This is a genomic window from Spirochaetota bacterium (assembly GCA_025061835.1).
Taxonomy (GTDB): Bacteria; Spirochaetota; Brevinematia; order DTOW01; family DTOW01; genus SKYB106.
Genome location: JANXAC010000005.1, coordinates 10,507 through 68,177, shown reverse-complemented (window position 1 = coordinate 68,177; position 57,671 = coordinate 10,507). Strand labels below are relative to the sequence as shown.

Sequence of the window (57,671 nt, the reverse complement as noted above, 5' to 3'; positions counted from 1 at the left end):
CTGAATGTAAAAAGGAAAACTAACATAATGTACCCAAAAGATATTGGATATATCATCCTCAACTCTACTATAAGAGATGGTTCTAATGTAATTGAGGTAGGAACTGGTTCAGGTGCTATGACAACTATACTTGCTATACTCGTAGGACCTAGCGGCAAAGTTTACTCCTTTGACAAGAATGAAGAACACCTAGAAAACGCTAGAAAGAATATTGAAAGGTATGGACTTTTGGATAGAGTTATTCTATCTTTGAGAGATGTTTCTAAAGACGGCTTCGGATTAGAAGGAATGGACGGATGCATAATAGACCTACCAGAACCTTGGACAATACTACCCCACGCAAGAAAATCGCTGAAACCTGGATCTTCAGTCGCGATAGTCGTTCCAACAATAGAGCAAGTTCAAGCAACCTTCAAATCATTAAAAGAAAATGAATTCACAAGAATAAAATCAGTAGAAATACTAGAAAGAGAAATATACTTAAGAGAAGGCATCACGCGCCCAAGAGAACGAATGGTCTCACACACAGTCTATATCATAGTAGCCTACAGCACAAAACCATCTTCAGTGTGAAATAAACTTAACACACAATCGCTACTCATCGTATTCTTAAAAAGTTGTAAAACCCTCAAGATAATCTTAGGTTGTATTAAAATAATACGGGTATTTTGTAATCTTCTCTTGTTTTCCTTGATAATCTTTTTGTGAAATACTTATCTTTAAGTCCTACCAAAATATTGTTTGACCTTAAAAGCATTAACGATTGTTCAAGTGTATTTGAAAAATACAACAGAATTTTGGTGCTTACAGGTAAAAACCATCTCAAGCTCACTAACGAATACAGCTCCATAGAAAAATTCTTTTATTCACTAAACAAAGAGTTCCTAATACTATCAGAGATTACTCTAAACCCCACAACTGACTTGATTGAAAACCTCCTTGAAATGTCAAGAAGTTTTGAACCAGATGTCATAGTCTCAATCGGTGGTGGTAGTGTGATTGATAGTGCTAAAGCACTTTCTGTAAAACTAATTTATCCCGAAGTAGAATTATGGGACTATGCGGAGGGATTGAGACTTGCAGACAAATCAATACCAATAGTAGCCATTCCTACAACTTCAGGAACTGGAAGTGAGGTCAATAAAGTTTGCGTTCTTACGAATACCAAAAAAGTTCAAAAACGCTCCATAAAAATGGATGTTTTATATCCCAAACATGCTTTGATTATACCATCTATGACAGTAAGTATGAACAGATACTTAACTGCTACAACTGCTATTGATGCTCTATCTCATGCTATTGAGTCACTTGTAAGCAAAAAGTCAAACTTCATAACTCAATCACTATCAAGAGATTCTATTAGGATAATAATAGACAATATATTCAAAGCCTATAACAACGGTTCAAATCTTGAAGCTAGAAAAGAATTACAGTATGCATCCATTCTCTCAGGACTAGCGATAGACATAAGCGGTGTTGGACTTATGCATGCACTTGAGCATCCGATAAGCGCCAGATTCCCTCATGTTTCTCACGGTCAAGGACTTGCAATTGTGTTTAAGAAAGTCATTGAACACAGTTTCCTATTCTCCGTTGATAGATATAGACTTGTAGCAGATGCGATGGGTATAAAAGTCAAAGGCAATAACGACTTTTCTATACTACATACAATACTTGATGCAATTGAATACCTACTATCCTACCTTGACATAAATAAAAAACTATCCGACTTTGGCATACAGAAATCAGACATAAAGTATCTTTCTGAAGATGTGGTATCATATATGACTAACTCGCTAAACAACTCACCCTATGTTCCAACAAAAGATAGTATTGAAAAAATCTACAGAGAGATACTCTAATACATAACAGCAGATAAGTATCCTACTACATAATCTTTAGTTCCACTTGTATCTCCAGAGTTGAGAAGTTTCAGCACACTGACTTGTTTGTTATTAATGTTAGATAGGTAGATAAAAGTCCCGAGAGGTCCAGCACCACATGCTTCTATCTTCTTACTATACAACATATTAACATAACTCTCAAAATCTTTCTTTCTAATTATATCAGCCATCCTATTATCAATAATGTATGCCTCATCATAAGTATGATAGTGAGACAAATCAGTAGATACCACAACCAGTATCTTCACATCCTTAAATTTGCTAAATATCTCTCCTAAAACTTCAGCCATTGTAACCATAAACAACCTGTTCTCTTCTCCGTAGAGTATTGGGACAATCTGAACTTTACCATCAAAGATATAGTATATAAACGGCAGTTGAACCTCTAGTGAATGCTCTTCATCTTGAACTCTATGCGACACTTCAAATCCATTCTTACTCTTCAGGAAGTTAATTATATCTAGGTTTAGGTTTAAAATTCCCAGAGGAGTTTGATAATATCTCCTATCATCAATTATAAAGTAATGTAGGTAGAAATGATGACTTGGAGCAAGAATTATGACAACATCATAGTCTTTACCTTGAACTGCTTTGTATGAATGTGCTGCTACAAAACCAGAATACTTATATCCCGCGTGTGGTGAAATCAAAGCAACTATATCCTTCTGGCGAATATCATCTGGAACTTCGGCTTGCTTTATAAAATCATCTATCATCTTCTCAAGTCTAAACTTCTCGGAAGGATAGAAAGAACCAGAGTAAGACGGCCTTTTACAACTTTTTACATCTTCCAACATATATTTAAAATACGAAAAATTCCTCACTAAGTCAATTATACAGATAAATAAACATAAAATATGCAACAATTACTACACTAACCCTCATAAAATACTTCGTGTAGTAATATAGTAATCTATAGTAATTCTCATCTACACTAGACATCCAACTATCCTACAAAACGCTAACAAATAATTATTAAACCACCACCTTTTCAAAGGTTCTGGTATCAAAGTTATAGTTATAAAGTTCTCCTGTTGGTATAATGTAGTGCCAACCGTATATCTTTATCTTCTTGTTTTCAAATCTCTCTTTAACGAATGGATAGGTTAGAATATTCTCAATCTGTTTGACTACATTCAGCCGTTCCGTAACAGTGTATAGCATACTAGTATCACTACCCACAGTCTCTACTGCCTTCCTAGCAACATCTTTTGAGATTTTTATCCATTTCTTCAGACTTGGTTTATCATCAAGTTTGCTTTCCTCAAGGTGCAGCGCAGCACAACCTCCGCAGTTATAGTGTCCACATATTACTATGTTTTCAACCTCAAGAGCCATAACAGCATACTCAATAGCAGAAGAAACGGTTGATGATATATCACTATTATCATATGGTGGAACAATGTTAGCAACAGTTCTTACAACAAATAACTCTCCTGGTAATGATTTAGTTATAAGTTCTGGAACAACTCTACTATCCGAACAGGATATGAAAAGAGTATGAGGTTTCTGACCACTACCTAAACGCTCAAAAAGATCCTTGTAGCTCCCAAAATCCTCCTTGTAGAATGCCTTATACTTCCCTATTATATCAGGCATATTCCCTCCTTACTTAACTTCAAAAATTATAATCATTAGTCCAAAACAAAATAAAATTGAGAACTAATAAATAAATACTTCATAAAAATCCCTTAACTTTCAAAATAACTTTCAAAAATGCCTTAATTTTGAGCAACAAAATTAGCCAATGCCTAAAAAATATACACAAACTTTACAATTTAATCATCCTTTAAATTCAAAAGCCTATTATTTAGGCAACATTTTACCAATACTTCACAACTTTGGCACACACTTTGAATACATTAACTAGAAAAAGATTAGGAGGTATAATATGAAGACATTTTCAAAGATCTTCTTCACAGTGTTAGCCTTGGCTATGATAGCCTCCTTTGGGTTTGCTGAGGAGCAGGCACCACCAAAGGCTGACACAGGAGACACCGCATGGATGATCGTTGCTACTGCCCTAGTTATGCTGATGACTGTTCCAGGACTTGCATTATTTTACGGCGGCATGGCTAGGAGAAAAGATGCTTTAAATACAATAGCAATGTCATTCAGTGCGTTTGCTATAGCAAGCATAGTATGGGTAGTTTATGGTTATTCACTAGCGTTTAGTGGTGATACCGCTGGTATAATAGGAACTCTGAACAAGTTAATGCTAAACGGTGTTAGTGGAAGTGTATCTGGGACAATACCTGAATACATATTTGTGATATTCCAACTTACATTCGCAGCAATAACACTAGCACTCGTAAGTGGTGCTTTTATTGAAAGGATAAAATTCTCATCGTGGATACTATTCTCAATACTCTGGGTCAGTTTGGTTTATGTTCCTATAGCTCACTGGGTATGGGGTGGAGGATTCCTCTTTGGACTAGGAGCTCTTGACTTCGCTGGTGGAACAGTTGTTCATATAAACGCAGGAATCGCAGCACTGGCAGGTGTCTTGGTTCTTGGTAGAAGAAAAGAACCAGTGTTACTACCTCACAACATAACATTGATAGCAATAGGTGCTGGACTACTTTGGTTCGGTTGGTTTGGTTTTAATGCAGGTTCTGCACTCGCTGCAAACGAACTAGCTACCGTTGCATTTGCCAACACTACGATTGCAACATCCGTTGGAGCACTATCATGGATCTTGACAGAAAAGATCATTAACGGAAAACCAACCGTTTTAGGTCTAGCATCTGGTATAATATCAGGTCTTGTTGCTATAACACCAGCAGCAGGATTTGTGAATATAGGATCTGGAATAATAATAGGTCTTCTTGCTGGAATAATACCACCTCTGTTCATAGCTTACATAAAACCACTACTTGGATACGACGATGCACTTGATGTATTTGCGATACACGGTATATCAGGTATTATAGGTTCAATACTAACAGGTCTGTTTGCGGATCCTGCCATAAACTCATTAGGAAAGGGATTATTCTATGGCAACCCACAACAGCTCGTTATACAGTTGATAGCAGTAGGTATAGTAATAGCATATACTTTCGTAGTTTCACTGACAATTATGATCATCATAAAATTCATTAATGGCCTGAGAGTGAGTAGGGATGCTGAAACAATAGGTCTTGATCAAAGTGAACACGGCGAGAAAGCCTATAACTTACATGTATAAAAATTAAGGAGGTATTGTATGAAAAAAGTTGAAGCAATCATAAAACCTTTTAAGTTAAAGGAAGTAACAGATGCTCTGACAAAAGTTGGGATAAAAGGAATGACGGTATCTGAAGTTGAGGGGTTCGGAGTTCAAAAAGGATACATAGAGATCTACAGAGGTAAGGAATACGAAGTTAGGTTCCTACCAAAGATAAAGATTGAGATAGTTGTGACGGATGATATATTGGACAAAGTTATCAACACAATTATAGCTTCAGCAAAAACTGGTGAGATAGGAGATGGTAAGATATTCGTATATGACATCCAAAATGCATACAGGATAAGAACCGGAGAAAGTGGAAACAATGCTATATAACTTGATAGAAAGCAAGAATGTAAAATATACTAGTTTTTTCAAAGGTGGGGGTTGTCTCACCTTTTTTATAATTATCAAAGAAAATTTTTAAAGGAGGGATATATGTTTAAGGATAAAGGCGAAGCTTTAAAGTTCATCAAGGATCAAGGTATTGAGATAATAGACCTCAGGTTTATGGACTTTCCAGGTTTATGGCAACACTTCTCAATACCATCTCATGCGCTAGATGAAGACGTTTTTGAGAAAGGACTCGGGTTTGATGGATCCTCAATCAGGGGTTGGCAGAGCATAAACGAAAGTGACATGCTCCTAACACCTGATCCAACATCAGCGTTTGTTGATCCATTTTCTGAACATAAGACCCTAGTATTTTTCTGCGACATTAAAGACCCTATAACAGGCAAAGATTACACACGAGACCCAAGACATATTGCTAAAAAAGCAGAAGCATATCTAAAATCAACAGGTATAGGTGATACCGCATACTTTGGACCCGAACTTGAGTTTTTCGTGTTTGACAAAGCATATTTTGATCAAAACTCTCACAGTGGATACTACTTCATTGATTCCGATGAAGCAATATGGAACAGTGGAAACGAAAGGAACATTGATGGAACATTCAACAAGGGATACAAAATTAGGCATAAAGAAGGATACTTCCCAGTTCCACCACACGACTCTCTACAAGACCTAAGAAGTGAAGCAGTATTGATACTTGAAAAGATCGGCATCAAAGTTGAAACACACCACCACGAAGTAGCAACAGCAGGTCAAGGTGAGATTGACTTCAGATTTGATACCCTAACAAAAACTGCTGATAATACTTTGAAGGTAAAGTATGTTCTCAAAAACGTTGCTTGGAGGAGAGGAAAAACTGTTACGTTTATGCCAAAACCCATATTCGGAGACAATGGAACTGGAATGCACACTCACCAGAGTATCTGGAAGGATGGTAAGAACCTCTTCGCAGGGGACAAGTATGCAGGTCTATCACAGGAAGCTCTGTGGTATATAGGTGGTCTCCTAAAGCATGCAAAAGCAATCGCAGCTTTCACAAATCCATCAACTAACTCCTACAAGAGACTCGTCCCAGGATTTGAGGCACCGATCAATCTTGCTTACTCAGCAAGGAACAGAAGCGCAGCAGTAAGAATACCTGTCTATTCCACATCACCAAAAGCGAAGAGGATAGAATACAGACCACCAGACGCAACTTCCAACCCATACCTAGCATTCGCTGCTATGCTAATGGCAGGAATAGATGGTATAAGAAACAGAATAGACCCAGGAGAACCTATTGACAAAAATATCTACGACCTACCACCAGAAGAAAGAGCCAAAATACCCCAGTATTCAGGATCTCTTGAAGAATCACTTGAAGCACTAGCAAAAGACCATGAATTCCTACTACAAGGAGATGTTTTCACCAAGGATGTTATAGAAACATGGATTGACTACAAGATGAATGTTGAGGTGAAAGGAGTTGCTCAGAGACCTCATCCTTATGAGTTTGTTCTATACTTTGATGTCTAATATAAAGGGGGATTATCCCCCTTTCCTATATCTCTCGTTTTGCCCTAAAACATTACTGAAAACTTTTAGAAGTTATATATAAACTTTGCTATATCAGTTGTTCCATTCCTTATGTTCGCTTTAACTATGTTCTCCTTAAACTTCTTAACTTGATCTTCATCAAATAGTAATTTTCTAACTTTATCAACTACTTTCTTCGGTTTAGTTTCATAGAAACCTAGGTAATTCTCTTCAACAAATTCAACATTTCCCTTCTCCTGTTCCCATATGTAAGATGTGATAATAAGAGGTTTTTCAAGTATGAGTGTCTCCATAACGGTAGCAGGTCCCCCCTTGGTTATCACAACACTTGACATATTCATAAGGTCATACATAAAATCAACAAAACCATATACAACTATCTTCTTGCTTGAATACCTTTTAGCAACCTCTTCACTTTTCTGTTTAAGTATCTCGTTTCTACCACATACAATAGCCATCTCTACATCCAAATCTGACTTCGCAATCTCCTCCAAAAATAACTCCCCATTTGGTATTCCTTCTCCACCTCCTGCCATCAAAACAAGATGCTTCCCTAGTGAAAAACCATACCTCTCTTTAAGTTTTTTAACCTCATCATCAGGTAGTTTCGAACTGAACTTTTTATTCAAAATTATAGGTAAAACAGTTATCCTATCCTCTGGAACTCCATTCTTGACAGCATACTTTTTCATCCTCTCACTGAAGACAACAAGATCCATATTAGGATATGTAAACCAAATAGGATGACAAGTGAAAGGATCAGTTGCTATGACAAGAACTTTAATATTCAAATTCTCTTCTTTGACAATCTCATAGACTGGTTTTATAACAAAAAAGTGATCTACGACTATCTTATCTGGCTTTTCTCCAAGTATGTGTTTTCTAACATGTCTCTTTATATAAGCAGAAACCAAGTCAACCTCAAGTTTTCTGATAGGATACAACTTGCTAAAAGCGTATATCCCCATCCATACAGGTGGGAAAAAGTTTGACGCCATTGAATAACCCTTTTCTATTATATTTCTTACATAATTAGGTGCTCCAGTAAGCCCATCATAAAGCAGTGGTTCAACATCAGGATACAAGTATTTAAGTTCTTCTGCAAGTGCTTTTGCCGCAGATAGATGACCTGCTCCAGCCTTAACATACATTATTGACACTTTCATACATACCTCCAAACATCAACATCATCTCCAGAATTGACTCTTATCTTATTTTCGGCTACTTTTACAACTACGCTAGCAACCTCACTAGGTGGCCTCCCTTGAAAATTAGTCATTCTAGTCTGTGTCATATCAGGATTGACAACTACTACCTTTATGTTATTGAGTTCCTTTGCTATTGCCTGTGTAAAACCTCTTACTCCAAACTTCGTAGCACAGTATGTTGTGAGGTCTGCGAACCCTGTTTTACCTGCACCACTTGATATGTTTATTATCATTTCCCTAATGTAAGGTAAAAAAATCTTCGTCACCTTTATTAGTCCCTCAAGGTTAGTCCTAACCTGCGATTCTATTTCGTCAAAAGACTGTTCTTCTAGAGGTTTCCAAGCAATAGTTGCAGCGTTATTCACAAACACATCAACACTACCAAACCTACCTACAACCTCAGATGCGAATTTCTTTATACTATCATCATCCATAAGATTAAGGTAGTAGTAAAAAACATCTAAAGCTCCTAACCTCCTACATTCCTTTTCTACTTCCATTGCTTCATCTCTGTCTTTGTAATATGAAAAGATAACCTTATACCCCAATTTAGCAAATTCAATACATATAGCCCTACCTATCCCTATGCTACCACCTGTAACCAAAACACTCCTACTCATAATAACAATACTATATATCTTAACTCCTACATTTCAACCAACTAGAAAAATACTCTATTGAAACAAATGAAAGAACCATCTTCACTCTATTTATGAATTTAGACTTCATTAACAAAAACAAACACAAATTGCAAAACCAAAGGTAAAATTATACATAATTAACAAACAACATGTCGCTAGAAACTTTTTCAATTCCGCAGATTATCCTGCTAGTTCTAGCAGGAGCAGTAAGAGCATACCAATTTGTTCTATTCATAAGAGTAGTCTTCTCGTGGATCATAATGTTTAATCCACAACTTATGGGTTCAAAAGTCTATCAAATATTATACACAATCACAGAACCACCACTAAGTTTTTTAAGAACTCATCTTCCTTCAAGAATAGGCTTCTTTGACCTATCAGTTCTCTGGCTATTCCTGATACTTGAACTACTGTATCTAGTGATAATGAAAACAATCACTTTGATACCAGTTTAGAGACAAAAAACTTTCAAGTGTTATTCCAAAACTTCCCTAAATTACAAATCTACTAGACTTGCTATAGAGTCTGTTGAATTCTTCTTTCTTTGAATCGTATCCACTCCTGCCAAGGAGTGCGTATGTGAAGTTCTTACCCTCTTCAACTCCAGGTTGGTCAAATGCGTTTATATTGTAGAGTTCTCCTGACATAGCAGTAGCAACCTCAAAGAAGAAGATCATCTGACCTACGTAGTATTCATTAACTTCTGGAAGGATAATTGTTTTAGACGGTTTTCCTTCCTTTGCGAGTGCTACTTCTGTTGCCATCTCTTCGGCGTTTATAAGTTCGTTCATAGTATGGTTCATTAAGTATCCAAGAGACGAGTATTTTGAAAGTCTTTCGTCATAACTCAGATTTACTTCGTTATGAAACTTCTCTACTCTTATGAAAGTTATTACTTTATCGTAAGGACCTTCCTTGAAAAGCTGAACCTGCGAGTGCTGATCGGTTGAACCAACTCCCTTAATAGGTGTAGGTCCTACATAAACATAAGCACCATCGTTATCAACCTTTTTACCCAAGCTTTCAGCCCATAGTTGAATATACCAATCAGCCCACTTACCGAGTTTTGTAGAATATGGCATCAAAACAGATATATTTACCCCCTTGAGATAAAGTATATACTCCAAAACTGCGTTAAGATAAGCAGGATTTTCCATAAGTTTTGGTTTTCTTGATACCTTATCCATTTCCCTAGCACCTTCAAGCAAACTAGATGTATCAATTCCCATCAATTCTCCAGGAACTAATCCAACAGAAGATAACACACTAAACCTACCACCAACATTTTCAGGTATAGCAAAAGATTCAAGTCCAAACTCATCAGCCATCTTCCTGAGTTCTCCCTTTTTAGGGTCAGTCACCGCTACAATGTGCTCACTCATTTTATTAGAAAGCACATCCTTAAACCTTGAAAAGCAAGCAAGGAAGTCAGCAGCAGTTTCAGCGGTAGAACCTGACTTACTAATAACCACAAAAACAGTATTCTTCGGGTCTATAACCTCCATCATATCAGAAAACCAGTCAGGATCAACATTATCTATCACATAAGTTCTCATCCCCTTTCTCTTCTCTTTCGGTAGTTCGTTGTGTATGTAGTTAAGAAGTGAAGAGTAAAGCGCGGAAGGACCAAGTCCAGACCCACCTATCCCTAGAACAACTTGCGTGTCAAATTTGTCCTTAAACTTTTTTAACCTTTCCTTAATGTTTTCCAAGTTCTCAGTATCGTAAGGTAGATTGTAGAAACCAAGCTCTTTTCCTGCCTTACTCATCAGGTTCTCGTGTAATCTTTCAATCTTCTTCTCATAAGACAAAAGTTCTTCCTCGGATATACCTACTCTTGACCCAATGTAGTTGGACATACAGTAGTTAAAGTCAAACTTAAACATCCCCATCACTATCCTCCACAAAGTTTTCACTAACATAAAGGATAAAACGATCGGTTTTCAATAAAAGATAGAATATCTTATTCTTACCGAGTTTCTTAAATCAACCAAACAGTAATTCATCATTAAAAAAGAAAATTGAAACATTTTCCATTTCTGGTCTAGAATCATCTAAGTATAAGTTATGAAACAAAACTACAAAGAGTTTCTAGATATTCAGAATCATCTATTCTCATTCCGTAGGCTAAGAAATGGTGAACTCATAGATACGGTAAAAAACTTACCATCTACTTACACAAAATCAGAATACCTAGTAATGTTTGACAATATCCAGTTCATATATGAACTTACGCTTGCACTCCTAGAAGCAATCTCTCTTGGTATTGAGTTTGAAATAAACGAAGAACTAAAGATAATCAAAATACTAAATCTACCTGATAAGGAACTAGCAAAAAAAAGGTTAGCATACTTCAAGTCCGTTTGTGAAGAACTAACTGACTATTACCACATAACTCAACGAAACGTAACCAAATCTGTAAATCAATATCTAACACACTGGATATATCCGTACAAAGGTAAATTCCACCCTCAAATGGTCAGAGCACTTATAAATATCATAGGCTTGAAAGAAGGAGATCTGCTCTTAGATCCATTCTCTGGTAGTGGTACTGCTGCTGTTGAGGCACAATTACTAGGAGTAAACTTCATAGGAATAGACATTTCACCCTTATGTGTAATACAAGGAAAAGTTAAAACAGAATCTATTTACGTTCTGGATGAGATAAAAAGGATACGAAAAGATATCATAAGAAACTCATGTTATCAAGATATAGTTCTCGGAAGGTATATAGAAAAAATATCTGATGATGAAAGAGTTAGAAACTTTTACACTCTTGCTAGACTTGTTGCTGTAAGTGATAACTACAGACGCAAGAAAAACTTGGTCGATTCATTCTTTAGAAATCTAGATCTCATGATTAGGTCAGTAGAGGATTATTACACCTTAGTCAGAGAACTTAAAATTAATCTTGGACAAGTAAGAATCAACCTAGGCGACTCAAGAAACATACAACTACCAGACGAATCAGTTGACGGTATAATAACTTCTCCTCCTTACTCTATTGCACTTGACTATGTGGAAAATGATAAACACTCCCTCATGTATATGGGATATAACTTGAGTAAGATAAGAGAAGAATTCATAGGCGTTAGAGGAAAAGGTAAAGATAAGATACATCTTTACAACGAAGATATGAAAAAGTCTTACCGCGAGATGTATAGGGTTCTTAAGAAAAATAGGTATGCAGTAATAATAATAGGAAACGCTAGATTCGAAGGTAAAGAGATACCAACTGTAGAATTTACAATTAGATGTATGGAAAGTATAGGTTTCAAACTTGAGAGGAATATAAATAAGAATATATTTGGATTATATAACATAATGAAGAATGAAAACATCCTATTTTTTGTGAAGGAGAAATAAACGAGGAAAAAGATGAATACATCAAGCGGTTAGAAAATCTAGTTAGTCATTTTATGAAACCTTTGAGAGATATACCTTTCAACATTGTAATTAAATCCATATCTGGCAAAGATGTAATAAGATTTGATGAAAATAATGAGAAACATAAGAAAGTTCTTGAAATTTTGATAGAAGTAGCCCGCCTAACATCAAAATACATAAACTCCAAAGGAATTAGTAGCAAAAGACCCAACGAAGTTGGAAATAAAGTAGAAAAGGTCGTCAAAGAAGTCTTCAAAGAGAAAGGAATCATCGCTAAAACTCCTCAAACTACCACTAGTAAGACAAAATCCTCAGGGTATCCTGATATTATTTTTTGGTACAATGAAGAACCATATTACCTAGAATGCAAAACATTCAACAAGTCTAACCTTCAATCTACTCAGAGAACTTTCTACTTCTCACCTTCTGAAAACTTTAAGGTAGCATATGATACTATACACTTCATGCTGGCTTTTGAAATATACTACGAAAGAGATAAAAACAAATACAAGTGCAAGAGTTTTAAGATAATATCAATAGAATCACTTTCGGTTGACCTTAAATATGAATTCAACTCTGACAACAAGAGAATGTACTCCAACATTGATGGAGCTAAAATTCTACACCAAGAAGAATTTTAACGTGATAAAGAAATAATCCTAATACAATACCTAACCTTCTCTTAAGAATCTCAAAATAAAACCTAGAAGTAAAAAGACTACCCTATCCTATAATGTTTCTTAACCTTCTTTAGTATCTTCCATCTACAACCAGTTCCAGACTTAAACCAAGCCATATCTCCAGCAGATATTTTCACTTTACCACCACCATCCAACTCAACCTCAACCTCTCCTTCAACCATATAAAACCTCTCATCTTCGTCGTAAAACCAGTCAAACTCACTCTCTCCCTTCTGCCACACAGGCCACTCCTTCGCTTCCTTAATCTCACTCTCAGAAGGCTTCCAAACCTTTACTCTCTCCATAAAAACCTCCTCCCTCAAAATCATAAAACACCATCAACTCAACTTCAAGTTTTAATATTACTGAAGTTTGATATTTTTGCTGAAGAGTATTCTGAATACCTCATTTTCATACCTACCCAAGTAATATTCCCCCCTCACCTTCGTAGAAAGTTTTTGATAAAGTGATTTATAGTCCTCATGTTTTGTCATATATTCCTCTTTTTTCCTTTATTTCACGAGGTGATAAGAGGTTCTTTCACATCAATTTTTATCAAACTCTACTACAAACTTCAGTCGTTTAATATTGAAAGCGAACGAAGTTATTTTTAAAATTTTCAAAGAGTATTAAAGGAGGCGAATATGAAGAAGTTGCTATTAATGACAGTAGCGTTTGTATTCGGGCTATCACTCTTTAGTATTGTAAATGCTAAAGAGTATGACACTGGCAGCAAGAGCGTAAAACTCATTGAGGTGAAAGGGCGAAAAGGAACCCTTGAATTTACAATCAAGGTTAGCGAACTGAAGAAGTATGTTGATGAAATGGTTGAAAAGGTTAAGAAAGAAGCACAAGACCCCAACCTCAAGGGAATGAAGAAAAAATCTGCTGAAGCAAGAGTTAACCTTTACCTAGAAAAACAAGAAAATCTCGCAAAGAAACCCATATACTCACTAGCAATAGGTGGCACGATGAACAGTTGGAACCCCGCAGAAAACCTTATGAAAAAAGTTGATGCTGACACGTGGAAACTAAGACTAGAAGATGTAAGGCTCGGCGACTTTATATACAAGTATGTAGTCTATCACAAAAACCCTCTTGATAAAGATTTTGACACAAAAACAGACATGACTTGGATTGAAGATCCGTTCAATCCTAATAAACAAGGAGATGGATTTGATGGATTTAATAGCGTTCTAGACCTCTCAAAGTTCAAAGAGTAGTTGTCATCTGTAAAATAATCAAAATAGGAGGTGTAATACCTCCTATATTAACATCTATTTGTTCCGCCTCTATCCCCTGATAACTTACTTGAAAGTATTAAAACGGTTGCTACAATTATTAATCATTATCTGGTGTTTATATCTTACCATTTCTTTTCTTAAATGAATACCTGAATTTATCAATATAGTGTTTAGTTTTCATAAACTTATGTTCCATCAATTTACTCTAACAATCCTTATCTGTCTCTGATTGTCATCAATTAAAGATATCTCAACTACAAAGACTCTAAAAGAAGAAAAGTCCTTATCAATCCTATATTTGTTCCATTCAATTAACTTTATTGCATCTTCATCTTGTAGGTACTCAAGGAATGTCGCATAGTCAATTTCATCAAGACTATCTATTCTATACATATCTAGGTGATATATCAAAACTTCACCAGCGTAGATATTTAGTATTGTGAAAGAAGGACTAGAAACTATATCTTCATCTATACTAAAGTGAGAACAGAATCCCTTGGAAAATGTTGTCTTACCACTACCCAAATCACCGCAAAGTATAATAATATCTCCAACTTTCACACCTCTAGCAAACTCACTTGCTATCTTCTTTGTCTCTTCACTAGACCTAGATATTAACCTGTACAGTTCCATAATGTGGATACTTTGAGAAGTTATTCTTCCACTGTGAGTATATTATATCCATAATCTTTTTCGCTACGATATGAGTTTTTAAATCCAATTCACTACTAAACATCGGTTTTTCCTTTCCAGTTATACAGCCTATGAAGTGTCTCAGCTCTCTTTTCAGAGCATCTTCTTTCCTCACATAAACCTTCTCTATGAATGCTTCCTGTATATATTTAACTTCATCTTTGTTCAGTATATAGTCTGACATTGACTGACGATATATAGTTATATCCTGCGTTGAGTAATCAATCTCAATAAAGGCACCTTCTTGAGATATTTGTAGTATTCTCTTCTTATTTTCGGTAGCCCTACTCGCCGTTATGTTGGCTATACTCTCGTCAGAAAAGACAATTGTAGCACTGGCAATATCTTCATAGTCTGAATAAACCTTTATTCCAGATGCACCTATATAGACAATATCCAAGTTGTTCTTACCAAGCAAGTTGAGTACTACATCCAAGTCATGGACCATAAGGTCAAGCACCACGCCAACGTCTTTTATCCTTGTATTTCTAGGACCCATTCTTCTTGCCTCTATCAGAAACGGTTTATTAACGATATTTCTAAGTTCCTGTATAGCGCTATTGTATCTCTCAATGTGGCCTACTTGAAGAACAACATTATGCTTGTATGACAAATCTATGAGTTTCCTTGCATAGTTTATACTTCTCGTTATTGGCTTCTCAACGAGTGTGTGTATTCCTCGCCTTATGAATTCTGACGCAACATAATAGTGAAGAAATGTTGGAACCGCTACAACAACTGCATCAACCCTTCCAAATAAATCTCTTATGTCTCTAAAATACCTTGTCTTATACTTGTTTGCAACCTCATACCCCTGCTTCTCGTTTATATCGCATACTCCAACTAAATTAACATCATCCATTCCAGCGAGAGCATTCACATGGTATTTACCCATATGTCCAACACCTATAACCGCAATATTCACTTTACTCATAATGACCCTCTATTTTGAATACTCCGACTTAACGGTAGTCTGTAACCCACCCCTTATCGTAAATTTGGCTATTACTTCCATCTTCAAAGGCTCACAAGCTTTCACAAGGTCATCAAGTATTCTATTCACAACATGTTCATAAAATATCCCAACATTACGATAGGAGTGTAGGTAATACTTAAGAGACTTTAGTTCTATACACTTCTTGTCAGGTATATACTTTATCGTGAGTTCTGCAAAATCTGGTAGCCCACTCCAAGGACACACCGATGTGAACTCATTAGTGCTTATAACTATCTCTATCGGTTTTCCTACATACTCGTAATCAAATGTCTCCAGCACATTAGAATCTATTTTATCAGTCCCATATATATCAAATCTTCTACTCTTGTATTTATCATTACCCCTACTCACCTTTAAACTCCTCCTAAATGTTGATAATAATTATAATACAAACACTCCCAATACAAAAATTGAAACACTACAAGTTATTGGAAAACCATACTTTACTACATTTATCATAAAATCATAACTCCAGGTTGTATAAAAATGTCAATAGAAATTGTATCAACTAACAGAAAGGCAAGGAAGAATTACCAAATATTTGACACTTATGAAGCAGGTATAGTCCTAGTAGGAAGTGAAATGAAGTCTGTTAGAGAACACAGAGTTAATATTGATGATAGTTTCTGTCTTGTTGAGAATGGAGAAATTTTTGCTCATAACATACACATATCCCCCTATTTTGCATCAAGTGTCTTCCGCCCTGATCCAGATAGAAAACGCAAACTTCTACTTCACCGAAAGGAGATTGATAGGATCGCAGGTCAAGTCGCAAGAAAAGGATTCGCTCTAATACCTTTGAAAGTCTATATAAAAAACAATAAATGGTGTAAAGTTGAGATAGGGGTCTGCAAAGGTAAGAAAGAATACGACAAGAGAGAAGACCTGAAAAAGAAAGATATTGAACTAGAAATGAAGAGAGTAAAAAGTAAGTATTTGTAGTTCTAGAGTATTTTATATCATCACTAGGCAAGAACTAGTAACTTAAAAATGATATATAAAACTTCAACTTCCTACAAAACTCACAGAAACTTGTAAAGAAATCACAAAATCAAAGATGATTTAGTCTGTTTATCCAGAAATATGCTCCTAGTCAAAGGAGGTAAGTAGTGCCTATATTAACTTCTTTTCTACTTATAACCATAGTTGAAATATCTGACAAAACAATGTTCCTAACTCTAGGCATGACTCCCAAATTTAGAAAGATAAGTCTTGTAGTAGGAGTGCTCCTGTCATCAATTATCATTATGCTTATACCTACCCTGGTCGGTGAATGGCTTAATAGAGTAGTTCCTAGAGGCTCTCTAGTCCTCACGAGTGGGCTTGTATTTCTAGTTGTAGGACTATTTGTAGTTTTTGAAAAGCAGAAAAAAACAGAAAAAGAGTACGTAAAAAGAATCCCCGAATTTCTTAAGGTATTTTTAATACTTTTCACCTCTGAGATGTTTGATAGATCTCAACTTACTGCACTATCTATAACCATAAACTCAAGAGAACCCCTTATGGTATGGATTGGAGGAACTTTAGGATTACTAGTGCCAAATCTAGCAGTAATATTCTTCACAGATAAGTTAGCAAACCTAATAGGCAATAACCTATTAAAATATGTTACTGGAGGTATATTGATAACAGTAGGAATCTTAACAATTCTAGAGTATTTTGGAGTCATCCAGTTTTGAAACTTTATCTTTTTGTAGCTTGTTAATATGTAATACTTCAAACCTAACTCTCTTCTCATCAACAGCTCTCTTGATAGCACTTTCAGTGACGGATAAAGGTGAATTTCCTGATTTAACTTCTATAAATACTATCTCTTTTATCTCATCCTGGACAACATTAAGATCACTATATCCATCAAACACGATATAGTCTATCGGAGAACCTATAAACCTAGCGTCAGATAAGTTGTAGTTGAAAAAAGGCATAAGAGGTAGTAGTTGTTCTGTAATTTTACCCTTTAAGACAGACCTAGATGAACTCAAAGCACTTTTCCTCTCCTCCCTAATAATCTTGTCTAACTCTCTGTTGAAAACAATCCTTGCGATAAAGTATCCTAACACAACACCAAACAGAAATGTTAAAACACCATATACTACAAATGTTAAAATAATCTCAGTAGTCATAACTCTACTCCCTATTCGCCTTTGAGAGCATCAGTCTGCTTTTGTCATACTCTCCAAGTTGCTTGTAAATACCGTAAGCACGGATATAAATATCCTTTGAAAATCTATTATTCCTCTCCATAAGCATTATAGCCTTCTCTATACTCTCCCTTGCTAAGTTAATCTCACCGAGTTTTAAGTATATGTATGCTAGGGTGTCAAAGTAATAGTAGTTATCATCAAATACAGTAGAATACTTTGAAAGTATTAAAGCCTCCTTTAAGTTCTTATTCTGAACAGCCCATACAAACGCAAGTGAATTTATTAAATCTGGATTATACTTATCCTCATCATACAGCCTCTGTATTACCTTTTCTGATAGAGCATATTCCTTCTTGTAGAACAAGATTGTAGCATACAGAAACTTAGCATAAAACGAAGACTTATCCTCAATTGAGTTATAGACCTCTTCTGAACTAGATACATCCCCTATCTCTAAAAAAACATGTGAGAGAACCATTTTATTTAGGTCACTCCCTCTTGAAATGACCTTCTGCTTTATTGACTTTGCTTCACGCAGAGCTCTATTAAACTCCCCAATTTCTACATAAACTGACGCTGTCTTAACCTCAGCCTCTAAAAAATAATTCTTCAACTCCTCAAGAAGAGGTAGTGCCTTTCTATACTCTCCAACCTCAATATGGCTTAAAGCCAGAATGTACTTTGATTCTTTTGACAACCCCTTCTTACCCGATAGTAGTTGTATTACCTTTTGATATAACTTCTTTGAGAAGAAGTTTATCGCTAGTTTCTCAACAGATTTATTGTAGATCTCTGGGTTTTTAAAAAACTTCATGCCTAGGTATAAGTATATAGGTTCAATGTAAGTTGGTTCTTTAGAAGTTATTTTTCTTTCTACAATCTTCTGAAGCATTTCACCATCTTCAGTAAACGCCTTTGCAAGTGCTATCAAGTCTTTGGACATACTCTTACTATGTATCTTGACAAACTGGTTTATTTTATTCTTACTCTCATTCCTTAGTATCATAAGTTTGAGTTGGAGTTCTTGGTCTATGATCCTATTTTCAGTATCAAGGAACTCCCAAGCCTTGTCAAAATCCATAGTATGATAGTAGGTGTTTGCAACTATAAATCTCACTTCATCCGAATCGTAGTTATACACGATATCCTGTAAGATGACATCAAAATCACTGTATTCGTATGTATATATCTTTGAGAGTAGCGCGTAGTATGACATCTCAGGAATTTCAACTAAATCCAGATATTTTTTTGATATCCTTGGTATATATTCATATTTGCCTTTTGAAAACAGGTTTCTGACAAGAAAATATATACCAGCCCTGTTTGAAGGATTTGTAAATAGTAAATTTTTCAGTGATTGGTATGTTATATCTTCAAAACCAAACTCATCAGAAATATCAACAAAAGACTCAAAAACTTTCTCATCAAAAATGTTTCTTGTATATATCAATCTTGAATATCTCAAGAGTGTGTTTGAGATAAACTTAACACTAACCTCACCACTGAGATATGAATCCTTGAGATACAACAAAGACTTGACATAAAAGTATGCCGGAGTATTGCTATACTTACTTATAGTGTTATCCAAAATGTTAAACGCCTTTAGAAAATCTCCTTCGCTGTGTAACTTCATTGACTGAATATAAACGGACTGAAAATCACTAGCCCAAGAAGAATCAAACAAAAAAAGAATAACAAAAACCGTTGACACAATGAATACTCGTGTATCCATAAGATAATAATATTATAACTCCCATAAACATAGAAAACAAATTCCACAGAACCCAAAAATCTTTGATACTTGAATAAAAAAATTCAAACCTTACATAATATCCTCATAAGGAGGTTTTATGGATCCCATTATTTCTGAAATAATGGATAGAATAAGGAACGTGATAAATGAGACACAGATTCTTGAAACTCAAATTCAAAAACTTAAAGACATCGTTGTTACATCAGAACACGAACTACTTAAGGTGAAGGAAGGTGTGTTAGAGGGCTTTCATTACCTAAACGCCAAAGTAAATAATATAGAGAAGGTCATAATGGATATTAATTCAAAATTAGACAGACTACTAGAGAATAAATGAGAATACTGATAGTTTCTGGTGGGACAGGGGGGCACATATCTCCTGGCCTATCAATATACAATAGGCTAAAAGAAGCAAAGCACGATATTCTTTTCATAACTAACCCCCACGCTCTAAAGTTTCCACTAATCAAAGATAACATTCCTTCAAATGAATTAGAGGTTATTCCTATATCAAGTGGCTTCACTAGAAACTTACTTAAGAACCTAGTCGTTATAAAGGATGCTATTTTATCCTTCTTCAAATCACTCAAGATAATTCTGAACTTCAAACCTGACAGGATTGTGCTTACAGGAGGATATGTTTCTGGTCCTGTTGGTCTCGCAGGATTAATCCTACGAAAACCTATTATCCTTTTAGAACAAAATGCTGTGATGGGACTGACAAACAAAATTATATCTCTTTTCGCTAAAAAAGTTATACTTACTTTTCCACTCGTTGATAAAAAGAACTATCCAAACAATTTTGAGAGGATTGGCAATCCGATTAGGTATGGTGAAAGAGATATACAACTAAAAGATTACGCTAAAAACACTTTTGGTTTTTCTTCAGACGATAAAGTAATAGGTATTATACTCGGAAGTCAAGGTGCCAAAAATGTTAATAAGATCATATCCGAAAACATCCATGAACTTACAAAAGAATACAAAGTGATATGGATAACAGGACAAGATTACTATCAAGAAATACTTGAAAAGTGTAAGAATGAAAGTAATGTCAAAATTTTTGATTTTATAAACGATGTCAGTTCCTTTATGAGTGCTATTGATGTTGCGATAACGAGAGGTGGAGCGAGCACTATATCAGAACTTTCATTCTTTGGAGTCCCATCTCTGATAATTCCATTTCCCTACGCATCAAAAAACCATCAGTATCACAACGCAATGTTTGTAGAGTCAAGAGGCGCAGGTATAGTAATTGAAGAAAATGATCTAACTATCAGTAAAATCCTAGAAACCATAGACTTGCTATTCAAAAACTACGACATATTTAAGTCAAATATGAAAAAACTATTCCCAAGAGACACAACAAACAAAGTTATCCAACAGATCCTAGATTAGAACAACAATCTTGTTTTTCTACTCTAAACATAGTAAATAGTGGTATATCACGATACTACTATCCAAAAGTTTAAATCCACATATCCAAATGAAATTAGTAACCAGAATACTTGACATTTAAGGTAAAGTATTTATATACTCTTAGAAGAGTATGTTGAGAGCAAAACTTTTCGTTGCTCTTTAGGTTCATAGAATTACTCCATTACATCTACGACGAAGTTTGCTCTCACATAATCTCAAATACAAAAAATATTGGAGGTATCTATGAGATTAGGCAAGTTGATATTGATTTTAAGCACCCTGTTACTGGTTAGCACTATTGGATATATCAGCTGCACTTCAGAACCAGGAAGAGATGAAAGTGAGAGAGGAAGTGGTGGAGGTGGAGGAGGAGTAGATACAACAGCACCAACCGTTACGATAATCTTTCCAACTAACAATAGTTACACGAGTAATGTTCTAACAGTAATAGGAACAGCTAGCGATACAGGTAGCGGTGTTAGAGAAGTTTATCTAAGACTATCAAATACTGGTGGTTTTGGAAAGGTAAGTGGAACTACGAGTTGGACTACTAACTTAGTAGGATTGAGTGAAGGAACTAACACAATATATGTTTATGCAGTAGATAATTCTGGGAATACGAGTTCAACACAAAGTGTAACTTTCATAGTTTCAATTTATGTATCAGTCAATATTTTAACCCCAACGAATAACCAGGCATTCAATGCAAATAATGTAAGTGTAAGTGGGACAGCAAATAGTTATAGTGGAGTAAATAGTGTGTATTTAAGGGTTGGTAATACTGGTGGTTTCGGAAGAGTTAATGGAACTAGTAGTTGGAACACTAATTTAACAGGATTAGGTGGAGGAACTAACACAATATATGTCTATGCAGTAGATAATGCTGGGAATACCAGTTCAACACAAAGCGTAAGTTTCGTAATTCAATTAGGATCATCAGTTGGCATATCAGATCCAACAAATAATCAAATAATTAACTCAACAAGCATAACTGTAAGTGGAACAGCACATAGTTATAGCAGCACAGTAAGTGGTGTATTCTTAAGGTTAGGTGATAGTGGAGGTTTCGGTCAGGTTAATGGAACTGATAACTGGACTACTAACTTGACAAGTTTGAATGAAGGTGTAAATACAATATATGTATATTCCATTGATAATGCTGGTAATACAAGTTCAACACAATCAGTAAGTTTTATAGTAGCGCTCAGAATGTATGTATCAACTAACGGTAATGATAGTAATAACGGAGTATCAAAAACCTCACCGGTGAGGAATATACAGACTGCTGTAAGTAGAGCTAGAATTTATAATGTCAATGAGATATACACAACAACTGGTTTATACAGACCTACCTCTGGTGGTGGGTTGGTTAATGAAACCGGATTTATTGGTGATAGTGGTGTATTAATAACGAATAACAACATTAGGATAATAGGAGGATGGGATGCAAATTTCAACAACATAATAGGATACAGTGAGCTGGATGGTGAGAATATTTTATATCATATATTATTCATTACCAATGCAACCAACATAGTTATAAAAAACCTAGTAATAAGAAAAGGTAATGCAAATTACAGTAGTTTCCCTCATAGCGTAGGAGGAGGAATATACCTTGACAATGTTTCATACAGCCTGATAAGTAATGTCGTAATATCAAACAACTCTGCTAGCTCAAGAGGTGGTGGAATATACATTGCATCTTCTCATAGTAACATCATAATTGCAAATATATTCAGTAATAGAGTTGTAAATTATGAGGGAGGAGGTATATATCTATCATACTCTCACAGTAACCTGATAAGTGGAAGTGTATATTACAATAGTGCATCAGGTAATCAACCTAGTAGCTTAGGAGGAGGAATATACTTGTATAGTTCAAGCGAGAATTTAATAGCAAGTAGTGTATACAGCAACTATTCTACAAGAGGGGGAGGAGGAATATATATGTATTACTCGCATACTAATATTATAGCTAGTAATGTATATGCTAACTTGAGTTCTAATGATGGGGGTGGAATATACCTTTACTATTCTCATAACAACACTATAAGTGGTAATGTATTTAATAATACTGCTGCTACCAACGGAGGAGGAATATACCTTTTGGTTGCTGATAACAACACGATAAGTGGTAATGTTTATAGCAATGAGTCTATACAGGGTGGTGGAATCTTCCTGCAACAATCTGATCTTAACAACATAACTAGCACAGTATACAACAATAGAGCCAAATTCACAGGCGGAGGAATAAACCTAAGTAGCTCTCGTAATAATACCATAAATGGAATTATACACAATAACTACGCTAATTTCTCTGGAGGTGGTATAACACTAGACTATTCTCATAGCAATAGTATAAGTGGTACTATATTTAGTAATTCTACTACAAACTGTGGAGGAGGAATATATATAAACAGTTCACATACTAATAGTTTATCTGGAAGTGTGTATCAAAACATTACAGAGACTGGTGGAGGCATATATATATCCAGTTGTAATTACATTACAATAGTTGGTAGCGTGTATAACAATATTGCTACTAATCACGGAGGAGGATTATCAATAGTATTAGCGTCAAATGTCTCATTACTCAACTCTTACATAACCAATAATTGGACACTCTCATCTACAAACTCAGTCATTTACTTGCATGAATATCAAAGTAAGTTGAAGAATCTTATAATCTCAAATTGCTTCATAGGTGGTAATAATGATACTACAGCGATAGGTATATATGAGGAAAATGAAGACATAACAGGTCATAAACTAGTAAATAACACATTCATAACGAACAGGTTGAAGTACTTGTACAGAGAATATACTGGAAACATACTAATAACAAATAATATTGACTGGACAAACATAAATAACCCATTACAAATAGACTCAACTCCTGATTCTACTAACAACACAGTTGCCAACATGTAATTCTTCATAAGGGGGCAGTTATGCTCCCTTAGTATCTCCTATTAAGTGTCTCACTTTGATCTATATACATAACAGTTTCTTTGATCTTAAGCAACCACTCCGTTCTAGTATAAGGTTCTATCCTACCGTGTAAGATACGATACAAGTCATGAATGAAGAAACCATTTGGAGGAAAGTATGAGTAGTGCGTTACAAACATCTTGAGCCTGTTTGAAAAGGTGTCAAGTGCTACCTGATTACCCCTATTCAGAATACTATCAACTATATTCCCGAAAACTATGTTTGAGTCAAGATTATAAACATACCTCAAGTAGTAATTACCTGCTTCTTCAAACATCTGGTCCGTATAAAACTCATACAGCATGTAGAAAGAATAATCTATCCCAGCATCTCTAAACATAAACAGATCCTGTCCGTGTTCCCTCCCAGCGTTCCACCCAAGCATAAACGCAATGAGAGGCTTATTTATACCCCTATTCATAAGTTCTTCCCTTATCTTCTTTATTATCTTACTTACCCTTACGGACTGATACCATCTGAAAACTCTTCTCAACTTCTCATTACTTGCTACAAACCTAGACATTCTGTCAATGTTATTGGTAGGATACGAAATATTGGTTATAGACTCTAGGTTTAACTTTAACAGTATCTCGTTGTAAAAGTCAGGTATAAGTTCATATCCTCCGTAGTCTCCTACCCTAATAAAATCTAATCCCAGAAAATCTACATAATCCAATCTACCTATATAGGTAAGGATATCAATAATATCCTGAACTCGCTTTGAAGAAGTTATGGAAGTGAATTTGTATTCATCTGTAATCTTTCCATTCCTTAAAACTTTTATAGGCTTATAACCTTTAAAAATATTCTTTTTATCCTGACCGAGAGTAAGAAAGCACATTACATACGCACCAGTCTGTATACCTTTATCCTTAAGATACTTTAACACACTAAGGTTTGTAAGAACAACAGGATACCAAACATTCTTCTTATCCTTGAGATAAGTTGTCTGCGCTCCAAGCATGAGAAAAGTATTCAAATCTGAACCTAGCATTAAGGAAGCAATCCTATCAGACACTTCTTTATAAGTAAGTCTTCTACTATCACCAATCAAAGAATCCTCTTTAGAACCTGCATAGGATTGTGTCAAAACTTTCTTCCTTCTATAAGGAAGATTTGAATATTTTTGGATATTTTTCTTGCTTTTATCTCTTCTTGAGAATAAGTCTCTTATATCAAGGTTTTCCTCAAATGTTAGAACTTTCAAAGGTTCTAAAAGCCTTGCTTGTTGCCTTGAGAAGAAAACTACGTTGGTTTTAAATAGGATAGTGTCCTCTGAAGAGATGATAACGTCGTATATACCATCCCTAATGCCATAAGGTGGGATATACAGGAATACAAGAGAGTCTTTTGAAACCACGGGTTTTATCCTATCTCTCCCTATAATGTCAGGAACGACTCCTCCGTCTCTTGTAAGCATCAAGTGAATGTCTGCATAATCGGACAGAGAATTATCAAAGCCTTTTACTACCACTTCAATGTAGTCGTAGTGAAACTTTTCAACTGAATTCATTGATACTTCAAAGCCATATACACCAGCTGTCAAGAAAATCAAAAACAACAACACCATAACTTATATCTGTTTTCGGATACAGACAAAAAATATCAAACAAAACATCCCAACTTATCAATTTTTATTGGACTGAAGTTTTTATACGAGTTCGGTGAAAATTAATGTGAAATGACCTCCTCTCACTTTGTTTCTCCTCTAGGCAGATAAGTTTGAGAATTGTCTGGATGAGTTACAATAACTTTAGGTATTAATAATACTCTTCCACAAAAAATACCAAATTCTTGACCAATCTTCATAACTTCAATTATTGAAAAATATTGCAAATTGGTTTATTATCATTATTGAAGGAGGATTTATGAAAGCACTTGCTTTTGATGAAAACATTTTAACAAACATAGAAAAAATTGACGAACAACACAAACACTTAATAAGTGTAATAAACTCATTCCTAAAAGCCATTGACGATAAACTTCCCATACCAGAACTTGAAAGAGCGCTTGACCAAATAATTTTTTATTCTTCATTTCACTTCTCACATGAAGAGGAGTTGATGGGAGAATATAATTGTCCATTGATCAATTTGGCAAAACAACAACATCAAAGTTTCATTCTAAACCTAAACATGCTAAAATATAAACTAAGAGCATTAGGTATAACTTCAGAAACGATACAAGAAATAGAGCTATTGATAGAACAGATGATCAATCATATCATTACTCTAGATACAAAAATCCAGGGTTGTCATTGTCAGAATAAATCTAAAAAATAGGTATCCCTGTTAAATCAGCATAACCGTTGATTTAGTAGATATATATTAGTATATTTTGATACAAAAGGAGGATATTTATATGGATAGAATAATTGATGATGAATCTAGAAAGTATCTGAAGGACAAGTTTGAATCCCTTACCGATGAAGTTGATATCAACGTTTATTACGATGACGACAACGATGAGGCAAGGGACTATGTTGAATTTACTAAAAAGTTTGCTTCAGAGATAGCAGACATAAGCGATAAAATCAAGTTATCTCTGGTTCAATCGAAAATTGGTAGCCAAACAAAGTCAGGTATGACGATCAGAACAAATCCTAGTATCACCATAGGAGAAGATAGGGGGTACAAAATACTCTTCAGTGGATCACCTCTCGGATACGAAGCAAGTCAGATCGTTGAGACTATAGTTATGGTTTCAACAGGTAATCATGAATTTGACGAAAACATAGCAAACGAATTAAAGTCTGTATCAAAGGATGTTCATATAAAGGTCTTTGTTACACCAACCTGTCCATACTGTCCAGGTTCTGCTTACCTTGCTAACAGAGTTGCAGTTGCATCTGGGGGGAAGGTTCTATCAGAAACTATTGAGGCAAATGAAAATCCTGACTTAGCAGTTCAATGGGGTATTGAAAGCGTTCCAACACAAATAATAAACGATGATGAACAATCAATAACTATAGGTCTCCAAGGAGAGAATGAGTTTGTAAATCTTGTGCTGTCTTATGGTAAATAGAATATAAAACTCTAAGGAGGGTATATTATGCTTAAGTTTGAGGTTAATGAAGGCGTAGCTGACAGGATAATAAGAGCGATTATTTCCGTCGGGCTCATAATCGGTGGAGTCATAAGTAGCGGTATCCTCCAGATAGTTCTAATAGCTTCTGGAGTAGTTCTTGGTATAACCGCTATAACAGGCTTCTGTGGAGTATATGCACTCCTAGGTATAAACACCTGTGGAACTAAAAAGTAGTAGTATCTAAAGGGGGCTAAAGCTCCCTATCCTAACTATAATTCTTTCTCTAAAAGATCATAAAGATCTTTTAAATTAACAAATCTATACTTGTTTGATACACTCCTATACCATATATCCAGTGCTTTTATGGTGTTTTTCCTAATATGACCTATAGCAATACAGAATCCTTTCTTTTTAGCAATGTTTTCAACCTCCTGTAATCTGTCCATTATGTAATATTTTGAAGATACATTATCAATGAAAACATCTCTTTTTAGAGGAACTAATCCTAATTCTCTGGCTCTCTTGAAACCAACAGTATTCGGAGTCGTGACCGAGTCAAGAAAAAATTTTCCTCTTTCCTTTAAGAAGGACAATACAATACTCATAACTTCATAATCTTCTGTTGCTTTTGAACCCATGTGGTTATTCATACCATAAACAGGAATCTCATTAAAGGCATTCTCAAGAATAGATAAAATTTCTTCTTCTTTCATTCCAACCTTTATGTAATTCTTGTTCCTATTGTATCTGTTGTTATAAGACTCCATAGGCATATGGATTATAACTTCTTTACCATTATCTTTTGCTATCTCATATACTTTCCTTGAGTAATCAAGGAATGGTATCACTGCAACAGTTATAGGTAAGTTCTTTATTGCATACATAACACTCTCATCCAGCGAATATCCAAAATCATCTATCACGATTGAAATAATAGGTTTCCCTACCCCATCAACAACTATATCATCCGCACTCTTGAAAACCTCTTGAACCTCCTTTTCATAATCTTCATTATTTTCTCCAACTTCTGATGATTCATCGTTCATATGTTCATGATGCAATTCGTATATCTCATTACTAAATGACTTGTAAGCTATCTGAGAAATAAATGGAATACCTAATATAACAAATACAATAGCAAAGATGTAAATAATAACAGATATAACTATGCTTTTACCCATCCTAATAAAGATATAATCGGAAACACAATAGATCTACTACATCAAGGTATCAAAGTCAACTATTCTCAAGTACTCAATCGTTATAACAAAAACTGAACATTGTTTTTTGTTTTATACAATAAAAAACTTAAAATTCGCAAAACAGTTTGAGTAATTGATAGTTTTTAAGTAATATCTACTCAACAATTAGAGAATAAAAGAAAATCACTTTCTAACAAGCATACTCTACAAATACAATGGGAATCTCTTACATAGGCTTACAACTTTCTCTCTTACAGCATTTAAAACAACATCACTATCTCTATTCTTTATAGCCTCGTCTATATACTCTGCAATCTCTTCCATCTCTGGCTCTTTCATTCCCCTAGTTGTAACCGTTGGAGTTCCTATTCTTATACCGCTAGGGTTCATAGGAGGATTTGGGTCAAAAGGTATGGCGTTTTTATTAACTGTTATACCAACTTTATCAAGAACATTTTCTGCTTCACCACCAGTCAATCCTTTACTTCTCAAGTCAATGCTAAACATATGCGAATCAGTTCCACCGGATACTACTCTATATCCTCTTTTCATAAGTTCATCTGCGAGTTTTCTGGAGTTCAGAAGAACCTGTTTTTGATAAACTCTAAACTCTTCCGTCATAGCTTCCTTGAAAGCAACTGCCTTTGCTGCAATTACATGCATAAGAGGGCCTCCCTGAACACCAGGAAATACTGATTTATCTATATCTTTAGCATAAACTTCCTTTGTAAGTATCAAACCTCCTCTTGGACCTCTTAAGGTTTTATGTGTAGTAGTAGTAACAAAATCTGCATAAGGAACTGGAGACTCGTAATAACCTGCAGCGACTAAACCTGCATAATGCGCTATATCAGCAAGTAAATATGCACCTACATTCTTTGCTATTTTAGCGAACCTTGCGAAATCAATTTGTCTTGAATATGAACTAGCACCACAAACTATAATTTTAGGTTTGGTTTCATGCGAAATCCTTTCAACCTCTTCGTAGTCAATTAATTCCGTATCTTGATTAACACCATAATATACAACACTATATAGTTTTCCAGAAGAATTAACCTTACTACCGTGTGTAAGATGACCTCCGTGAGATAAGTTCATCCCGAGTATAGTATCACCAGGTTTAAGATAAGATAGATAAACAGACATATTTGCTTGAGCACCTGAATGAGGTTGAACATTTGCGTGTTCAGAATTGAAGAGTTTTTTAGCCCTTTCAATCGCAAGTGTTTCAACAACATCAACAAATTGGCATCCTCCATAATACCTCTTTGAAGGGTATCCTTCGGCATACTTATTAGTTAGAACACTACCCATTGCCTCTAGAACAGCCTTTGATGTGGCATTCTCAGAAGCTATCAACTCAAGATGGTATTCTTGTCTGTTTATCTCATTGATTATAGCATCATATATCTCAGGATCAACCTCTTTTAGAACTCTACCTCTAATAATATCAAAAGTAGATGATATGACCACAAAATCCTCCAGATGTAAAAAATTAATATTATTTTGAAGATTAGACAAACTCTATTACTGCAAGCTCAGCACTATCTCCTTTTCTATAGATGCCTAACCTTACTACTCTCGTGTAACCACCAGGTCTGTTAAGATATCTAACAGCTATATTCGTAAATAGTTTAAATAAATCCTTCTTGTTCCTCAAGAAAATGAATACAAATCTTATGTTATGTAATGTATCTTTTTTAGCCCTCGTTACAAGTTTTTCAACCACCTTTCTTAAATACTTCGCTCTAGCAACAGTAGTTACAATTCTTTCGTTCTTTATTAGAGAAACTGACAAGTTTCTTAACATAGATTTTCTATGTTCTTTGTATCTGCCAATCTTCTTGACTTTACTACCGTGTCTCATAAACAACCTCCTCAAGAGCCCTTCTCAAATTCTTCAACGACCTCTTTAGGTAAATGCATACCTATACTCAAACCCCATTCGTCAAGTTTCTTCCTAACTTCTTCTATTGACTTCTTACCAAAACTTCTGAACTTGAGTTCTTCCTCATGCTTGCTAACAAGGTCATATATTTTTGTTATACCCGACTCCTTGAGTATGTTGAAAGTTTTCGCAGATAGGTTAAGTTCTTCTATTGAAGCAGAGAGTTTTTTAATGATCTCTCTAACTTCTATTACTCTACCCTCCACCTTTGAAATATTAATATCACCTATGGAAACTTCAGCAATAGACCTGACGTAAGACTTTAAAACTTCAATAGCAACATTATATGCTTCAACCGGAGAGACACTACCATCTGTCTCAATTTCAAGGATTAACTTTTCCTTAATTTCATTATTTACCCTAACTGTCTCAACATCAAAATTAGCTCTTTTTACCGGAGAATATATAGCATCAATAGGAATTAATCCAACTTCAACGTTTCCATTTTCTGATCCTATCTCATCCACGAGTATTGCCCCTTTACCATAGGTTATTACAAGTTTTATCTTCAACCTTGCATCTTCATTAAGAGTAAGTAATTCCAACTCTGGATTAAACACAACAATATCAGAGTCAAACCTAGATAAATCTCCTGCTTTGAAATTACCCTCACCTTCCAAGGAGATAAAAACTTCCTTTCTATCTTGTCCAGAGTTCAGCTTAAGTCTTACTTGTTTAAGAGATAGTATGAAATCAATGTAGTCTTCCTTTGCACCTTCTATTGGGGAGAATTCATGTAAAATACCATCTATCTTAACAGCACTTATAGCATAACCTGGAATAGAAGACAGAAGCACTCTTCTTAGAGAATTACCTAAAGTAGTTCCAAAACCTTCATCAAGAGGGCTTATTATTACCTTAGCATAATTTGATGTAAGAGAAGATCTATCACATATAACTTCCTTGGGAAATGTAAACAAGCCTAAAACTCTAGTAACATCCATACACCACTCCTACTAAAACTTAGAATAATACTCAATTATGTATGAGAGATTTATATTAGTGTCTAAAGATAGATCCTGACCTTGAGGTAGGTTCAGAACCTCTATATGCTTTTTTTCAACATCAAGTTTTAACCACTGAGGTATGTAAGTTTGGGATTTTTTCTTTGCATTTTCAACTAACTCTTCACTCTCAAGAGTGAAATCAACAATATCTCCAGGTTTTACTAGGTAAGAAGGAATATTTACATATTTTCCATTGACCTTGAAGTGTTTATGAGATACCAGTTGTCTTGCCTCTCTTCTTGATCTGGCAAAACCAACTCTATACACAACATTATCAAGCCGTCTCTCAAGAAGTGATACGAGATTATCACTAATAACACCACCTTTGCGCTGTGCTACATCCAAGAACCTTCTCAACTGTCTTTCTGATAGATTGTATAACCTTCTCAACTTCTGCTTCTCTCTGAACCTCAAACCAAACTCTGACAAGGTAGGCTTGAGTTTTTTAGGTAGCTCACCTGGTTTCTTTTTTCTTGATGAAAGAGGACACTTCGGAGTATGACATTTTTCCCCTTTCAAGAATAGTTTTACACCTTCTCTTCTACACAATCTACAGACAGGACCGATATACCTTCCCATAACACCTCCTTAAACTCTTCTCTTCTTTTTGGGTCTGCATCCATTGTGAGGAATAGGAGTAAGGTCTCTTATCTTTCTAACCTTAACTCCTGAAGCTATGACAGACCTAATAGCAGTCTCTCTACCAGGACCAGGACCTTTGACATGAATATCAACTTCCCTTATGCCATAATTAATTGCTTCTTTTATAGCCCTCTCAGCAGCAACTTGCGCTGCATAAGGTGTTCCCTTCTTAGTGTTCTTAAAACCTGAAGACCCTGCACTAACCCAACAGATAACATTCCCATTCATATCAGTAACCGTAACTATAGTATTGTTAAAAGTTGATTTTATATGAACAATACCCTCAGATACCTTCTTTTTATCTTTCTTCTTTGCCATACATACCTCTAAAACATAATTTTGAAAGAAAACCCAACTCAAATTCAATTTCGGATTGAAAGGTTTAAACAAGTAATATCCTTTAAAATTTAATTTTATAACACATAAAAATGAGTTCTCAACAAACTAATTTAACTATACAATAAACTCTAAAATTCACAGCCAGAGTAAAGTTCTTTCTTTTCTTCACAGTCTCTATCAGGTGTGATTAAATATTCTTCTTAGAACAAGTAACTAAAAGTCCTAGTATGAAGTTAATTTTCACAACTAACGACACTACATAGAACCTAAGGAAGTGAGTAAGCAAAGAGTCTAAAATCTTGACTACTTACCTAATGTGGAATTTATTGCAACAATATGTAGCAATTTGAACTAGGTAAGAGAGATACTTTATATTTTCGTAGAATATGAAAGTTATTGTTCTATGTGGTGGTAAAGGTAGAACGCTATGGCCTATATCAAGAGACAACATTCCAAAACAGTTTAGTAGGTTAATATTTGATAAGTCACTTTTTGAGGGAACTCTAGAAATTTGGAGTGGATTATCTCCAGCCGAAGATATTCTTGCGGTCGCACCACAGGATAGCAGGTTTTTCATAAAATCTCAGTCAATAGAAGTATTCAAAACCAAACCCATAAAGCACCTTCAAGAACCTTACGCTAGAGGAACTCTTAAAGCAGTAGCTTATGCTATCTTAAACCTTATCCAAAACGAAGTCAGTAATAGCGAAATCATAGCAATATCAAACTCAGACCAAATATGGAGAATAGATAAGGAAAATTTCTCCAAATTGTTCAACAATACCATCAACAAACTACTCCCCAATAAAATCATAGCAATAGCTAGTAGTAAAGCAAAACTCCTCAAAGACAAGATACTAACCGAAAAAATTAATAACTCTTCTCTACAAAAATTCCTTTCATTCTCAAAAACCTCAAATCTCAGCAATATTGGGCTGTATATATCCTACTTATCAGTATTCAGAGACATCATCCAAAGAGCGTATTCAAAATCTATTGAAAGCATAATTGAAGATGAAACACTCGACGGAGCAAAATTTGAGGATGCAATATCAAGAATCCCCGAAAACATCCTAGTTGATGACTGGAAAGTTGATGTTATTGATATTGACAATCTAGATGACATATCCTTACTCCTAGATAAAGACAAAAACGGCAACTATATAAAAGGTGATGTTGCTATTCACAAAAGCAAAAACACTACAGTAATATCAACTAAAAGGCTTGTTGTAGCAGAAGGAGTTAAGGATCTGGACATAATAGAAACTCCTGATGTTGTCTATGTATCAAACAAAAAATCTGAAAAATCCATACTATCGGTGATAAAGGATAGAGAAGAAGCAAAGGTAGGAATAACCGACTACAGACCTTGGGGAAGTTTCACAGTGTTAGATAAAGGTCCTAACTACCAGATAAAGAAAATAACCGTAAACCCTGGTGAATCCCTAAGCCTTCAGCTCCATTACCACAGAAGCGAACACTGGGTTGTAGTGAAAGGAACTGCTAAAGTTACAATAAACGATAATGTAATCTACATTAGGGAGAATGAAAGTACATTTATACCCAAGACTGCAAAACATCGTTTAGAGAACCCTGGCAAGATTCCTCTTGAGATAATAGAGATACAGATAGGCGAATATCTGAGCGAAGATGATATTGTTAGATTTCAAGATGTTTACGGGCGATAGAGGAGATTTATGAATATACTACTCGTTAATGATGATGGGATACAGAGCCCAATATTGAAAATGCTTTACGAGGAACTATCAAAAAAGCACAAAGTTTTTGTTGTAGTACCCGATGGCAACAGAAGTGGAGCATCACATTCTATCACAGTGTTTAGAAGTATAAACCTAAAAAGAATTGATGAAAACATATACTCAATAGATGCTATGCCTGCCGACTGTGTTAAGATAGCGTTTTTATCTCTTGTGAAAGAAAAAATAGATCTCACAGTTTCAGGTATAAACCTAGGTCCTAACCTAGGACTTGACATTTACTACTCTGGAACTTTCTCCGCCGCAAGAGAATCAGCAATGCTCGGCGTAAGGGCTATATCATCGTCAATAAATGTAGGTTGGTATGAGATTGATAACGATCTATTCAAACAAGCAGCACTTTTCATATCAAAACTGGTGGATTTCTACCCTATTGAACAGATACCAGTTGATGTGTTCCCAAACATAAACATCCCAAAAGCGAAATTTAGCGACATAAAAGGAGTTCGCCCTGCAAAACCTTACGAAAGATACTACTTTGAAACATCCTACATCAAAGAAGAGATTACATCGGACGATGAAGAAAAGTGTAATTACATACTTGATGGCGGAGTTAGAGAACATCTGGACATTTCAGACTCTGATATTTATCTAAACAAAAACAACTATATAACTTATACGATGTATAGCTATTATCCCTTCAAACAACTTGAGAATTATGAAATACTAGTCTATGAGAGCTTTAGGAAGGCTCTTGACTATACGAAATCCTATTTCAGTACTAAACCTTAAACAGAATCATAAAGAAACAAATCTTTAAGTATGAACACAAGGTCGGAAGAAAGGTTAGCGAGAAAAGGATAATAACATACTTTATATACGAAGATGCAAAAAAGCTAGCAGAAAAGAAAGGAATAAAAGTAATATTTCCATAAAAGTAAGTTCGCAATACGCCTACCCAACGATAATCCTCTCTTTAGGAAAGACACCTATGTTTCGCTGTTGCTTTCTTGCGAGAATGGATAGAAATGTAATCAGCCCTATCTTCCCCACAAACATCATGAATATGAAAACCAACTTCGCAGGAACCGATAGATCCTTGCTAACTATACCACTACTTGTTCCAACAGTACCGAAGGCAGATGTAATCTCAAATATTATCTTCGAAAACCTCTCTTCCCTTATAATCTCGTATAGTATGAAAATACCTGTTATGAGTATAATTACTCCACCTACGAAAACCGCACTTGCTTTTATAAGAGAGTAAAAATCAATCTCTCTCTTCATTGCATAAAGGTATGGATACGACTTAAGTAATACAATAGTTGCTATAAAAAAAAGAGCAACCGTATTCATCTTAATACCACCTGCAACCGATATAGAGCCACCACCAATAAACATAAGCAGAGAGAAGAATAGATAAGTTGAATCCTTTGCTTGCGTAAAGTCAAAAGAAGCAAATCCTGCGGTTCTAAAGGATATACTGTTAAACAAAGCATCTATGAGAGGATATTTAACTTGTCTCAAGAAATGATCCCCCTCAAAAACAAAGAAAGAGAAAGTCCCAAAAACTATCAGAGTAAAATGTGTTATCAAAACTATCTTTGAGAAAAGAGATAACCCCTTGACACTCAAATCCTTTCTATGCATTATAAGGTTTAGAAATCTCTTGATCCTTGAGACTACATAGTCAAATATTTCTATCACTACAATAACACCAGTGTTTCCTAATAATATGAGATACGACAGGAACATAAGGAAGTATGGATAATTATTGAACCTAACAAGACTATCATCATAAGTTGAAAAACCCGCATTGTTTAATGCAGAAACGACATGAAACAGAGAGTAGAATATAGCCTTACCTTCATCCCTCTCTACTTCAAAGAAGTATGGATATATGAGCATTGCAACTACTATCTGCGAAGTGAACGATAATGCAAAGAATTTCAGTATGAGATTTTGAGTTTGAACTACACTACTCATCTCAAAGAATGATGCCATTCTCAACTTGAGTATAGCATCTCCTGAAAGAAGTCCGAAGAGTATCCCAACCGTTGATATGAAGATTATCAAAAGTCCTCCTGTCTGTATAGCAAGCATCAGAACAATCTGACCAAATAGAGACAGTTCTCTACCAACACTTACCGTTGAAAGCCCAGTGCAAGATATAGCCGATGTCGCTACAAAGAAGGTATCAATCAAAGGTATAGGCTCACCTGTAGCAGAAGATATAGGAAGATGAAGTAAAACCGCTACAACTATGATAAGAAAGATAGAAACTATAACAAACAGTATTGAAGGATATATGTAGAATAACCTTATCAAATCAACTAGTGTAAAAAAAGCCACTATTGAGATAAAAAACATAGGTATAATGTATCCTAGAAGAATGTCGTTATAGTTGTCTGTTTTGAGAAAGAACGAGAAGATAGATAAAAACGTTATTATGAGTAAAAGGACAGACAAAACTATCACTTGTCTTCTAACATAGTCCTTTCTACCAACCGCAAAGTACTCAAAAACTTTCGCTAGAAACTGAATTATGAAGACTGCGAGTAACAATAAGATTATACCTCTACCGTATGATGAAAATATCTCAACAACTGTTTTGTGATGTAAGAACAAGGTTGAAGAAATCAGTAAAATTATTACTAAAGAGATTGAAACAATAAATGTAGCAGTGATAAATCTCAGTATTAAATCACCTCTTTGAAACCTTATCATAAACCATAATTTTGGAAGGTATATTCTGGTTCTTGAAGTAGATAAGTAATACTACTCCAACCAACAATAGGACAAAACTCAATATCTGCCCCATGGTCATAAATCCTAGAATGTATCCTATTTGTGGATCTGGTTCTCTGAAGAATTCAGATATTATCCTGAATAATGAGTAAAATATAGCAAATAGTGAACTTCTGACACCAACTGGCATCTTCACATTTCTTGTGAAAAACATTATCAAGAATAACACTAGTCCTTCTAGAAATGCTTCGTAGAGTTGAGAAGGATGGCGCGGTAATCCTTTCGGGTCAGTTGGAAAAACCATAGCCCATGGTATTCCTTCTGCAACTCTACCATACAACTCTTGGTTTATGAAATTTCCAACCCTCCCAAGCCCTAGTCCAATCGGAACTAGAATTGAAAGAAGGTCAAGAATATCAAATGTGTTAAACCTCTTCACACCAGCATATATAGAAACTGCTACTACTACACCAATAAGACCACCATGAAATGACATTCCTCCTTCCCAGACTGCTATTATCTTATGAGGATTTTCAAGATAGTATGGTAAGTTATAGAATATCACATACCCTAACCTACCACCTAGAATAACCCCAAGAAATACAACAAATACGATGTCAAGTATATTCTCATTTGAAAGTCTTATCTTGCCCTTCTTTGACCAATAAATTAGAAAGAGATAACCTATCAAAAATCCTAAAGCATACATCGTCCCATACCAAGTAGCACCAATTGTAGTCCCAAAAAGTCCAATCTTGAAAATATACTTCTCAAAAACAGGTAATACTATATATTCCATACTTAAACCTATCATAAATGAGGTTCAAAGATTGTTTCAAAGTTGGAATTTGTTGTAAAGTAATTTCATCAATTTGATAACTGAATAGATTTTTAGTAAGATTCTATTGAATGAAAAAATCTACTAAAAACTTGAAGAACGAAGAATTAAAAGGATCCGTTTTAGAAGAGCAAACTATCAAAGAAAATACCCCCAGAAGCATCACTAAAAGACGCTCCGAGATCAAGAAAACCATCTCAAGTCAAATTACACCCAGTAAATTTGCTAATTCTATCAAAAAACTACTATCCTCAAAGAAAGCAGAAAACATTGAAGTCATAAATACTTCAAAACTTACACAAGAGTTTGACTACATGGTTATTGCTAGCGCAGACAACAAATACCATATTCAAGCACTGATTGATGAAATAATGGAGTTTATATATAAAACCAATACTCCAGTTCTCTCAAAAGACATAAACCCTGAAAGCGGATGGGTCGTTATTGACCTGTTTCATACAATTGTCCATATAATGACACCAGATTTGAGAGAATACTACTCACTTGAGAGACTCTGGAAAATTCCCAAATAGAGATTTTCATTTCAATTACTACTAATCCATCTAGAAATAACAAACAACTTGATTGAGTATTGCTTCTGCATAATGTTCTGGTCCGTAATTATTTAAGTCTACAGATATTGTTTTATCTACTATCGTATTCCTAAACAGTATAACCTGCTTTCTAGCAAATTCTCGTGTGTTTTTCTTTATCAAATTTACCATTTCTTCGTATGACAACATGCCTTTAAGAAAACTCACAACCTCCTTATACCCTATTGACGAAAGAGGATATATACTCTCACCATACCTATCAACAATCCATCTAACCTCTTCAATAAGACCTCTGCTGATCATTCTGTCAACACGATTATTGATCATCTCATACAAAACCTTCCTATCAGGTAGCAAGAAGAAGGATAGTATCTTATGCGGAGACGGAGATGTAAGCTTTTTGTGGAGTTCAGAGAATTTAACCCCAGTTATCTTGAAAACCTCTAGAGCCCTAACTATTCGCTTTAGATCATTCTTGCTTATCTTGTATGAATACTCACTGTCAATCTCCCTCAAGATGTTGTAAAGAAATTCAACTCCTCTCTCTTTGGCAATCCTATATAATTCTTCCCTTATTCTATGATCAGCACTAGGTCCATCAAATATACCTACCTTGACAGATTTGTAATAAAGACCGGTTCCCCCCACCAAAATTCCTAACTTACCCTCCCTCTTTAATCTACTCACAATCTCATCAAAATGTTTTCTAAACTCACCAGCACTAAACCTTCCTTCATCAGGTTCTAAAATATCTATAAGATGGTAATTAAATTCTCTTCTGTATTCAGTCTCAATCTTGCTAGTACCTACGTCAAAGTATCTATACACTTGCATTGAGTCACACGAGATTATCTCTGAATGAATTCCTTTTTTCTGAAGATATCTTGCTAAAAGATGAGCAATAATACTCTTTCCTACCGCTGTAGGTCCAACTATGGCTATAACATCCACATCCCTCACAATATTTGATGATAAAGGAATATGAAAAACAAAATCTTCTTTTTCATCAAAATAAAAACTTGATAAGGTTAATTTTTATGCGATTTTATCGGTTTTTTTGATGGTGCTTGACTTTTTATAATTAACTACTTTACTATACCTCCACAAGAGGTTTTTATGGAAAGAATAGTGAAAGACAAGATTATCTCAACCTTCATAGAGGTGATACCTGAAAGGTGTAAAGGATGTCTTCTCTGTGTCTACGAATGTCCTGAAAATGTCATAGATGTGAGTGGTAAATTCAATTCAAAGGGATGGATATATGTTGAACCAACATTCAATGAGAAATGCACTGGTTGTAAGAAGTGTGCTGCTGTATGTCCTGACCTAGCGATAAGAGTATATATGGGTCAGGAAGTTATTGCTGGACCTATAGATTAGGAGGTTGTATGAAACAATTTGTAAAAGGAAATGATGCACTTTCTGAAGCAGCAATAATTGCAGGTTGCAGGCATTACTTCGGATACCCCATAACTCCCCAAAACGAGATAACCGCATATATGGCTAGAAGGATGAAAGAAGTTGGAGGAGTTTTTATCCAAGCAGAAAGTGAAACTGCGGCTATAAACATGGTTTTCGGTGCTGCCGCAACTGGTGTTAGAACAATGACTACAACATCATCACCTGGTTTTAGTCTTATGCAGGAAGGTGTATCATACCTTGCTGCAGGACACTTGCCGTGTGTTATTGCTAATATAATGAGAGGAGGACCAGGTCTTGGTAATATAGCAGGAGCACAGGGTGATTACTTTCAAGCAGTTAAAGGCGGAGGACATGGTGATTATAAGCTAATTGTTTTGACACCAGCATATGTCCAAGAAATGATTGACTTTACAATACTTGGATTTGATCTTGCAGACAAATATCTAATACCCGTCTTAATACTTGTTGATGGGATAGTAGGTCAAATGGTTGAACCAGCAGAGTTCCCCCAAAATTATGTTCCAAAGGTGTATGATAAACCATGGGCTCTAACAGGGGCAAAAGGAAGACCCAAAAATGTTGTCAGAACACTATGGCTTGATGATAACGGTGTTGAACTTAACAATATTAGACTTCAGCAGAAATACGCGAGGATAAAGGCAGAGTTTGTGATGTATGAGGAATACATGACAGAAGATGCGGAGGTTATACTTGTCGCTTACGGAACACCAGCTAGAATATGTAAAGCAATAACTAAAAAGATGAGAGAAGAAGGAAGAAAAGTAGGAACATTTAGAATACAATCTGCTTTCCCATTCCCAGAATATAGGCTTATGGAACTAGCACTACAAAAACATCTCAAAGGATTTTTAGTAGTTGAGATGAGTGCAGGACAGATGGTTGAAGATGTAAGGCTATCTGTTAAAGATTATAAACCTGTTTATTTTTACGGGAGGATGGGTGGAGCATTACCTGAAGAAAAAAGCATCGTTGAGCATACTTTGGAAATTTTAAGAATAAAAGTTTAAGGAGGTATTTTATGGAACTAAAACTTATCTTTGATAAACCTAAAACGATGACAGATGCGAAGACACACTATTGCCCAGGTTGTGGTCATGGTGTGGTTCATAGATTGATTGCAGAGGTGATTGATGAACTTGGAATAAGAGAAAGAACAGTTGGAATAGCACCCGTTGGATGTGCAGTTAACGCTTATGAATACTGGGATATAGATATGTGTGAAGCAGCACACGGTAGAGTCGGTGCAGTCGCTACTGGCATAAAGAGATCAAGACCAGAATTAATAGTCTTTGGATACCAAGGTGATGGTGATCTTGCCGCGATAGGGCTTGCTGAAACATTACACGCAGCAAACAGAGGAGAGAATATTACCATCATATTCATAAACAACGCAACGTATGGAATGACTGGAGGTCAAACAGCACCAACAACCTTACCAGGACAGATAACACGAACTTCACCCAATGGAAGAGACCCTTCAAATGAAGGCTACCCTATGAGAATAGCAGAAATGATAGCATTCCTTGAAGCACCAGTATATGTTGAGAGAACTGAAGTTACATCAACAGAAACAATCTTCAAAACTAAACAAGCAATAAAGAAGGCTTTCAAACTACAAATGGAAAACAAAGGATACACTTTCGTTGAAATTCTCAGTGGTTGTCCGAATGAATGGCATCTCAACCCAGTTGAAGCCAACAAATGGATAGAGAGTGAGATGACAAAGTTCTTTCCGCTCGGAGTTTACAAAGATAAGTATCCTAACATAAAGTAATACTCAATTTGATTACAAATTGAGTCTGCTACACTTCCAGAACAGAAAGAATACAAACAACATAATAGATTCTTTAAAATTCCGATTTCATAAAACTTTGAAATAATCAGTTTAAGGCTTTTATAATTTTTATTGTAAGCCCAGGTAGCTCAGTAGGTTAGAGCACTTCCTTGGTAAGGAAGAGGTCGTCGGTTCGAGTCCGATCCTGGGCTCATTAGGAGAAAAACATGGCTACTGATGTTATATCTATGGTCTGTCAAGAATGTAAGAGTAAGAATTATTACACAAGAAAGTCTAAAAAGATACAAAGAGAAAAGTTAGAGTTGAAAAAATACTGCCCCAAGTGTAATAAAAGAACTATTCATAAGGAAGGCAAAGCATAAAAAATGAATGTTCCACTTCTTGACCTCACCCGTGAGTATAAACTCATTAGACGGAGATTTATAAGGGAAGTTGAAGAAGTATTTGATACTCAATCCTTCATACTAGGTAAGAATGTAAAACAACTTGAAGAAGGTTTGAAAAGTTATCTCAACGTTCATGATGTAATTGGAGTTTCTTCTGGAACTGATGCACTACTCATCTCTCTTATGGCAATAGACATAAGACCAGAAGATGAAGTTATAGTTCCATCATTTACATTCTACGCAACTGCAAGCAGTGTTGCAAGGCTATACGCTAAACCAGTATTTGCTGACATTGAACTAGAAACTTATAATATTTCAACAGAAGAAATCAGTAAGAAAATTTCACCTAAAACGAAAGCAATAATCCCAGTTCATCTGTATGGATGTCCATCAGAAATTGACACAATATCTCAGATTGCAAAGGAATACAATGCTAAAGTCATTGAAGACAATGCTCAGGCAATAGGTGCAGAGTATAAAGGAATAAAAACAGGTACTTTCGGAATAACAGGATGTATATCATTCTATCCTACCAAGAACCTTGGTGGCGCTGGAGACGGTGGTGCAGTCTCAACTAATGACCCAGATATAGCCCGAAAGGTCAGAATGTTAAGAGTTCACGGTTCCGAGAAGCGCTATTACCATGATTATCTAGGAATTAATGGAAGACTTGATGAAATACAAGCTTTATACATAAGGATAAGAATGGAAAGACTGGAACAAAACAACAACGAAAGAAGAGAGATTGCAAGAAAATATAATACCATCCTTGAGGACCTGCAAAACAAGGAACTCATATTCCTTCCTAAAGAACCCAAATACGCAAAACATGTTTACCACCAATATACAATCAGAATACCCAAATACAGAGATAAACTAAGATCATTTCTAGCAGAAAGTGGTATAGGTAGCGAAATATACTATCCTCTACCTCTACATCTTCAGAAATGTTTCTCCTACCTAGGATACAAGGAAGGAGATCTTCCAAACTCTGAAAAATCATCAAAAGAAGTTCTATCGCTCCCCATCTTCCCAGGTCTAAAGGACAAAGAAATAGAATACGTTACCGAAAAGATCAAAGAGTTCTTTAGAAAACTCTAGCAGACTTAATTGTCAACTTCTAGTAAAAGTCAAACAATTATTCTAGCCTACCCTACTTGCTCTCCATTGCTTCAGCTTGAATTAATCCATTCTATGATGAAATGTTAGTTATTATGTAATTAACTAAACCATCTAGCGAGACTGAAGTTTGCTCTCCAGTGTCCATATCTTTGATTGAAACTTTATTCTCTTTAACCTCATTCTCGCCTATTACAACGACTAACTTTGCTCCTAGCCTGTTTGCAAATTTGAATTGCTTACTTATACTACCTAGATAGGACAACAGATTTGATATCAAACCATTGCTTCTTAGTATTTTCACAACCTTGAAAGCATACTCAACTTCATTACCAGAAATCGTACATACTGCAACGGTTTTTGAATAGTTAGGCTTTCTAACCTCCTTCAGGGCTAGCATAGTTCTCTCAATACCCATAGCAAAACCAAAAGCAGGTACATTCGGTCCCCCAAATTCAGAAACCAGACCATTATACCTACCACCCCCTGCAATCGCATTTTGAGACCCAATACCTTGATACCTCACTTCAAAAACATTCCTAGTATAGTAGTCAAGTCCTCTAACCAAAGACTCATCAATCCTATACCTTATCCCTAACCTTGAAACATATCTTTCAAGAGTGTCAAGGTGAAAACGACATACATCACAAATACTACTGGTTATCTTTGTTGCCTCTTTCAATAATGTCTGACACTTTTCATTCTTACAATCAAAAACCCTCAAGATATTTTTCTCTCTTCTCTGCTTACAATCATCACAAAACTCATTATAGTGAGTATCAAAGAATATCTCAAGTTCTCTTTTGTAATTCGGGCTACATACATCACACCCTACACTGTTTATCACTAGTTCGCTTCTCTCAACTAGTCCAAGTTCAAAGAGTATATCAAAAACTAAAGACACAACCTCAACATCAATAATTGGATCATCCACACCAAACCACTCAACTCCAACTTGATGAAACTGTCTCAACCTACCTGCCTGAGGACGCTCTGCCCTAAACATAGGGCCTACATAAAATACCTTTTGAAACCTTGGTTCATTTATAAGATTGTTTTCAAGAAGCGCTCTAACAACCGATGCAGTACCTTCTGGTCTTAAAGTTACGCTTCTACCTCCCCTATCCTCAAACGAAAACATCTCCTTCCTTACTATATCACTTCCCTCACCGATGCCCCTTACAAAAAGTTCGGTCCTCTCAAGAATTGGTGTCTTCAACTCATTAAAACCATACAGAACAGAATACTTTCTAAATACACTCTCTATCAACTCAAAGTAGGTCAAATCCTCTCCAAAAATATCAAGAAATCCTCTCAATCTTGAAAATCTCTCATCCATAAAACCAAATTATAACAAATGCTTACCAAACTCTTCAAAGTCCCCCGACCCTGTCAGGAGGCCAAAACCTTAAAACTCCCTTTCCTACTACTAACTCAATAGGAACAAGTCCCCAGTATCTACTATCACTACTCTCATCTCTATTATCCCCCATAGTAAAGTAATAGCCCTCAGGTATCTTGTTTTGCTTCAAGGAAGACAAAATTTCCTGTACATCGTTGAAGTAGTCTAGATTAGGCAGATATTGCTCTGGAACACCTTGAGACATTAACAAAAGTCTTGAACTACCATCGTAAATATAGTACAAGTTTGATATATGGAAATTTCTAATCACTCCATCCTCAAAATTCACCTCACTCCTAGACCTAGTAATCCAACTCACACCGTCTATACTCTCTCTGTAATATGTCCATCCATTCTGTTTGTCTATAACCTCTCTTTCAATCGGCTTCCCGTTTATGTAGATTTGATTGCTTATAATATCTACCTTGTCTCCTGGTATCCCAATCACTCTCTTGACAAAATACTTTGGTTCATTGTCAATATTTATTACAGAAAAAGTCAGTAGTGTGACTATCTCTCTGAAGAAACCCGGAGACCTGTAGGTAGGATTTTTGAAGACAATTATATCTCCCCTTTGCGGTGTATAAAACCCGGGTGTCTTCAAATTAACTATCGGGAAGTTTATACCGTAAGTTGGTTTTATAACGACTATCCTATCACCTACCATAATAGTAGGTATCATTGAACCGGTTGGTATAGCAAATGCCTCAAGAAGCAGTAGTCTTATCACAAAAGCAATCAAATAAGCCTCACCAACTACTCTTAAGTTGTCAATAATGATTTCCTTAAGAGTCTTCTTCTTTTTATCATCACCCATAATAGCTCCTAACTTGAGTTATGGTTAAGTATAAACAAGATATACAACTCTTTTTCAATTTTATCAACAGCATTCAAAAATGGTATCAAAGAAATTACTGTTTTAGCAAGGTTTTTTGTTATAATTATCATTAGGAGAGTAAAATCGTAATATATTGTATATACCTTTAACTATTTATTTTGAGGAAGAAAAATGAGGATCATTACTTGCTTTCTAATACTCAGTTTATCTCTACTATTAGGATGCTGGGGAGAGTCAAATGTTAGATTTGAGTCTGGAAATATTGAAGAAAAGATGGAGAAGAGTAGAGTAAAGTTGATAATAAAAAACTTCAACCTTATAGATACCAAATACCAATCATACTTTATAAACTTGGTCAGAGAATACTTCCTAAAAAACACAGATATTGTAGTTGATGATGAGAATTATGAACACTTAATTGACTTTGAGATTTTAGACTTTAATTTCATTATTGCTCCAGATGGTAATTCAAACAAGGCTAGGTTTGACTTAATAGGGAGTGTAAGTATTACTTCTCTTGACAATAAGGTAATACTATCAAATCATAGTTTTTCATACACATTCGCTACGAATATAAACAACGAGGTTTTGAATGAACCTTTCAGTAGAAGTGTAGTCATAGACAGTCTCAATACCAAGTTTTTTGACATCACAGCTCTAAACTTTGTATATTTTGTATCAACTGGTTGGAAAGGAGACTATGGTTATTACACAATCAAGGACGGAATAATTCAAAGGATCTTCGGAGGTGATGGAACAAATGAACAAGGCACATCCAAAAGAACAAATAAACGGAATATTCCTACTATTGGGGGAGAATAACTTTGAAAAGGATATTTTCATCTCCAAACTCATATCCGAATTCTCAAAAGGGAAACCTATTGACATTCATAAAATTAACTATGATGAAGGATCAATAGAGAGTTTTATAAAAATAACTCAAACACCATCCTTATTCTCAAATGAAAGGGCCGTAATCTTAAGAGAATTAGACAAAAATTTACTCAAAACTGAAAAGGAGATGTTAATCAACCTGATACGCACATTCAAGGACACAACAACTCTTGTTATAATTACATCAAATTTATCTCCATATAGGTTTGACAAACAAATATCAACATCAATAGAGAACTCTGGTGGAACTGTAAAGGTATTCTGGAAAGTTTTTGACAATGAACTACCTAGATACATATCTAGCATATTGACTAAATACAACATCCAACCATCAAACGAACTCATAAACACTCTGATTGAAAGAAACGGTCAGAATATAGATGGGATTGTTGACGATGTGAAACACATAAAAGGTTACTTCCAACCCAACGAACTTATACCTAGTGATAAGGCTATAAGTGTGCTTTCAGAAAAATCAAGTGAAGGTAATATATTTGACTTACTCAGTTCTCTTGTAAAAAACGAAAAGCATAGAGCAATTATGTTGCTAAACCATATACTAGAAAAGGGAGAGGATATATTCGCTATAGGTAAGTTAATCTATTCTCAACTATACAAACTTGTAAGGGTCAAAAAATTACTAAAATCAAATACTCCAGATAGTGAAATAACAAAACAACTTGACATATCAACATTTGAACTTAACAACTTGAAAAGGATATCAAATAGCGTTGATGAAAATAAGATAAAGACACTAATCCAGTTTGTTTTAGATATTGAAAAAGCAATAAGAATGGGCAATGATAGTATAATACTCTCAAGTGTTGAGAGTTTTATAATAAAGAGGCTCTAGATATGTTTAAAGATATTGTAAAGATCAAGGTTATAGCAGGGAGAGGAGGTGACGGTTGCGTCTCTTTTAGAAGAGAAAAGTATGTTCCTAGAGGGGGCCCTGACGGTGGAGATGGAGGGAGAGGTGGTAATTGCATCATCGTTGTAAATCCTAATCTCTCTACCCTTTCACACATACTTGAAGGACAAGTTTTTAAGGCTGGTGATGGTGAGAATGGTTCTGGACGTAAAAAGCACGGAGCGGACGGAGAGGATGTAGTGATAGAGGTTCCAAGAGGCACTCAAGTTATTGATGAGGAAACTGGAAAACTAATAGTAGATATGAAAGACATTGATAATTTTGTAATAGCAAGAGGTGGTAGAGGAGGGCTCGGGAATTGGCACTTCAGAAGTCCAACAAATCAAGCACCAACTCAATTTACAAAAGGTGAAAAAGGTGAAGAGAAAAGACTAATACTTGACCTAAAACTAATAGCAGACGTTGGACTTGTTGGATACCCAAACGCAGGTAAGTCTTCTATCATTAGAAAACTTACGAGCGCAACACCAAAAGTCGCAGATTATCCCTTCACAACTCTAGAACCAGTACTAGGAGTGATACCTTACCAAGACAAAAGAATAGTAGTAGCAGACATACCAGGCATAATACAAAACGCTCATCTAGGTGCTGGACTCGGACTTGAATTTTTAAAACACATAGAAAGAACGAAGTTTATAATTCTTGTCCTAGACATCACAGATAAACCAGAAGAAAAAACTAAAGTCATACTAAAGGAGTTGAAGAGTTATAACAAGCCCCTTGTGAATAAAATCAAATTTGCCGTTCTAAATAAGATTGACTTACTCTCTCAAGAAGAGAGAAATAATGTAGATATAGTTATAGAACTTGTCAAAGAAGAACTACCAAAGAAGAAGTTTGATTTTTTGCTAGTATCAGCATTAACAGGAGAGGGAATACCAAACCTGAAAGGCAAGATCATAAACATGTTTTCAGAAAATCATTCAAGAGAAATACCTAAAAGTAATAAAAAATCAACCAAGTAGATTTTTCTTGAATTTAAACTTCTATTTTAGCATTTTCAAAGAACATTTAGCATACCGAAGAGAAAAGCCTTGATTGAAACATAGAAATTTATTTGCTATTTCACAACTTACTGTTAATACAACGGTTGAAGATAGGTTGAGCCTCTAGAGTTTAATTCCACACTATTCTATCTTATTTATTCCTTTTCTCTTAATTATTATCTTGGTTTTCTTGTTAAATCTTATCTCTTCCCTGTACAAAATAGTATCTCTACTTTTAATTGTTATAGTATATGTCTTGTTTTTCTCAAGAAATCTCTTTGAGTCCCCCTTGCTTAAAGCGACGTCATTCACAAATACTGCTAGATCTTCTGCAGTTGGATCTAAAATAAATGATACCTCAACTGAATTAGCAAGGTCTACTATCATATCTTCAGAAACAGACTTGTTGATAAGTTCCAACTTACTCTTATCAGCATCTTTGGTAGTTAGCTTTACACCTTTTGAAACTTCACTAACAGTTTTGGAAAGTTCAGACACAAGATTATCAATATTTGACAAGTCTTGTGAGGATAAAGAACTTTTTACTTTTTCATCAACTTTATTCTGATCCGCTTTGCTAACATCAATCTGTTTTCCACTTTCAACATCAACCTCAGATATCCCTTCTAGTAGAACTAATTTTTCTCTTTGCTCTGGTGAGAGTCCCGTAAATATATCTCCAACAGCTTTTGACCTTATACTTGAAGCAACTTTTCCATCTGAAACTATCAAGGTGGTTTTATCGTTATCTGATGATACCATAAATTTAGTCCCTCTCACCAACGCTAATCCTGTTGAGGTTCTTATCCTAATGTTTTCATTATTCAACTTCTTAACTAGTGATACTATAGAGCCTTTAACTAAACTAAATATATTCTCTTGCTTATCTTGATTCTGAATTACACCTGCTATTGACAAAGATGTATTTTCTAATATTTTTAACGCAACACCATTCCCAACCTGTATCACACACTCAGAATTAGGTCCTGTAATTATTGTATCCCCTCCCCTCAATACATCTCCAACTTCAACACCAAAAATATCACTACCTCTCAATGCTTTCACATCTCCAACAGATACTGATACCATCACTTGTATCTTACTTGGATCTCCTATCGTAGTAGTTAATGAAGTATCTTCTTTAAACACAGACTGTATCAGAATAGGAACTATAACTATAAGACCAATAACCAATATGGTAATCACACCTAATATTATTATCCTCCTCTGAAGGAAAAATCCTACTCCTTCCTCAGAAACACCAGAAGATTTTATCATTATATTTCTCCCACTACAATATATTTTAATTATGTTTTGAAATCCATTTCAAAATTCACAGATTAGCAACAATATATCAACAGATCACAAAATTCACAACTAGGAGCAGATTCTCCTTATAAGGAAGTTGTAATTCATTGTTGGTCTTGATTGTTATAATGAGAGTTCGTAGTTCTTTTGATTATAATTCTTTAAAACCTAGAGAGGTAGAAGGTATGATTGATTTTGTTGATGAAATTAGGTCAAAACTTGAAGGAATGGATGGAAGTATAGTTTTTCCAGAGGCTTATGACCAAAGAGTTCTCAAAGCGGCAGATATGCTAACACGAGAGAAATTCAACTTGAAGATAATCCTTCTAGGAAATCCAGACGAACTTTCCAATATCGCATCAGAAAACAATATTGATATATCAAAATTTGAGATTATCAACTGGAAGAACTCCGAACTCATTGAAGAATTCTCAGAGGAATTCTTTGAACTCAGAAAACATAAAGGTGTTTCAAAAGATGACTGCCACAACTACATCTCAAACGATGTTAATGCCTTCGGTGCGATGATGGTAAGAAAAGGACTTGCTGATGGAATGGTATCAGGTAGTATGAGCCCAACTGCTGATGTTATAAGAGCGGCGATATGGATTGTTCAGCCGAAGAAAGGAATAAAAACTGTATCAAGTTTTTTCGTTATGGTGTCAAATGATGAAAGTATAGGAGATAGTGGTAGAGTTATATTCTCTGACTGTGCCTTTGTAGTTGATCCAACTCCAGAACAGTTATCTGATATTACTATAAACGCCGCAGGTGCTGCAAAGTTTTTCCTAAACTCAGAACCTATGGTAGCATTACTATCATACTCTACCTTCGGTAGCGGTTCTGGAAATTCCGTAGATAGGGTAAGGCAAGCAGTTAAGATACTCAAGGATAGAGGTGTTGACTTCAAGTTTGACGGAGAGATGCAGTTTGATGCTGCAATTTCACCTTCCGTTGCTAGTATAAAGTGTCCAGACTCAGAGGTTGGAGGTAAGGCTAACACTTTCATATTCCCAAACCTAGATTCTGGTAACATAGGCTATAAGATAGCACAGAGAATAGGTAAGATGAAAGCTTACGGTCCCGTATTAGTTGGTCTCAACAAGCCAATAAACGACCTCTCAAGAGGTTGTTCAGCAGAAGATATATATGTCACATCACTTATGACACTGCTTCAAGTAAAATCACATATATAGTATCTTACATCTTTCTAGAGCCTAGCTTCCGCTATATCAACATCAATATAATCCACTGTTATCCGTTCTTCGGCAGACACATAAGTGTTCTGACTGCCGCAACTATCACAGATGTAATTGTGAATATCTGCATAAAATATATTTCCACAGTCATTACAGACTATGGGGATCTGAATAAAATCTATATCTACTTCCATACCATCGGCAACAGTTCCCTCTGAATAGTTCTTAAGATGGAATTTGAATGACTCTAAACTTATATCTTCGGTGTCGTATATGGTTATCTTAGCTTTCAGGACCTTCGCAGCATTGTTTGATTTTGCTTCTTTTAGTATCAACTCTAGAGTGTCTTTAGCAAGTAAAGATTCATGCATAAACTACCTCCTAACATATTCTTGGTAATTGTTCTCCACTTAACATATCAAGAAGACGATTACTACCTATCAAAGACTTCATTATTACCTTGCCAGAGTTATCAGAAGTAACTTTTCCAATAACCCTTGCCTCTGTGCCAGAAGTATTAGATATTATACTAACTGCTCTTTCAGCATAATTTTCAGGAACTATTGATATAAATCTACCTTCATTCGCAACATAGAGAGGATCAAGACCGAGTATCTCACAAATTGCTTTCACCTCCTCCACCACTGGAATACTCTCCTCATATATGTAAATACCAAACCCGGATGACCTAGATATCTCATTCAAAGCACTTACAAGCCCTCCTCTTGTCAAGTCTCTTAGGCAGTGTATTTCAATACCTTCAGAAAGTAGATTTGAAACAGGAGTCCAAAGTTCATCACAATCACTCTCCAGTGTTGTATCAAGTTCTATCCCTTCCCTCAAAGCCATTATCGCACTACCATGCCTACCAATATCACCACTCAATACAATTACATCTCCTTCTTTAACACTCCTTGGAGATATATTCAAATTATGTTCAATCACCCCTATACCTGCCGTGTTTATGTATATACCATCGCCTTTACCTTTATTAACTACCTTCGTATCACCAGTCACAACTTTAACACCAACTTTTTGAGATGCCTGATGTACTGACTGAAGGATTCTATTTAGTTTTTCCATCTCAAATCCCTCTTCAATTATAAGTCCTAAAGACAGAAACATAGGTCTAGCACCACACATAGCAAGGTCATTTACAGTTCCATTAACAGCCAACTTACCTATGTCTCCTCCTGGAAAGAATAAAGGACTTATAACAAAAGAGTCGGTTGAAAATGCTATCTTCTGTGAAGGAAGTTGTAATATTGCTCCATCGTGCAATTCATCAAGATACTCGTTTGATAAAATAGGCTTAAAGACTCTCTCTATGAGATTATTCATCAACCTTCCACCACCCCCGTGAGCCATCCTTATCCTCTCATTGCTTTGAGTATTTGTTGGAGAAGGGCAATCAAAGTTCATAAGACTACACCTTATTTAATTTGTAGTTATAATAAGCAGCACAAGCACCTTCCGATGAAACCATAGGAGCACCAAGAGGATGTTCAGGAGTACATAGTGTTCCAAAGGCTTTGCACTCGTAAGGCTTCTTAACACCCTGTAGAACCAATCCACTTATACACTCCTCCGGCTCTGAAGATTGAATATGATCTAGATTGAACTTCTTATTCGCATCGTATTCTTCATAGTTCTTCTTTATTCCAAGCCCACTACTTGAAATACCACCTATACCCCTCCAGGTTCTGTCAACAACCTCAAAAACCTCTTTTATGATGTTTTGAGCGTATATATTACCCTCTCTCCTAACAGACCTAGTGTATTGATTCTCAACTTCATACCTACCTTCTTCAAGTTGTTTAACCACCATCAAAACACCCTGTAGTATATCAAGAGGTTCAAAACCAGTTACAACAATAGGAACCTTATACTTCTTCGCTATCGGTTCATATTCAGTGTATCCCATTACAGTGCAAACATGCCCAGCAGCAAGAAAACCATTTACCCTATTATTTGGAGATTTGAGTATAGACTCAATAGCAGGTGGAACCAAAACATGAGATACAAGCACAGAAAAGTTCTTCACACCCATCTTCTTCGCTTGATATATAGCCATAGCATTTGCTGGGGCAGTAGTCTCAAAACCAACTCCAAAAAATACAACCTCCTTGTCAGGATTGTTTATAGCAATCTTCAGAGCATCAATTGGAGAATAAACAACCCTTACATCTCCTCCTTCCTCCCTCACTGCAAACAGATCTTTATTTGACCCCGGAACTCTCAACATATCCCCAAATGAACAGAATATAACATCCTTCATTGACGCTATCGCTATCGCTTTGTCAATAATCTCAATAGGCGTAACACAAACAGGACAACCCGGCCCATGAATGAATGTAATGTTTTTAGGTAAAACTTCATCAATGTTAAACCTTATTATAGTATGCGTCTGTCCCCCACAAACTTCCATTATCATCCAATGTCCCTTCGTAATCTTCCAAATCTCATCTATGTATTTTTTCGCAATATCAGAATTTCTGTATTCATCAACATACTTCATACATTCTCTCCTAATTGTTCTGAAACCTTTCCCATCTCATCAAGATACTTGAAGACACTCATAGCCTCGTCCTCGTTCAGTCTGCTTATTGCAAAACCTACATGAACTATAACATAATCACCTATCTTAACATCAGGCACATACTCCAAACAAACATCTTTCTTAACACCACCAAAATCCACCTTCCCCACCAACGGACTTGAATCATACCTTATCTCAACAACTTTACCAGGCACACCTAAACACATATCTCCAACCTCTTGCTATTAAGAATGAAACATCATACCCAAACCTAACAATATTCAGATAAAACCCTATATTTATTATAGGAATTAGTAAGATCTGTTCCACTCCAAGTAATTAGTTAGACCGTATAAATTATCCTAAACTCTTCAGTAAGCCTAAAATTTTCAAAAAATCCTTCAGAAAATCCTTACGACTATTAGAAAAGTGATAAACGGTGCAATTACAGTAATGAGTTTCATGGTACTGTATCGCTAGACCTAAAATATCAAAAACAAACCTATTCCTATCAATTTAGACCCCAAGGATAAAGGACAATGAATATATGGTTTTGATTACCTAAATATTGCTACTCGTTGTTAAAACAAGTTACCGATGTATTCAATCTTTATAATTCTTTCAAAGGATGGTAGGAATGAATAGTTTAGTATTAACGAAAGACCTAATGACCTTGTTGGAGAGAACTTGAATTCCGAGAAAACTGATGAATTTGTGATCCTTTCGGATGAAAGGAAGAGATTATCAACTCCAAAAGATATTGTGAATACTTCTGAAAACTTTACATAAGTGGATAAGAACAGAGCGGTATTTATCACATTCACATCGCCTACTGGTAGTATGGGGAATTTGGCACCGAAGACCAAATCTGAATAACTATTAAAAACCGACTTGTATCTTATGGACATCGGTAGATGAACTCCATAAAGCGTTTTGCTATAATAATCAGGTGAAAACGCCCTACCAGGAAGACCGTAAGAGAAACTATCAATCGCAACCGATAAGGAGAAAGAATTCATCTCATTTATTATATTCAGTTTCATAGAAGCGAGAGGTATATTCATCGTAATAGGAGAGTTTCCTATGATACCTTGAATATCCTCAACAATTCCAACAGTTAGAAATTCCCAGAGCCCAACATAAAGTTTTAGTAGGACACTACCCTGTGAATACACGATAAAGTCTATCTTGAACATACCTCTTGAGAGTGTGTATGGAGTTTGGTTTGGCCCTACTGAATACTCGTAGGTATAGGTTGGCTTGAAACTCACAACGGATTCTTCTATGACTATCTTTTTACTTCCCTTCACTTCCTCTGCAAGTGAAAAAAACCCAGATAGAATGAATAAGTTTATTATGATAAGTCTAAACAACATCCTTATACTTCTCCAGCCTCACTTATAATTTTCTGAATCTTTTCCTGAAGGTTTAATTTTGAAGTGCTTGCAGAGTAAAATATGCCACTCTTTATACTTTTTGCGTTTGAAGCACCGTGACCTATGAAAACATTACCATTAACTCCGAGTAAAGCAGCAGCACCATATTCACTTGCATCAGTCTTCTTTCTAAACTTCTTAAGTGCTAACTTCATCAAAGCACCAAGTATGAAACCATACCACTTTGACATTATCTCCTGTTTCATAAGTTTTGACAATGCTTTACTTGCGCCTTCCGAAGATTTAAGAACGATATTTCCAGTGAAACCATCCGTTACAATTACATCAACATCTCCAAGGAATATATCATTACCCTCAACATTACCTATGAAATCTTTACCAAGCTTTTCAGACATTAGCTCTCTCGCTTTTCTAACAACTTCTGTTCCCTTGTAATCTTCTTCACCTATGTTGAGTAAGCCTACTTTAGGGCTAAAAGTTCTAAGGACGTTTTCAACAAATACCTTTCCCATTACCCCAAAAATGAAATAATCCCTAGGTTCAAGTTCTACGCTAGCACCCACATCAAGTAATACTCTAAAACCATACATTGAAGGTATAACAGTTGCTAGAGCAGGCTTTGAGACACCATCAATCCTACCAAGTTTCAAAACAGAACTCACAACAACCGCACCAGTGTTGCCAGGAGAGAAGAAAGCATCAACTTTATTGTCCTTAAGCAAGGACAAAGCAACCATTATTGAAGAATCCTTCTTCCTTCTACTAGCGCTAAAAGGTTCATCCGTCATATCAATCACTTCGGTAGCATTAACTATATCAAACTTTGCTTTCTTCAAAACTCTCTTCGGATATTTCTTTAATTCTTCTTTTATTAAGTCCTCCTTACCAACCATCACAACATTTATATCCTTACTAAGACTAGCCTTTAAGCATCCTTTCACCGCTTCACCTATTCCCTTCTCCGTTCCCATAACATCAACTGCTACCGACGGCATAATTCCTCCTGAATAACGACTATAATATATACATAACAGACCTAGATTTTCAAATAGAACAGATACCAATTGATGAGTTACAGAATTTGAGATTAAAGAAGAGTATCTATCTTCACTTGAACATAACTACTCACTACAAAACCTAAACGCTACATATTTGTTAAAGCAAATTATACATCCATATCAGATAAAGTGATCACACCTATTTGAAACATTTTAAAGTTTTCAGAAAGTCTTTAAGACTCTTTGAAAACCGAAATTTCACAAACTCTTGACACAAAAATCTTTACTAAATTACTTAATAAGTGTAGTTCTAATATCTCCTTATCCTTATCACATCACTAGGTAGTTCATCAATAAACCTTGAGACTGAAACAACGGAGTGTTTCATACTACCAACTCTTATGTATCTGCTTGAAGTTATATATAACTTTGATTTTGCTCTCGTTACGCCGACATAAAAAAGCCTTCTCTCCTCGTCTAGAAGTGAAAGATTATGTGTATTCTTGAAGTGTGGTAGAATCCCATCTATAGCACCGAATATAAAAACCACCGGAAACTCAAGACCTTTGGAAACATGTAGTGTCATGAGAGATACACAATTCTCTTTTTCATCAACTTCATCAGAATTTGTCATCAAAGTCGCACTATTTATAAACTCTTCCAAGGTTTTACCCCCACTGTCCTCAAAGTCCATTATTGACCTCAAAAGTTCTTGAACATTTTCTACCCTCTCATCGTAGTTTTCATAAGTCTGCTGAAGATATTTGTAATACTCTATATCACTTATCAAGTTTGAAACTCTCTCTGATACACTCAAACTATCATCTTTCAATGATCTTATTGAACTCACAAAACCTCTTAAATCCTGTTTTATATCACCTCCATCTATCATCTCTTCAATACTTTGAAGCAAATCTTTACCATTCTTGATTGAGTAATCAATAATCTTATTGACAGTAACCTCACCTACCCCTCTTCTAGGAACATTTACTATCCTTGAGAAACTAACATAATCTTTATGGTTTATAGCAAATTTAAGGTATGCTAGGATATCCTTTATCTCAATCCTCTCATAGAAACTGACACCAGAGTAAATTCTGTATGGTATATTCCTCTTAACAAGATCTTCTTCAAGTATCCTTGACAAATAATTCGCACGGTAGAGTATAGCAATGTCATTATAATTGTGCCCGTTAGAGACAAGGTCTTCTATTTCATCCATAACAATCCTTGATTCTCTTGCTTGATCATAGGTTTCTATGAATACAGGAATACTACTACTTCTACCTATGCCTCTTATTACCTTCTCTTTCCTTCTATACATCATGTTTGATGCAACATAATTAGAAAGTGATATTATTTCGTCCGTTGATCTATAGTTTGTCTTAAGTATAACAACTTTGCAATTTTTGAAATCTTTATCAAAGTTTCTTATGTTCTCAACGCTAGCACCACGCCAGCCATAAATAGACTGGTCATCATCACCAACAACACATATATTCTCATGCTCGTTAAGTATAAGTTTTATAAACTCATATTGGATAGGATCAGTGTCTTGAAATTCATCAATCATCAAATACTTCCATCTGTTTTTATACATTTCTCTAACTTCTTCATCCTTCTTTAGTAGTTTGTAAGGTAATACTATCAGATCAGTAAAATCAACAGCATTATTCTTTCTGAGTTCCCCTTCATACATATTCGCAAGTTCCTTTATACTATCACCAAAGAAGTTTGACGGATTATAACCATACCTTATTTCATTGATAATATCAAGAACTTTCTCGGGTGACAATTCATTGAAAGAAACCTTCTTGAGTATTGATTTCAGAAGCCTCATCTGATCATCACTGTCATATACTATGAAATTCTCTTTTAAACCTAACTTCTGATAATTCTCCTTCACAATAGAAAGACCTAGAGAGTGAAATGTTTTTATCCACCAGTTTGAAGTAAATTTAGAACTCGTGAGACTAACTATTCTACTTTTCATCTCCCCCGCTGCCTTGTTTGTAAATGTAACACACAGTATCTCGCTAGGTAGAGCCTTACCTGTCAAGACTATGTAAGAGAAACGATAGGTGATAACTCTAGTCTTACCAGAACCGGGACCTGCTATAACAAGTAGAGGACCTTCTGTTGTTGTTACCGCTTCCTTCTGTTCTTGATCCAAATCATTAAGAAGAGACTCCAGTAGTGATGCTTTCATAGAAACATTATTTATGTTCCAAACTACCTCTTTCAAAACACCAAT

61 protein-coding genes and 1 tRNA gene (1 of these 62 running past the window's edge) are annotated in these 57,671 nt (G+C 35.4%); 30 read left to right on the top strand and 32 right to left on the bottom strand.

The features are described 5' to 3' along the window. A protein-coding gene (locus NZ579_03275) for a tRNA (adenine-N1)-methyltransferase (GenBank protein MCS7298970.1) crosses the window boundary here: on the top strand, positions 1–573 show its 3' portion. The gene continues 198 nt to the left of window position 1, outside the view; the window shows 573 of its 771 coding nt (coding positions 199–771); the start codon falls outside the window, past its left edge; the stop codon is at positions 571–573. Positions 574–704: 131 nt separating this feature from the next. Then, the gene (locus tag NZ579_03270; GenBank protein ID MCS7298969.1) at positions 705–1,862 is read left to right on the top strand and encodes an iron-containing alcohol dehydrogenase; all 1,158 of its coding nucleotides are present in this window, start codon (positions 705–707) and stop codon (positions 1,860–1,862) included. Here the strand turns inward: NZ579_03270 and amrB are convergent. Then, complete coding sequence (gene amrB, locus NZ579_03265; GenBank protein MCS7298968.1) at positions 1,859–2,701, bottom strand: AmmeMemoRadiSam system protein B; 843 nt, start codon at positions 2,699–2,701, stop codon at positions 1,859–1,861. The two genes, NZ579_03270 and amrB, sit on opposite strands and share 4 nt — an antisense overlap. A 178-nt stretch (positions 2,702–2,879) precedes the next feature. Beyond that, on the bottom strand, positions 2,880–3,503 hold the full coding sequence (locus NZ579_03260) for a carbonic anhydrase (GenBank protein MCS7298967.1): 624 nt from the start codon (positions 3,501–3,503) through the stop codon (positions 2,880–2,882). 406 nt (positions 3,504–3,909) lie between these two features. Here NZ579_03260 and NZ579_03255 point away from each other — a divergent pair, with 406 nt between their 5' ends. The 3 genes from NZ579_03255 to glnA all read left to right on the top strand — a co-directional run bounded on the left by NZ579_03255 (position 3,910) and on the right by glnA (position 6,981). Further along, complete coding sequence (locus tag NZ579_03255; protein ID MCS7298966.1) at positions 3,910–5,091, top strand: ammonium transporter; 1,182 nt, start codon at positions 3,910–3,912, stop codon at positions 5,089–5,091. 18 nt (positions 5,092–5,109) lie between these two features. Further along, positions 5,110–5,448 carry a P-II family nitrogen regulator gene (locus NZ579_03250; protein MCS7298965.1) on the top strand — a complete coding sequence of 113 codons (339 nt, stop codon included), beginning with the start codon at positions 5,110–5,112 and terminating at the stop codon, positions 5,446–5,448. Positions 5,449–5,550: 102 nt separating this feature from the next. Then, entirely contained in the window at positions 5,551–6,981 is a 1,431-nt protein-coding gene (gene glnA / locus NZ579_03245; protein MCS7298964.1) for a type I glutamate--ammonia ligase, read from the top strand. 65 nt (positions 6,982–7,046) lie between these two features. On the opposite strand, the gene NZ579_03240 is transcribed toward glnA, so the two are convergent. After that, positions 7,047–8,168, bottom strand: a complete 1,122-nt coding sequence (locus NZ579_03240; GenBank protein MCS7298963.1) for a hypothetical protein — start codon at positions 8,166–8,168, stop codon at positions 7,047–7,049. After that, positions 8,165–8,830, bottom strand: coding sequence for an SDR family oxidoreductase (locus tag NZ579_03235; protein ID MCS7298962.1), 666 nt, complete (start codon positions 8,828–8,830; stop codon positions 8,165–8,167). Before NZ579_03235 ends, NZ579_03240 begins: the two co-directional genes overlap by 4 nt. Before the next feature lie 170 nt (positions 8,831–9,000). Here NZ579_03235 and NZ579_03230 point away from each other — a divergent pair, with 170 nt between their 5' ends. After that, a complete protein-coding gene (locus NZ579_03230) occupies positions 9,001–9,306 on the top strand; it encodes a YggT family protein (GenBank protein ID MCS7298961.1) in 306 nt (101 codons plus the stop codon). A 36-nt stretch (positions 9,307–9,342) separates the two neighbouring features. On the opposite strand, the gene NZ579_03225 is transcribed toward NZ579_03230, so the two are convergent. After that, positions 9,343–10,743 carry a glucose-6-phosphate isomerase gene (locus NZ579_03225; GenBank protein MCS7298960.1) on the bottom strand — a complete coding sequence of 467 codons (1,401 nt, stop codon included), beginning with the start codon at positions 10,741–10,743 and terminating at the stop codon, positions 9,343–9,345. A 175-nt stretch (positions 10,744–10,918) separates the two neighbouring features. Here NZ579_03225 and NZ579_03220 point away from each other — a divergent pair, with 175 nt between their 5' ends. Further along, on the top strand, positions 10,919–12,217 hold the full coding sequence (locus tag NZ579_03220) for a DNA methyltransferase (GenBank protein ID MCS7298959.1): 1,299 nt from the start codon (positions 10,919–10,921) through the stop codon (positions 12,215–12,217). Between the two features lie 53 nt (positions 12,218–12,270). Then, positions 12,271–12,879 carry a hypothetical protein gene (locus tag NZ579_03215; protein MCS7298958.1) on the top strand — a complete coding sequence of 203 codons (609 nt, stop codon included), beginning with the start codon at positions 12,271–12,273 and terminating at the stop codon, positions 12,877–12,879. A 77-nt stretch (positions 12,880–12,956) separates the two neighbouring features. On the opposite strand, the gene NZ579_03210 is transcribed toward NZ579_03215, so the two are convergent. Then, positions 12,957–13,223, bottom strand: a complete 267-nt coding sequence (locus tag NZ579_03210; protein ID MCS7298957.1) for a cupin domain-containing protein — start codon at positions 13,221–13,223, stop codon at positions 12,957–12,959. Between the two features lie 57 nt (positions 13,224–13,280). After that, positions 13,281–13,412, bottom strand: a complete 132-nt coding sequence (locus NZ579_03205) for a hypothetical protein (protein MCS7298956.1) — start codon at positions 13,410–13,412, stop codon at positions 13,281–13,283. 150 nt (positions 13,413–13,562) lie between these two features. Between NZ579_03205 and NZ579_03200 the strand changes: the two genes are divergently transcribed. Beyond that, positions 13,563–14,141, top strand: coding sequence for a hypothetical protein (locus NZ579_03200; GenBank protein MCS7298955.1), 579 nt, complete (start codon positions 13,563–13,565; stop codon positions 14,139–14,141). A gap of 216 nt (positions 14,142–14,357) precedes the next feature. On the opposite strand, the gene tsaE is transcribed toward NZ579_03200, so the two are convergent. Genes tsaE through queF form a run of 3 tightly spaced genes read right to left on the bottom strand, consistent with a single transcriptional unit; the run spans position 14,358 to position 16,203 of the window. Further along, the gene (gene tsaE, locus NZ579_03195) at positions 14,358–14,795 is read right to left on the bottom strand and encodes a tRNA (adenosine(37)-N6)-threonylcarbamoyltransferase complex ATPase subunit type 1 TsaE (protein ID MCS7298954.1); all 438 of its coding nucleotides are present in this window, start codon (positions 14,793–14,795) and stop codon (positions 14,358–14,360) included. Further along, positions 14,770–15,789 (bottom strand): Gfo/Idh/MocA family oxidoreductase, encoded by a 1,020-nt coding sequence (locus tag NZ579_03190; GenBank protein ID MCS7298953.1) that lies wholly within the window; start codon positions 15,787–15,789, stop codon positions 14,770–14,772. The genes tsaE and NZ579_03190 overlap by 26 nt, the downstream gene beginning before the upstream one ends. 9 nt (positions 15,790–15,798) lie before the next feature. Then, positions 15,799–16,203, bottom strand: a complete 405-nt coding sequence (gene queF / locus NZ579_03185) for a preQ(1) synthase (protein MCS7298952.1) — start codon at positions 16,201–16,203, stop codon at positions 15,799–15,801. A 135-nt stretch (positions 16,204–16,338) separates the two neighbouring features. Between queF and smpB the strand changes: the two genes are divergently transcribed. After that, complete coding sequence (smpB, locus tag NZ579_03180; GenBank protein ID MCS7298951.1) at positions 16,339–16,794, top strand: SsrA-binding protein SmpB; 456 nt, start codon at positions 16,339–16,341, stop codon at positions 16,792–16,794. Between the two features lie 167 nt (positions 16,795–16,961). Then, positions 16,962–17,531: a TMEM165/GDT1 family protein gene (locus NZ579_03175; GenBank protein MCS7298950.1), complete on the top strand. Its 570-nt coding sequence runs from the start codon at positions 16,962–16,964 to the stop codon at positions 17,529–17,531. Here NZ579_03175 and NZ579_03170 read toward each other — a convergent pair. Both NZ579_03170 and NZ579_03165 read right to left on the bottom strand, forming a co-directional pair. Further along, on the bottom strand, positions 17,502–17,975 hold the full coding sequence (locus NZ579_03170; protein MCS7298949.1) for an endonuclease: 474 nt from the start codon (positions 17,973–17,975) through the stop codon (positions 17,502–17,504). The two genes, NZ579_03175 and NZ579_03170, sit on opposite strands and share 30 nt — an antisense overlap. Positions 17,976–17,979: 4 nt before the next feature. Further along, the gene (locus tag NZ579_03165; GenBank protein ID MCS7298948.1) at positions 17,980–19,629 is read right to left on the bottom strand and encodes a hypothetical protein; all 1,650 of its coding nucleotides are present in this window, start codon (positions 19,627–19,629) and stop codon (positions 17,980–17,982) included. 217 nt (positions 19,630–19,846) lie between these two features. On the opposite strand from NZ579_03165, the gene NZ579_03160 reads away from it, so the two are divergent. From NZ579_03160 to NZ579_03150, 3 genes are all read left to right on the top strand, one after another. After that, positions 19,847–20,086, top strand: a complete 240-nt coding sequence (locus tag NZ579_03160) for a hypothetical protein (protein ID MCS7298947.1) — start codon at positions 19,847–19,849, stop codon at positions 20,084–20,086. Beyond that, positions 20,083–21,147: a UDP-N-acetylglucosamine--N-acetylmuramyl-(pentapeptide) pyrophosphoryl-undecaprenol N-acetylglucosamine transferase gene (locus NZ579_03155; GenBank protein ID MCS7298946.1), complete on the top strand. Its 1,065-nt coding sequence runs from the start codon at positions 20,083–20,085 to the stop codon at positions 21,145–21,147. The genes NZ579_03160 and NZ579_03155 overlap by 4 nt, the downstream gene beginning before the upstream one ends. Positions 21,148–21,411: 264 nt before the next feature. Next, positions 21,412–24,099 carry a right-handed parallel beta-helix repeat-containing protein gene (locus NZ579_03150; protein ID MCS7298945.1) on the top strand — a complete coding sequence of 896 codons (2,688 nt, stop codon included), beginning with the start codon at positions 21,412–21,414 and terminating at the stop codon, positions 24,097–24,099. Positions 24,100–24,127: 28 nt separating this feature from the next. Here NZ579_03150 and NZ579_03145 read toward each other — a convergent pair whose 3' ends face one another. After that, complete coding sequence (locus tag NZ579_03145; GenBank protein ID MCS7298944.1) at positions 24,128–25,729, bottom strand: hypothetical protein; 1,602 nt, start codon at positions 25,727–25,729, stop codon at positions 24,128–24,130. Positions 25,730–26,027: 298 nt separating this feature from the next. Between NZ579_03145 and NZ579_03140 the strand changes: the two genes are divergently transcribed. From NZ579_03140 to NZ579_03130, 3 genes are all read left to right on the top strand, one after another. Further along, positions 26,028–26,441 carry a hemerythrin family protein gene (locus NZ579_03140; GenBank protein ID MCS7298943.1) on the top strand — a complete coding sequence of 138 codons (414 nt, stop codon included), beginning with the start codon at positions 26,028–26,030 and terminating at the stop codon, positions 26,439–26,441. A 79-nt stretch (positions 26,442–26,520) separates the two neighbouring features. Beyond that, the gene (locus NZ579_03135; GenBank protein ID MCS7298942.1) at positions 26,521–27,183 is read left to right on the top strand and encodes a thioredoxin family protein; all 663 of its coding nucleotides are present in this window, start codon (positions 26,521–26,523) and stop codon (positions 27,181–27,183) included. 27 nt (positions 27,184–27,210) lie between these two features. Next, a complete protein-coding gene (locus tag NZ579_03130; GenBank protein ID MCS7298941.1) occupies positions 27,211–27,420 on the top strand; it encodes a DUF2892 domain-containing protein in 210 nt (69 codons plus the stop codon). A 35-nt stretch (positions 27,421–27,455) separates the two neighbouring features. Here NZ579_03130 and NZ579_03125 read toward each other — a convergent pair whose 3' ends face one another. The 6 genes from NZ579_03125 to rpsK all read right to left on the bottom strand — a co-directional run bounded on the left by NZ579_03125 (position 27,456) and on the right by rpsK (position 32,303). Then, positions 27,456–28,367, bottom strand: a complete 912-nt coding sequence (locus NZ579_03125) for a divergent polysaccharide deacetylase family protein (GenBank protein ID MCS7298940.1) — start codon at positions 28,365–28,367, stop codon at positions 27,456–27,458. Between the two features lie 225 nt (positions 28,368–28,592). Further along, positions 28,593–29,834, bottom strand: a complete 1,242-nt coding sequence (locus NZ579_03120; protein MCS7298939.1) for a serine hydroxymethyltransferase — start codon at positions 29,832–29,834, stop codon at positions 28,593–28,595. 67 nt (positions 29,835–29,901) lie between these two features. Then, complete coding sequence (gene rplQ, locus NZ579_03115; protein MCS7298938.1) at positions 29,902–30,255, bottom strand: 50S ribosomal protein L17; 354 nt, start codon at positions 30,253–30,255, stop codon at positions 29,902–29,904. Between the two features lie 11 nt (positions 30,256–30,266). After that, on the bottom strand, positions 30,267–31,280 hold the full coding sequence (locus NZ579_03110; GenBank protein ID MCS7298937.1) for a DNA-directed RNA polymerase subunit alpha: 1,014 nt from the start codon (positions 31,278–31,280) through the stop codon (positions 30,267–30,269). 12 nt (positions 31,281–31,292) lie between these two features. Then, on the bottom strand, positions 31,293–31,922 hold the full coding sequence (rpsD, locus tag NZ579_03105) for a 30S ribosomal protein S4 (GenBank protein MCS7298936.1): 630 nt from the start codon (positions 31,920–31,922) through the stop codon (positions 31,293–31,295). Positions 31,923–31,931: 9 nt separating this feature from the next. After that, the gene (gene rpsK / locus NZ579_03100; GenBank protein ID MCS7298935.1) at positions 31,932–32,303 is read right to left on the bottom strand and encodes a 30S ribosomal protein S11; all 372 of its coding nucleotides are present in this window, start codon (positions 32,301–32,303) and stop codon (positions 31,932–31,934) included. Between the two features lie 407 nt (positions 32,304–32,710). Between rpsK and NZ579_03095 the strand changes: the two genes are divergently transcribed. Further along, positions 32,711–34,012, top strand: coding sequence for a sugar phosphate nucleotidyltransferase (locus tag NZ579_03095; GenBank protein MCS7298934.1), 1,302 nt, complete (start codon positions 32,711–32,713; stop codon positions 34,010–34,012). Positions 34,013–34,021: 9 nt separating this feature from the next. Beyond that, positions 34,022–34,834 (top strand): 5'/3'-nucleotidase SurE, encoded by an 813-nt coding sequence (gene surE / locus NZ579_03090; GenBank protein MCS7298933.1) that lies wholly within the window; start codon positions 34,022–34,024, stop codon positions 34,832–34,834. A gap of 162 nt (positions 34,835–34,996) precedes the next feature. Here surE and NZ579_03085 read toward each other — a convergent pair whose 3' ends face one another. After that, positions 34,997–36,769 (bottom strand): hypothetical protein, encoded by a 1,773-nt coding sequence (locus tag NZ579_03085; GenBank protein MCS7298932.1) that lies wholly within the window; start codon positions 36,767–36,769, stop codon positions 34,997–34,999. Continuing rightward, positions 36,747–37,589: a prolipoprotein diacylglyceryl transferase gene (lgt, locus tag NZ579_03080; GenBank protein ID MCS7298931.1), complete on the bottom strand. Its 843-nt coding sequence runs from the start codon at positions 37,587–37,589 to the stop codon at positions 36,747–36,749. The genes NZ579_03085 and lgt overlap by 23 nt, the downstream gene beginning before the upstream one ends. Before the next feature lie 110 nt (positions 37,590–37,699). Here lgt and rsfS point away from each other — a divergent pair, with 110 nt between their 5' ends. Next, positions 37,700–38,161 (top strand): ribosome silencing factor, encoded by a 462-nt coding sequence (gene rsfS / locus NZ579_03075; GenBank protein MCS7298930.1) that lies wholly within the window; start codon positions 37,700–37,702, stop codon positions 38,159–38,161. A 30-nt stretch (positions 38,162–38,191) separates the two neighbouring features. Here the strand turns inward: rsfS and miaA are convergent, their stop codons facing one another. Then, positions 38,192–39,142, bottom strand: a complete 951-nt coding sequence (gene miaA / locus NZ579_03070; protein ID MCS7298929.1) for a tRNA (adenosine(37)-N6)-dimethylallyltransferase MiaA — start codon at positions 39,140–39,142, stop codon at positions 38,192–38,194. Positions 39,143–39,298: 156 nt separating this feature from the next. On the opposite strand from miaA, the gene NZ579_03065 reads away from it, so the two are divergent. From NZ579_03065 to NZ579_03040, 6 genes are all read left to right on the top strand, one after another. Further along, a complete protein-coding gene (locus NZ579_03065; protein MCS7298928.1) occupies positions 39,299–39,562 on the top strand; it encodes a 4Fe-4S binding protein in 264 nt (87 codons plus the stop codon). 8 nt (positions 39,563–39,570) lie between these two features. Next, positions 39,571–40,632: a 3-methyl-2-oxobutanoate dehydrogenase subunit VorB gene (locus NZ579_03060; GenBank protein MCS7298927.1), complete on the top strand. Its 1,062-nt coding sequence runs from the start codon at positions 39,571–39,573 to the stop codon at positions 40,630–40,632. Positions 40,633–40,643: 11 nt separating this feature from the next. Then, positions 40,644–41,399: a thiamine pyrophosphate-dependent enzyme gene (locus tag NZ579_03055; GenBank protein ID MCS7298926.1), complete on the top strand. Its 756-nt coding sequence runs from the start codon at positions 40,644–40,646 to the stop codon at positions 41,397–41,399. Between the two features lie 138 nt (positions 41,400–41,537). Beyond that, positions 41,538–41,611, top strand: a tRNA-Thr gene (locus NZ579_03050). A gap of 15 nt (positions 41,612–41,626) precedes the next feature. Then, positions 41,627–41,782 (top strand): 50S ribosomal protein L33, encoded by a 156-nt coding sequence (rpmG, locus tag NZ579_03045; GenBank protein MCS7298925.1) that lies wholly within the window; start codon positions 41,627–41,629, stop codon positions 41,780–41,782. A 3-nt stretch (positions 41,783–41,785) separates the two neighbouring features. Continuing rightward, positions 41,786–42,907: a DegT/DnrJ/EryC1/StrS family aminotransferase gene (locus NZ579_03040; GenBank protein ID MCS7298924.1), complete on the top strand. Its 1,122-nt coding sequence runs from the start codon at positions 41,786–41,788 to the stop codon at positions 42,905–42,907. A 91-nt stretch (positions 42,908–42,998) separates the two neighbouring features. Here the strand turns inward: NZ579_03040 and hisS are convergent, their stop codons facing one another. Both hisS and lepB read right to left on the bottom strand, forming a co-directional pair. Continuing rightward, on the bottom strand, positions 42,999–44,264 hold the full coding sequence (gene hisS, locus NZ579_03035) for a histidine--tRNA ligase (protein MCS7298923.1): 1,266 nt from the start codon (positions 44,262–44,264) through the stop codon (positions 42,999–43,001). Between the two features lie 34 nt (positions 44,265–44,298). After that, positions 44,299–45,144: a signal peptidase I gene (gene lepB, locus NZ579_03030; protein MCS7298922.1), complete on the bottom strand. Its 846-nt coding sequence runs from the start codon at positions 45,142–45,144 to the stop codon at positions 44,299–44,301. Positions 45,145–45,336: 192 nt separating this feature from the next. Here lepB and NZ579_03025 point away from each other — a divergent pair, with 192 nt between their 5' ends. From NZ579_03025 to obgE, 3 genes are read left to right on the top strand one after another with little or no spacing between them, the layout of a single operon-like run. Continuing rightward, entirely contained in the window at positions 45,337–45,987 is a 651-nt protein-coding gene (locus NZ579_03025) for a hypothetical protein (GenBank protein ID MCS7298921.1), read from the top strand. After that, positions 45,926–46,912 (top strand): DNA polymerase III subunit delta, encoded by a 987-nt coding sequence (gene holA / locus NZ579_03020; GenBank protein ID MCS7298920.1) that lies wholly within the window; start codon positions 45,926–45,928, stop codon positions 46,910–46,912. Before NZ579_03025 ends, holA begins: the two co-directional genes overlap by 62 nt. A 2-nt stretch (positions 46,913–46,914) precedes the next feature. Further along, positions 46,915–47,955, top strand: coding sequence for a GTPase ObgE (gene obgE / locus NZ579_03015; protein ID MCS7298919.1), 1,041 nt, complete (start codon positions 46,915–46,917; stop codon positions 47,953–47,955). 162 nt (positions 47,956–48,117) lie between these two features. On the opposite strand, the gene NZ579_03010 is transcribed toward obgE, so the two are convergent. After that, positions 48,118–49,254 (bottom strand): FecR domain-containing protein, encoded by a 1,137-nt coding sequence (locus NZ579_03010; protein MCS7298918.1) that lies wholly within the window; start codon positions 49,252–49,254, stop codon positions 48,118–48,120. Positions 49,255–49,469: 215 nt separating this feature from the next. Here NZ579_03010 and pta point away from each other — a divergent pair, with 215 nt between their 5' ends. Then, complete coding sequence (gene pta, locus NZ579_03005; protein ID MCS7298917.1) at positions 49,470–50,480, top strand: phosphate acetyltransferase; 1,011 nt, start codon at positions 49,470–49,472, stop codon at positions 50,478–50,480. Positions 50,481–50,494: 14 nt separating this feature from the next. Here the strand turns inward: pta and NZ579_03000 are convergent, their stop codons facing one another. The 7 genes from NZ579_03000 to NZ579_02970 form a co-directional block, all read right to left on the bottom strand. Next, on the bottom strand, positions 50,495–50,854 hold the full coding sequence (locus tag NZ579_03000; GenBank protein MCS7298916.1) for a hydrogenase/urease maturation nickel metallochaperone HypA: 360 nt from the start codon (positions 50,852–50,854) through the stop codon (positions 50,495–50,497). Positions 50,855–50,864: 10 nt separating this feature from the next. Continuing rightward, on the bottom strand, positions 50,865–51,905 hold the full coding sequence (hypE, locus tag NZ579_02995) for a hydrogenase expression/formation protein HypE (GenBank protein MCS7298915.1): 1,041 nt from the start codon (positions 51,903–51,905) through the stop codon (positions 50,865–50,867). A gap of 4 nt (positions 51,906–51,909) precedes the next feature. Then, positions 51,910–53,001 (bottom strand): hydrogenase formation protein HypD, encoded by a 1,092-nt coding sequence (gene hypD / locus NZ579_02990; GenBank protein MCS7298914.1) that lies wholly within the window; start codon positions 52,999–53,001, stop codon positions 51,910–51,912. Beyond that, positions 52,998–53,249, bottom strand: coding sequence for a HypC/HybG/HupF family hydrogenase formation chaperone (locus NZ579_02985; protein MCS7298913.1), 252 nt, complete (start codon positions 53,247–53,249; stop codon positions 52,998–53,000). Before NZ579_02985 ends, hypD begins: the two co-directional genes overlap by 4 nt. A 354-nt stretch (positions 53,250–53,603) precedes the next feature. Beyond that, positions 53,604–54,398, bottom strand: a complete 795-nt coding sequence (locus NZ579_02980) for a hypothetical protein (protein MCS7298912.1) — start codon at positions 54,396–54,398, stop codon at positions 53,604–53,606. 2 nt (positions 54,399–54,400) lie between these two features. Then, positions 54,401–55,414, bottom strand: a complete 1,014-nt coding sequence (gene plsX, locus NZ579_02975) for a phosphate acyltransferase PlsX (protein ID MCS7298911.1) — start codon at positions 55,412–55,414, stop codon at positions 54,401–54,403. Positions 55,415–55,727: 313 nt separating this feature from the next. Beyond that, on the bottom strand, positions 55,728–57,671 hold a 1,944-nt coding region (locus tag NZ579_02970; protein MCS7298910.1), incomplete at its 5' end, for a UvrD-helicase domain-containing protein.

Bases quoted from the DNA above. Each gene is read 5' to 3' on its own strand.
- amrB (MCS7298968.1), bottom strand. From the start codon at position 2,701: ATGTTGGAAGATGTAAAAAGTTGTAAAAGGCCGTCTTACTCTGGTTCT.
- NZ579_03225 (MCS7298960.1), bottom strand. From the start codon at position 10,743: ATGGGGATGTTTAAGTTTGACTTTAACTACTGTATGTCCAACTACATT.
- rsfS (MCS7298930.1), top strand. From the start codon at position 37,700: ATGAAAAAATCTACTAAAAACTTGAAGAACGAAGAATTAAAAGGATCC.
- NZ579_03205 (MCS7298956.1), bottom strand. From the start codon at position 13,412: ATGACAAAACATGAGGACTATAAATCACTTTATCAAAAACTTTCTACG.
- rpmG (MCS7298925.1), top strand. From the start codon at position 41,627: ATGGCTACTGATGTTATATCTATGGTCTGTCAAGAATGTAAGAGTAAG.
- NZ579_03130 (MCS7298941.1), top strand. From the start codon at position 27,211: ATGCTTAAGTTTGAGGTTAATGAAGGCGTAGCTGACAGGATAATAAGA.
- plsX (MCS7298911.1), bottom strand. From the start codon at position 55,414: ATGCCGTCGGTAGCAGTTGATGTTATGGGAACGGAGAAGGGAATAGGT.
- NZ579_03135 (MCS7298942.1), top strand. From the start codon at position 26,521: ATGGATAGAATAATTGATGATGAATCTAGAAAGTATCTGAAGGACAAG.
- hisS (MCS7298923.1), bottom strand. From the start codon at position 44,264: ATGGATGAGAGATTTTCAAGATTGAGAGGATTTCTTGATATTTTTGGA.
- rpsD (MCS7298936.1), bottom strand. From the start codon at position 31,922: ATGGGAAGGTATATCGGTCCTGTCTGTAGATTGTGTAGAAGAGAAGGT.
- NZ579_02985 (MCS7298913.1), bottom strand. From the start codon at position 53,249: ATGTGTTTAGGTGTGCCTGGTAAAGTTGTTGAGATAAGGTATGATTCA.
- NZ579_03190 (MCS7298953.1), bottom strand. From the start codon at position 15,789: ATGAGTAAAGTGAATATTGCGGTTATAGGTGTTGGACATATGGGTAAA.
- lepB (MCS7298922.1), bottom strand. From the start codon at position 45,144: ATGGGTGATGATAAAAAGAAGAAGACTCTTAAGGAAATCATTATTGAC.
- hypE (MCS7298915.1), bottom strand. From the start codon at position 51,905: ATGAACTTTGATTGCCCTTCTCCAACAAATACTCAAAGCAATGAGAGG.
- NZ579_03160 (MCS7298947.1), top strand. From the start codon at position 19,847: ATGGATCCCATTATTTCTGAAATAATGGATAGAATAAGGAACGTGATA.
- NZ579_03110 (MCS7298937.1), bottom strand. From the start codon at position 31,280: ATGGATGTTACTAGAGTTTTAGGCTTGTTTACATTTCCCAAGGAAGTT.
- NZ579_03025 (MCS7298921.1), top strand. From the start codon at position 45,337: ATGAGGATCATTACTTGCTTTCTAATACTCAGTTTATCTCTACTATTA.
- NZ579_03150 (MCS7298945.1), top strand. From the start codon at position 21,412: ATGAGATTAGGCAAGTTGATATTGATTTTAAGCACCCTGTTACTGGTT.
- NZ579_03145 (MCS7298944.1), bottom strand. From the start codon at position 25,729: ATGGTGTTGTTGTTTTTGATTTTCTTGACAGCTGGTGTATATGGCTTT.
- NZ579_03210 (MCS7298957.1), bottom strand. From the start codon at position 13,223: ATGGAGAGAGTAAAGGTTTGGAAGCCTTCTGAGAGTGAGATTAAGGAA.
- pta (MCS7298917.1), top strand. From the start codon at position 49,470: ATGATTGATTTTGTTGATGAAATTAGGTCAAAACTTGAAGGAATGGAT.
- rpsK (MCS7298935.1), bottom strand. From the start codon at position 32,303: ATGGCAAAGAAGAAAGATAAAAAGAAGGTATCTGAGGGTATTGTTCAT.
- rplQ (MCS7298938.1), bottom strand. From the start codon at position 30,255: ATGAGACACGGTAGTAAAGTCAAGAAGATTGGCAGATACAAAGAACAT.
- NZ579_03230 (MCS7298961.1), top strand. From the start codon at position 9,001: ATGTCGCTAGAAACTTTTTCAATTCCGCAGATTATCCTGCTAGTTCTA.
- NZ579_03000 (MCS7298916.1), bottom strand. From the start codon at position 50,854: ATGCATGAATCTTTACTTGCTAAAGACACTCTAGAGTTGATACTAAAA.
- NZ579_03095 (MCS7298934.1), top strand. From the start codon at position 32,711: ATGAAAGTTATTGTTCTATGTGGTGGTAAAGGTAGAACGCTATGGCCT.
- NZ579_03215 (MCS7298958.1), top strand. From the start codon at position 12,271: ATGAAACCTTTGAGAGATATACCTTTCAACATTGTAATTAAATCCATA.
- NZ579_03010 (MCS7298918.1), bottom strand. From the start codon at position 49,254: ATGATAAAATCTTCTGGTGTTTCTGAGGAAGGAGTAGGATTTTTCCTT.
- NZ579_03165 (MCS7298948.1), bottom strand. From the start codon at position 19,629: ATGAAGTTACACAGCGAAGGAGATTTTCTAAAGGCGTTTAACATTTTG.
- NZ579_03125 (MCS7298940.1), bottom strand. From the start codon at position 28,367: ATGGGTAAAAGCATAGTTATATCTGTTATTATTTACATCTTTGCTATT.
- NZ579_03055 (MCS7298926.1), top strand. From the start codon at position 40,644: ATGGAACTAAAACTTATCTTTGATAAACCTAAAACGATGACAGATGCG.
- obgE (MCS7298919.1), top strand. From the start codon at position 46,915: ATGTTTAAAGATATTGTAAAGATCAAGGTTATAGCAGGGAGAGGAGGT.
- NZ579_03040 (MCS7298924.1), top strand. From the start codon at position 41,786: ATGAATGTTCCACTTCTTGACCTCACCCGTGAGTATAAACTCATTAGA.
- hypD (MCS7298914.1), bottom strand. From the start codon at position 53,001: ATGAAGTATGTTGATGAATACAGAAATTCTGATATTGCGAAAAAATAC.
- NZ579_03140 (MCS7298943.1), top strand. From the start codon at position 26,028: ATGAAAGCACTTGCTTTTGATGAAAACATTTTAACAAACATAGAAAAA.
- holA (MCS7298920.1), top strand. From the start codon at position 45,926: ATGAACAAGGCACATCCAAAAGAACAAATAAACGGAATATTCCTACTA.
- glnA (MCS7298964.1), top strand. From the start codon at position 5,551: ATGTTTAAGGATAAAGGCGAAGCTTTAAAGTTCATCAAGGATCAAGGT.
- NZ579_03220 (MCS7298959.1), top strand. From the start codon at position 10,919: ATGAAACAAAACTACAAAGAGTTTCTAGATATTCAGAATCATCTATTC.
- NZ579_03170 (MCS7298949.1), bottom strand. From the start codon at position 17,975: ATGACTACTGAGATTATTTTAACATTTGTAGTATATGGTGTTTTAACA.
- NZ579_03250 (MCS7298965.1), top strand. From the start codon at position 5,110: ATGAAAAAAGTTGAAGCAATCATAAAACCTTTTAAGTTAAAGGAAGTA.
- NZ579_03155 (MCS7298946.1), top strand. From the start codon at position 20,083: ATGAGAATACTGATAGTTTCTGGTGGGACAGGGGGGCACATATCTCCT.
- NZ579_03065 (MCS7298928.1), top strand. From the start codon at position 39,299: ATGGAAAGAATAGTGAAAGACAAGATTATCTCAACCTTCATAGAGGTG.
- NZ579_03260 (MCS7298967.1), bottom strand. From the start codon at position 3,503: ATGCCTGATATAATAGGGAAGTATAAGGCATTCTACAAGGAGGATTTT.
- surE (MCS7298933.1), top strand. From the start codon at position 34,022: ATGAATATACTACTCGTTAATGATGATGGGATACAGAGCCCAATATTG.
- NZ579_03085 (MCS7298932.1), bottom strand. From the start codon at position 36,769: ATGATAAGGTTTCAAAGAGGTGATTTAATACTGAGATTTATCACTGCT.
- smpB (MCS7298951.1), top strand. From the start codon at position 16,339: ATGTCAATAGAAATTGTATCAACTAACAGAAAGGCAAGGAAGAATTAC.
- NZ579_03255 (MCS7298966.1), top strand. From the start codon at position 3,910: ATGATCGTTGCTACTGCCCTAGTTATGCTGATGACTGTTCCAGGACTT.
- lgt (MCS7298931.1), bottom strand. From the start codon at position 37,589: ATGGAATATATAGTATTACCTGTTTTTGAGAAGTATATTTTCAAGATT.
- NZ579_03200 (MCS7298955.1), top strand. From the start codon at position 13,563: ATGAAGAAGTTGCTATTAATGACAGTAGCGTTTGTATTCGGGCTATCA.
- NZ579_03240 (MCS7298963.1), bottom strand. From the start codon at position 8,168: ATGAAAGTGTCAATAATGTATGTTAAGGCTGGAGCAGGTCATCTATCT.
- NZ579_03235 (MCS7298962.1), bottom strand. From the start codon at position 8,830: ATGAGTAGGAGTGTTTTGGTTACAGGTGGTAGCATAGGGATAGGTAGG.
- tsaE (MCS7298954.1), bottom strand. From the start codon at position 14,795: ATGGAACTGTACAGGTTAATATCTAGGTCTAGTGAAGAGACAAAGAAG.
- NZ579_03060 (MCS7298927.1), top strand. From the start codon at position 39,571: ATGAAACAATTTGTAAAAGGAAATGATGCACTTTCTGAAGCAGCAATA.
- NZ579_02980 (MCS7298912.1), bottom strand. From the start codon at position 54,398: ATGTTGTTTAGACTTATCATAATAAACTTATTCATTCTATCTGGGTTT.